The 52138-nt window shown below is 64.7% G+C and carries 59 protein-coding genes (1 of these 59 running past the window's edge); 41 read left to right on the plus strand and 18 right to left on the minus strand.

Annotated features, from left to right (window positions below; genetic code table 11):
* From Q0094_RS10460 to Q0094_RS10495, 8 genes are all read left to right on the plus strand, one after another.
* Window positions 1-464 carry the 3' end of a Zn-dependent hydrolase gene (locus Q0094_RS10460; RefSeq protein WP_297618924.1) on the plus strand. Its footprint begins 787 nt before the window's first position, so the window shows 464 of its 1251 coding nt (coding positions 788-1251); its start codon lies off the left edge, out of view; the stop codon is at window positions 462-464.
* Window positions 461-715, plus strand: coding sequence for a hypothetical protein (locus Q0094_RS10465; protein WP_297618927.1), 255 nt, complete (start codon window positions 461-463; stop codon window positions 713-715). The genes Q0094_RS10460 and Q0094_RS10465 overlap by 4 nt, the downstream gene beginning before the upstream one ends.
* Window positions 716-741: 26 nt before the next feature.
* The gene (gene hydA, locus Q0094_RS10470) at window positions 742-2196 is read left to right on the plus strand and encodes a dihydropyrimidinase (RefSeq protein WP_297618929.1); all 1455 of its coding nucleotides are present in this window, start codon (window positions 742-744) and stop codon (window positions 2194-2196) included.
* Complete coding sequence (locus Q0094_RS10475) at window positions 2196-3011, plus strand: ABC transporter ATP-binding protein (protein ID WP_297618932.1); 816 nt, start codon at window positions 2196-2198, stop codon at window positions 3009-3011. The genes hydA and Q0094_RS10475 overlap by 1 nt, the downstream gene beginning before the upstream one ends.
* A 9-nt stretch (window positions 3012-3020) precedes the next feature.
* Window positions 3021-3356, plus strand: a complete 336-nt coding sequence (locus Q0094_RS10480; protein WP_297618935.1) for a hypothetical protein — start codon at window positions 3021-3023, stop codon at window positions 3354-3356.
* A 2-nt stretch (window positions 3357-3358) separates the two neighbouring features.
* Window positions 3359-4342: an ABC transporter permease gene (locus Q0094_RS10485; RefSeq protein WP_297618938.1), complete on the plus strand. Its 984-nt coding sequence runs from the start codon at window positions 3359-3361 to the stop codon at window positions 4340-4342.
* 202 nt (window positions 4343-4544) lie between these two features.
* Entirely contained in the window at window positions 4545-5384 is an 840-nt protein-coding gene (locus Q0094_RS10490; protein ID WP_297619096.1) for an ABC transporter permease, read from the plus strand.
* A gap of 36 nt (window positions 5385-5420) precedes the next feature.
* Window positions 5421-6404 carry an ABC transporter substrate-binding protein gene (locus Q0094_RS10495; protein ID WP_297618941.1) on the plus strand — a complete coding sequence of 328 codons (984 nt, stop codon included), beginning with the start codon at window positions 5421-5423 and terminating at the stop codon, window positions 6402-6404.
* A 56-nt stretch (window positions 6405-6460) separates the two neighbouring features.
* Here the strand turns inward: Q0094_RS10495 and Q0094_RS10500 are convergent, their stop codons facing one another.
* A complete protein-coding gene (locus tag Q0094_RS10500) occupies window positions 6461-6763 on the minus strand; it encodes a hypothetical protein (protein ID WP_297618943.1) in 303 nt (100 codons plus the stop codon).
* A gap of 233 nt (window positions 6764-6996) precedes the next feature.
* On the opposite strand from Q0094_RS10500, the gene Q0094_RS10505 reads away from it, so the two are divergent.
* From Q0094_RS10505 to Q0094_RS10530, 6 genes are all read left to right on the plus strand, one after another.
* A complete protein-coding gene (locus tag Q0094_RS10505; RefSeq protein ID WP_297618946.1) occupies window positions 6997-8328 on the plus strand; it encodes a helix-turn-helix transcriptional regulator in 1332 nt (443 codons plus the stop codon).
* 153 nt (window positions 8329-8481) lie between these two features.
* A complete protein-coding gene (tcuA, locus tag Q0094_RS10510; protein WP_297618949.1) occupies window positions 8482-9897 on the plus strand; it encodes an FAD-dependent tricarballylate dehydrogenase TcuA in 1416 nt (471 codons plus the stop codon).
* Window positions 9884-11005: a tricarballylate utilization 4Fe-4S protein TcuB gene (tcuB, locus tag Q0094_RS10515; RefSeq protein WP_297618952.1), complete on the plus strand. Its 1122-nt coding sequence runs from the start codon at window positions 9884-9886 to the stop codon at window positions 11003-11005. The genes tcuA and tcuB overlap by 14 nt, the downstream gene beginning before the upstream one ends.
* Window positions 11002-11961 (plus strand): D-2-hydroxyacid dehydrogenase family protein, encoded by a 960-nt coding sequence (locus Q0094_RS10520; protein WP_297618955.1) that lies wholly within the window; start codon window positions 11002-11004, stop codon window positions 11959-11961. Before tcuB ends, Q0094_RS10520 begins: the two co-directional genes overlap by 4 nt.
* 94 nt (window positions 11962-12055) lie before the next feature.
* On the plus strand, window positions 12056-12649 hold the full coding sequence (locus tag Q0094_RS10525) for an isocitrate lyase/phosphoenolpyruvate mutase family protein (protein ID WP_297618958.1): 594 nt from the start codon (window positions 12056-12058) through the stop codon (window positions 12647-12649).
* Window positions 12646-13689, plus strand: coding sequence for an AbrB family transcriptional regulator (locus Q0094_RS10530; RefSeq protein WP_297618961.1), 1044 nt, complete (start codon window positions 12646-12648; stop codon window positions 13687-13689). Before Q0094_RS10525 ends, Q0094_RS10530 begins: the two co-directional genes overlap by 4 nt.
* Here the strand turns inward: Q0094_RS10530 and Q0094_RS10535 are convergent.
* Window positions 13649-14008 carry a PrpF domain-containing protein gene (locus Q0094_RS10535; protein WP_297618964.1) on the minus strand — a complete coding sequence of 120 codons (360 nt, stop codon included), beginning with the start codon at window positions 14006-14008 and terminating at the stop codon, window positions 13649-13651. The two genes, Q0094_RS10530 and Q0094_RS10535, sit on opposite strands and share 41 nt — an antisense overlap.
* Window positions 14009-14088: 80 nt before the next feature.
* Between Q0094_RS10535 and Q0094_RS14495 the strand changes: the two genes are divergently transcribed.
* A complete protein-coding gene (locus Q0094_RS14495) occupies window positions 14089-14421 on the plus strand; it encodes an FCD domain-containing protein (RefSeq protein WP_366940268.1) in 333 nt (110 codons plus the stop codon).
* Here the strand turns inward: Q0094_RS14495 and Q0094_RS10540 are convergent.
* The gene (locus Q0094_RS10540) at window positions 14334-15734 is read right to left on the minus strand and encodes an MmgE/PrpD family protein (RefSeq protein ID WP_297618967.1); all 1401 of its coding nucleotides are present in this window, start codon (window positions 15732-15734) and stop codon (window positions 14334-14336) included. The two genes, Q0094_RS14495 and Q0094_RS10540, sit on opposite strands and share 88 nt — an antisense overlap.
* Window positions 15735-15823: 89 nt before the next feature.
* Window positions 15824-16690, minus strand: a complete 867-nt coding sequence (locus Q0094_RS10545; protein ID WP_297618970.1) for a helix-turn-helix domain-containing protein — start codon at window positions 16688-16690, stop codon at window positions 15824-15826.
* Between the two features lie 91 nt (window positions 16691-16781).
* Between Q0094_RS10545 and pobA the strand changes: the two genes are divergently transcribed.
* The 5 genes from pobA to Q0094_RS10570 are packed head-to-tail and all read left to right on the plus strand — an operon-like array spanning window position 16782 to window position 20976.
* Complete coding sequence (gene pobA, locus Q0094_RS10550; RefSeq protein WP_297618973.1) at window positions 16782-17951, plus strand: 4-hydroxybenzoate 3-monooxygenase; 1170 nt, start codon at window positions 16782-16784, stop codon at window positions 17949-17951.
* Window positions 17952-17987: 36 nt separating this feature from the next.
* Window positions 17988-18368 (plus strand): 4-carboxymuconolactone decarboxylase, encoded by a 381-nt coding sequence (gene pcaC / locus Q0094_RS10555; RefSeq protein ID WP_297618976.1) that lies wholly within the window; start codon window positions 17988-17990, stop codon window positions 18366-18368.
* Window positions 18365-19093, plus strand: coding sequence for a protocatechuate 3,4-dioxygenase subunit beta (gene pcaH / locus Q0094_RS10560; protein WP_297618979.1), 729 nt, complete (start codon window positions 18365-18367; stop codon window positions 19091-19093). Before pcaC ends, pcaH begins: the two co-directional genes overlap by 4 nt.
* A 3-nt stretch (window positions 19094-19096) precedes the next feature.
* Entirely contained in the window at window positions 19097-19696 is a 600-nt protein-coding gene (gene pcaG, locus Q0094_RS10565) for a protocatechuate 3,4-dioxygenase subunit alpha (RefSeq protein ID WP_297618983.1), read from the plus strand.
* Between the two features lie 5 nt (window positions 19697-19701).
* Complete coding sequence (locus Q0094_RS10570) at window positions 19702-20976, plus strand: flavin-dependent oxidoreductase (RefSeq protein ID WP_297618987.1); 1275 nt, start codon at window positions 19702-19704, stop codon at window positions 20974-20976.
* 76 nt (window positions 20977-21052) lie between these two features.
* On the opposite strand, the gene phnF is transcribed toward Q0094_RS10570, so the two are convergent.
* Window positions 21053-21769 carry a phosphonate metabolism transcriptional regulator PhnF gene (gene phnF, locus Q0094_RS10575; RefSeq protein WP_297618990.1) on the minus strand — a complete coding sequence of 239 codons (717 nt, stop codon included), beginning with the start codon at window positions 21767-21769 and terminating at the stop codon, window positions 21053-21055.
* Window positions 21770-21870: 101 nt separating this feature from the next.
* Between phnF and phnG the strand changes: the two genes are divergently transcribed.
* The 3 genes from phnG to Q0094_RS10590 are packed head-to-tail and all read left to right on the plus strand — an operon-like array spanning window position 21871 to window position 23996.
* A complete protein-coding gene (phnG, locus tag Q0094_RS10580) occupies window positions 21871-22338 on the plus strand; it encodes a phosphonate C-P lyase system protein PhnG (protein WP_297618992.1) in 468 nt (155 codons plus the stop codon).
* Window positions 22335-22901: a phosphonate C-P lyase system protein PhnH gene (gene phnH, locus Q0094_RS10585; protein ID WP_297618996.1), complete on the plus strand. Its 567-nt coding sequence runs from the start codon at window positions 22335-22337 to the stop codon at window positions 22899-22901. Before phnG ends, phnH begins: the two co-directional genes overlap by 4 nt.
* 3 nt (window positions 22902-22904) lie before the next feature.
* Complete coding sequence (locus tag Q0094_RS10590; RefSeq protein WP_297619000.1) at window positions 22905-23996, plus strand: carbon-phosphorus lyase complex subunit PhnI; 1092 nt, start codon at window positions 22905-22907, stop codon at window positions 23994-23996.
* Between the two features lie 2 nt (window positions 23997-23998).
* Here the strand turns inward: Q0094_RS10590 and Q0094_RS10595 are convergent, their stop codons facing one another.
* Entirely contained in the window at window positions 23999-24337 is a 339-nt protein-coding gene (locus tag Q0094_RS10595; protein WP_297619004.1) for a hypothetical protein, read from the minus strand.
* Between the two features lie 55 nt (window positions 24338-24392).
* Here Q0094_RS10595 and Q0094_RS10600 point away from each other — a divergent pair, with 55 nt between their 5' ends.
* From Q0094_RS10600 to phnN, 4 genes are all read left to right on the plus strand, one after another.
* Window positions 24393-25229, plus strand: a complete 837-nt coding sequence (locus Q0094_RS10600; RefSeq protein ID WP_297619007.1) for an alpha-D-ribose 1-methylphosphonate 5-phosphate C-P-lyase PhnJ — start codon at window positions 24393-24395, stop codon at window positions 25227-25229.
* Window positions 25230-25404: 175 nt separating this feature from the next.
* Complete coding sequence (phnK, locus tag Q0094_RS10605; protein WP_297619010.1) at window positions 25405-26175, plus strand: phosphonate C-P lyase system protein PhnK; 771 nt, start codon at window positions 25405-25407, stop codon at window positions 26173-26175.
* Window positions 26176-26188: 13 nt separating this feature from the next.
* A complete protein-coding gene (phnL, locus tag Q0094_RS10610) occupies window positions 26189-26869 on the plus strand; it encodes a phosphonate C-P lyase system protein PhnL (protein ID WP_297619013.1) in 681 nt (226 codons plus the stop codon).
* Window positions 26869-27411, plus strand: a complete 543-nt coding sequence (gene phnN, locus Q0094_RS10615; protein ID WP_297619016.1) for a phosphonate metabolism protein/1,5-bisphosphokinase (PRPP-forming) PhnN — start codon at window positions 26869-26871, stop codon at window positions 27409-27411. The genes phnL and phnN overlap by 1 nt, the downstream gene beginning before the upstream one ends.
* On the opposite strand, the gene Q0094_RS10620 is transcribed toward phnN, so the two are convergent.
* Complete coding sequence (locus Q0094_RS10620; protein ID WP_297619020.1) at window positions 27393-28079, minus strand: DUF1045 domain-containing protein; 687 nt, start codon at window positions 28077-28079, stop codon at window positions 27393-27395. The two genes, phnN and Q0094_RS10620, sit on opposite strands and share 19 nt — an antisense overlap.
* A 47-nt stretch (window positions 28080-28126) precedes the next feature.
* On the opposite strand from Q0094_RS10620, the gene Q0094_RS10625 reads away from it, so the two are divergent.
* Entirely contained in the window at window positions 28127-29272 is a 1146-nt protein-coding gene (locus Q0094_RS10625; RefSeq protein ID WP_297619023.1) for an alpha-D-ribose 1-methylphosphonate 5-triphosphate diphosphatase, read from the plus strand.
* 85 nt (window positions 29273-29357) lie between these two features.
* On the opposite strand, the gene Q0094_RS10630 is transcribed toward Q0094_RS10625, so the two are convergent.
* Complete coding sequence (locus Q0094_RS10630) at window positions 29358-30161, minus strand: sugar phosphate isomerase/epimerase (protein WP_297619026.1); 804 nt, start codon at window positions 30159-30161, stop codon at window positions 29358-29360.
* Between the two features lie 29 nt (window positions 30162-30190).
* Entirely contained in the window at window positions 30191-31342 is a 1152-nt protein-coding gene (locus Q0094_RS10635; protein ID WP_297619029.1) for an alpha-D-ribose 1-methylphosphonate 5-triphosphate diphosphatase, read from the minus strand.
* A gap of 258 nt (window positions 31343-31600) precedes the next feature.
* Between Q0094_RS10635 and Q0094_RS10640 the strand changes: the two genes are divergently transcribed.
* From Q0094_RS10640 to Q0094_RS10665, 6 genes are all read left to right on the plus strand, one after another.
* Window positions 31601-32407, plus strand: coding sequence for an ATP-binding cassette domain-containing protein (locus Q0094_RS10640; RefSeq protein ID WP_297619032.1), 807 nt, complete (start codon window positions 31601-31603; stop codon window positions 32405-32407).
* A 115-nt stretch (window positions 32408-32522) separates the two neighbouring features.
* Window positions 32523-33350 carry a phosphonate ABC transporter ATP-binding protein gene (gene phnC / locus Q0094_RS10645; protein WP_297619036.1) on the plus strand — a complete coding sequence of 276 codons (828 nt, stop codon included), beginning with the start codon at window positions 32523-32525 and terminating at the stop codon, window positions 33348-33350.
* A 53-nt stretch (window positions 33351-33403) separates the two neighbouring features.
* Entirely contained in the window at window positions 33404-34303 is a 900-nt protein-coding gene (gene phnD / locus Q0094_RS10650; RefSeq protein WP_297619038.1) for a phosphonate ABC transporter substrate-binding protein, read from the plus strand.
* 68 nt (window positions 34304-34371) lie between these two features.
* Entirely contained in the window at window positions 34372-35241 is an 870-nt protein-coding gene (gene phnE, locus Q0094_RS10655; RefSeq protein WP_297619040.1) for a phosphonate ABC transporter, permease protein PhnE, read from the plus strand.
* Window positions 35241-36566: a phosphonate ABC transporter, permease protein PhnE gene (gene phnE, locus Q0094_RS10660; protein WP_297619043.1), complete on the plus strand. Its 1326-nt coding sequence runs from the start codon at window positions 35241-35243 to the stop codon at window positions 36564-36566. The genes phnE (Q0094_RS10655) and phnE (Q0094_RS10660) overlap by 1 nt, the downstream gene beginning before the upstream one ends.
* Window positions 36567-36594: 28 nt before the next feature.
* Window positions 36595-37212 carry a chloramphenicol acetyltransferase gene (locus Q0094_RS10665; protein ID WP_297619100.1) on the plus strand — a complete coding sequence of 206 codons (618 nt, stop codon included), beginning with the start codon at window positions 36595-36597 and terminating at the stop codon, window positions 37210-37212.
* Window positions 37213-37227: 15 nt separating this feature from the next.
* On the opposite strand, the gene Q0094_RS10670 is transcribed toward Q0094_RS10665, so the two are convergent.
* Both Q0094_RS10670 and Q0094_RS10675 read right to left on the minus strand, forming a co-directional pair.
* Complete coding sequence (locus Q0094_RS10670) at window positions 37228-37821, minus strand: hypothetical protein (RefSeq protein WP_297619046.1); 594 nt, start codon at window positions 37819-37821, stop codon at window positions 37228-37230.
* A 125-nt stretch (window positions 37822-37946) separates the two neighbouring features.
* Window positions 37947-38519: a peroxidase-related enzyme gene (locus tag Q0094_RS10675; RefSeq protein WP_297619049.1), complete on the minus strand. Its 573-nt coding sequence runs from the start codon at window positions 38517-38519 to the stop codon at window positions 37947-37949.
* 186 nt (window positions 38520-38705) lie between these two features.
* On the opposite strand from Q0094_RS10675, the gene folE2 reads away from it, so the two are divergent.
* Window positions 38706-39797, plus strand: coding sequence for a GTP cyclohydrolase FolE2 (folE2, locus tag Q0094_RS10680; protein WP_297619052.1), 1092 nt, complete (start codon window positions 38706-38708; stop codon window positions 39795-39797).
* Between the two features lie 85 nt (window positions 39798-39882).
* A complete protein-coding gene (locus tag Q0094_RS10685) occupies window positions 39883-41331 on the plus strand; it encodes a TrkH family potassium uptake protein (RefSeq protein WP_297619055.1) in 1449 nt (482 codons plus the stop codon).
* Here the strand turns inward: Q0094_RS10685 and Q0094_RS10690 are convergent.
* A complete protein-coding gene (locus Q0094_RS10690; RefSeq protein WP_297619058.1) occupies window positions 41328-42518 on the minus strand; it encodes an NAD(P)/FAD-dependent oxidoreductase in 1191 nt (396 codons plus the stop codon). The genes Q0094_RS10685 and Q0094_RS10690 overlap by 4 nt on opposite strands.
* 179 nt (window positions 42519-42697) lie before the next feature.
* Window positions 42698-43327, minus strand: coding sequence for a DnaJ domain-containing protein (locus tag Q0094_RS10695; RefSeq protein ID WP_297619061.1), 630 nt, complete (start codon window positions 43325-43327; stop codon window positions 42698-42700).
* 77 nt (window positions 43328-43404) lie between these two features.
* Here Q0094_RS10695 and Q0094_RS10700 point away from each other — a divergent pair, with 77 nt between their 5' ends.
* On the plus strand, window positions 43405-43662 hold the full coding sequence (locus Q0094_RS10700; protein WP_297619103.1) for a BolA family transcriptional regulator: 258 nt from the start codon (window positions 43405-43407) through the stop codon (window positions 43660-43662).
* Here Q0094_RS10700 and Q0094_RS10705 read toward each other — a convergent pair.
* Complete coding sequence (locus Q0094_RS10705; protein ID WP_297619064.1) at window positions 43659-44063, minus strand: DUF4177 domain-containing protein; 405 nt, start codon at window positions 44061-44063, stop codon at window positions 43659-43661. The genes Q0094_RS10700 and Q0094_RS10705 overlap by 4 nt on opposite strands.
* A gap of 92 nt (window positions 44064-44155) precedes the next feature.
* Between Q0094_RS10705 and Q0094_RS10710 the strand changes: the two genes are divergently transcribed.
* The 4 genes from Q0094_RS10710 to Q0094_RS10725 all read left to right on the plus strand — a co-directional run bounded on the left by Q0094_RS10710 (window position 44156) and on the right by Q0094_RS10725 (window position 48011).
* Window positions 44156-45229, plus strand: a complete 1074-nt coding sequence (locus Q0094_RS10710; RefSeq protein ID WP_297619068.1) for a ligase-associated DNA damage response exonuclease — start codon at window positions 44156-44158, stop codon at window positions 45227-45229.
* On the plus strand, window positions 45226-46119 hold the full coding sequence (locus tag Q0094_RS10715) for an alpha/beta hydrolase fold domain-containing protein (RefSeq protein WP_297619070.1): 894 nt from the start codon (window positions 45226-45228) through the stop codon (window positions 46117-46119). The genes Q0094_RS10710 and Q0094_RS10715 overlap by 4 nt, the downstream gene beginning before the upstream one ends.
* Window positions 46116-47714 carry an ATP-dependent DNA ligase gene (locus Q0094_RS10720; RefSeq protein WP_297619073.1) on the plus strand — a complete coding sequence of 533 codons (1599 nt, stop codon included), beginning with the start codon at window positions 46116-46118 and terminating at the stop codon, window positions 47712-47714. Before Q0094_RS10715 ends, Q0094_RS10720 begins: the two co-directional genes overlap by 4 nt.
* A gap of 114 nt (window positions 47715-47828) precedes the next feature.
* Window positions 47829-48011 carry a hypothetical protein gene (locus tag Q0094_RS10725; RefSeq protein ID WP_297619078.1) on the plus strand — a complete coding sequence of 61 codons (183 nt, stop codon included), beginning with the start codon at window positions 47829-47831 and terminating at the stop codon, window positions 48009-48011.
* Between the two features lie 8 nt (window positions 48012-48019).
* Here Q0094_RS10725 and Q0094_RS10730 read toward each other — a convergent pair whose 3' ends face one another.
* From Q0094_RS10730 to Q0094_RS10745, 4 genes are all read right to left on the minus strand, one after another.
* Window positions 48020-48799: a gamma-glutamyl-gamma-aminobutyrate hydrolase family protein gene (locus tag Q0094_RS10730; RefSeq protein ID WP_297619081.1), complete on the minus strand. Its 780-nt coding sequence runs from the start codon at window positions 48797-48799 to the stop codon at window positions 48020-48022.
* 125 nt (window positions 48800-48924) lie between these two features.
* Window positions 48925-49344, minus strand: coding sequence for a heme-binding protein (locus Q0094_RS10735; RefSeq protein ID WP_297619084.1), 420 nt, complete (start codon window positions 49342-49344; stop codon window positions 48925-48927).
* 101 nt (window positions 49345-49445) lie between these two features.
* A complete protein-coding gene (locus Q0094_RS10740; protein WP_297619087.1) occupies window positions 49446-51590 on the minus strand; it encodes a malate synthase G in 2145 nt (714 codons plus the stop codon).
* A gap of 232 nt (window positions 51591-51822) precedes the next feature.
* Window positions 51823-51990, minus strand: a complete 168-nt coding sequence (locus Q0094_RS10745; RefSeq protein WP_297619090.1) for a DUF2256 domain-containing protein — start codon at window positions 51988-51990, stop codon at window positions 51823-51825.
* Between the last annotated feature and the right edge of the window lie 148 nt (window positions 51991-52138).

Here is a 52138-nt window from a genome sequence, read left to right on the forward strand (position 1 = left end):
GCGCCGTGGGCGCGATCGGGCATATCGATGTCTATCCCAATTCGCGCAACATCATTCCGGGCAAGGTCGTCTGCACCGTCGATTTCCGCAGCCATGTCTTGGACAAGCTCAACGCCATGGTGGCAGAGCTGATGGCGCGCGCGCCCGCGATCTGTGCCGATATCGGCGTGACCTTCGCGGCGCAGATCGTGGGCCAGTTCGATCCGCCCGCTTTTGACGTGGGCTGCGTGAATGCCATCCGGGGGGCGGCCGAGCGGCTGGGATACAGCCATATGGATATCGTCTCGGGTGCCGGTCACGATGCGTGCTGGATCAACGATGTGGCACCCACGGCCATGGTCATGTGCCCCTGTGTCGGCGGGCTCAGCCATAACGAGGCCGAAGAGATCAGTGCCCAATGGGCCGCGGCGGGTGCGAATGTCTTGTTTCACGCGGTGGTCGAGACGGCGGAGATCGTCGAATGAGCCCCCTGCGTGGCGCCAGTGTCGTTGCGGTCTTGATGCTGTCGGCCTGCATGCCGCCCCCCGAGGGCGAGGTCGAACAGATCAGCGAGGCGGTCCGCGCGCTTGCTGCCCCCGGTCAGAATCTGACGCAGGTCCGCATCGAAAGCGATGGCTGTTACTGGTACCGTTACGACGGGCCGGTCGAGACGACCTTTTTGCCGCTTTTGACGCGCGATGACCGCATGATCTGTGCGCGCACGCCGTCAAGCTGATCCATACGAAACCGGGGGATGATACGATGAGCACGGTGATCAAGGGGGGCACGATCGTCACGGCCGATCTGTCCTATGTGGCTGATCTGCGGATCGAGGATGGGCGCATCACCGAGATCGGCCCCGATCTCAAGGGTGATACGGTTCTTGACGCGTCGGGCTGCTATGTCATGCCCGGCGGGATCGACCCGCACACCCATCTGGAAATGCCCTTCATGGGCACCTATTCCGCCGATGATTTCGAGAGCGGCACGCGCGCGGCGCTGTCGGGGGGCACCACCATGGTGGTTGATTTCGCCCTGCCCAGCCCCGGTCAGGGTCTGCTTGATGCGCTCAAGATGTGGGACAACAAGGCGGGCCGGGCCAATTGCGATTATTCCTATCACATGGCGGTCACATGGTGGAGCGAGCAGGTCTTTGACGAGATGAAGACCGTGATCGAGGATCGCGGGATCAATACCTTCAAGCATTTCATGGCCTACAAGGGCGCGCTCATGGTCAATGATGATGAGCTGTTCGCGTCTTTCAACCGCTTGGCGGAACTGGGCGGCATCGCGATGGTTCATGCCGAGAACGGTGATGTGGTGGCCGAACTGACCGCAAGGCTTTTGGCGCAAGGCAATACCGGCCCCGAGGCGCATGCCTATTCCCGCCCCGCGCAGGTCGAGGGCGAGGCCACCAACCGCGCCATCATGATCGCCGACATGGCGGGCGTGCCGCTTTATGTCGTCCATGTCTCGTCCGAGGATGCCCATGAGGCGATCCGGCGGGCCCGCGCGCTTGGCAAGCGGGTCTGGGGCGAGCCCTTGATCCAGCACCTGACGCTCGATGAAAGCGAATACTTCCACCCCGATTGGGACCATGCCGCGCGCCGCGTGATGAGCCCACCGTTTCGCGACAAGAAACACCAGGACAGCCTGTGGGCGGGGCTGATGTCGGGTTCGCTGTCGGTCGTGGCGACCGATCATTGCGCGTTCACCACCGAACAGAAGCGCTTTGGCATCGGCGATTTCTCGAAAATCCCCAATGGCACCGGCGGGCTTGAGGATCGCATGCCGATGCTGTGGACCCATGGGGTGGCCACGGGGCGGATCACAGCCAATGAATTTGTGGCGATCACCTCGACCAACATCGCCAAGATCCTGAATTGCTATCCCAAAAAGGGCGCGATCCTGGTGGGCGCGGATGCCGATATCGTGGTCTGGGATCCGGCCAAGGAAAAGACCATTGCCGCCAGCGCGCAGCAATCGGCAATCGATTACAACGTGTTCGAGGGCCACAAGGTCAAGGGCCTGCCGCGCTTTACGCTGACGCGGGGCCATGTGGCGGTTCATGACGGTGAAATCCGTACCCGCGAAGGGCATGGTCAATTCGTCAAGCGCCCCGGCAATGGCACCGTCAACCGCGCGCTGAGCACATGGAAGGACTTGACCGCGCCCCGCCCGGTGGCGCGCGCGGGCATTCCCGCGACGGGGGTGTGATGACGCAGACCGCCGTTGCCGCGACCACCGAAGCCTCTGCCCCGGTGATCGCGGCCCAGAACCTTGACCTGACGTTTCAAACCAATGATGGGCCGGTCCATGCGCTGAAAGATGTGAACCTGACCATCGGCAAGGGTGAATTCGTCAGCTTCATCGGGCCGTCGGGTTGTGGCAAGACCACACTGTTGCGCGTCATCGCGGCGCTCGAGCATCCGACAAGCGGCACGATCACCGTCAACGGCATCACACCCGATCAGGCGCGCCAGAACCGCGCCTATGGCTATGTGTTTCAGGCGGCCGGGCTTTATCCGTGGCGCAGCATCGAAAAGAACATCGCGCTGCCGCTTGAGATCATGGGGTTCGACCGCGCCGAGCAGGAAAAGCGCGTGAAGAATGTTTTGCAACTTGTTGATCTTGATGGGTTTGGCAAGAAATTTCCATGGCAGCTTTCCGGCGGCATGCAGCAACGCGCCTCGATCGCCCGGGCGCTGGCCTTTGATGCCGATATCTTGCTGATGGACGAACCTTTCGGCGCGCTCGACGAGATCGTGCGCGATCACCTGAACGAGCAGCTCTTGCAGCTTTGGGCGCGGACACAAAAGACCATCTGTTTCGTGACCCATTCGATCCCGGAAGCCGTTTACCTGTCGACGAAAATCGTCGTCATGTCCCCCCGTCCGGGGCGCATCACCGATATCATCGAAAGCGACCTGCCAAGGCAACGCCCGCTCGATATCCGCGACACGCCCCAGTTTCTGGCCATCGCCCATCGTGTCCGCGAAGGGCTGCGCGCGGGGCATGCCTATGAGGATTGAGGCCGAGCCATGAGCGCAAGTCTGACCCTCTGGCTTGGCGGCGCGATGCTGGTCTTTCTGACGGCCAGCGCGACACTGCGCCATTACGTCGACACGTCCAAGCTCTGGGTGCTGCTGATCGCGCTTTGCCTTTATACTCTGGGCAACCTGATGATGGTGCGGCTGATGCGGGAAAGCGGGATGGCGGTGGCGATCTCGGTGTCTGCCGTGTTGCAACTGGTGCTGGCAAGCGCCGTGGGTATGGCCGTCTTTGGCGAACGCCCGACCGCCTTGCAGGGCGCGGGGCTGGCCCTGGGTGTGGTGGCGGTGGCGTTGATCATCTGGCCGGCGCGGTGGCAAGGATGAGCATGGCGGTCACTGACAGGCCGACCCGCACGGCCGGTGCGCTGGCGGCAATGGCGCGTGCGGTCGTGCCGGTTCTCAGTGTCGTTCTGGCCATCATCGCGATCTGGTATGGTGCCAGCGTGATGATGAACCGCGCCTGGACGCTGGACCAGATCCAGCGCCAGAACCTTGAGATGACGCCGTCACAGATCATCGCCGACGCCATGACCCAGGAACGCCCTGTCTTGCCGCCCCCCCATCAGGTCGCCGCCGAAATCTGGAACACCACCGTGGGCGAGCCTGTCATGCGCGAACGGCGCGGCCAGATGCAGGGCAATCCGCGCAACCTGATCTTTCACGCCTATCACACGCTCTGGCCCACGATCCTTGGGTTCATGATCGGGACGGGGTTGGGCATCTTGCTGGCCATCGGCATCGTGCACAGCCGCGCCATGGATCTCAGCGTGATGCCCTGGGCGATTGCCAGCCAGACCATCCCGATCCTGGCCATCGCGCCGATCATTGTTGTGGTGGTGGCAAACCTGCCTGTGCTCAACACTGCGGTCGATCAGGGCTGGATCAGCGACGATACCAAGCTTCTGGTGCCCAAGGCACTGATTTCGGCCTATCTCAGTTTCTTTCCGGTCGTCGTCGGCATGGTGGCGGGCCTGCGCAGCCCCAACGCGATGGATCTGGATTTGATGCGGACCTATTCCGCCAGCCGAGCCCAGATGTTGTGGAAGCTGCGGCTGCCTGCGTCGGTGCCGTTCTTGTTCACCTCGCTCAAGGTGTCGATCGCGGCGGCGCTTGTGGGCACGATCGTGGCGGAATTGCCGACGGGGGCGCGCTTTGGCCTTGGGGCGCGCTTGCTGACGGGCAGCTATTACGGCCAGACGATCCAGATCTGGTCGGCGTTGTTCATGGCCGCGATCTGTGCGGCGGCGCTGGTGATGATTCTGGGGGCGCTGGAAAAGATCGTCTTGCGACGGATGGGGGTACGGCCATGAGCGCTGCCGTGCGCCAGATGCGGGAAACCCTGGGGTTTCCCGAGCGAAAAACCCGGGTTTTTCGCCCCGTTTTCCGCAAGGAAAACATCTTTGAAAACGTGCGCTTTCCGGTCGTGGGGGCGCCATGCGGTCGATGAACATGCCGTCATGGGGCTTGCCGGCACTGGGGGCTGTCCTGATTGTGCTGGCCGCAACCAGCGACATGCGTCTGGCGCTGATCCTGGCGGTCTGGTTCGGCGCCTGGGCGCTCAATGCGGCATTGGCGACCCGTCGTGCCGGGGCGGGGTTGCGTTTGATCGTGCCCTTGATCTTTGGGGTCACGCTCTTGGTTCTGTGGGAAATGGCGGTGCAACTCTACCAGATCAGTTTCGTGATCCTGCCCGCGCCATCCGCCATCTGGGCGCGACTGATCACCGAGACTGCGACGCTTTGGGCGGATTTTCAGCAGACGATCCTGAAGGGGGCGCTTGCGGGCTATGTCATGGGCTGCGGGGCAGCCTTTGTGATCGCTCTGGCGGTCGATCGCTCCCCCTTTTTGCAGCGCGGGCTTTTGCCGGTGGGCAATTTCATCGCGGCCTTGCCGATTGTCGGCACGGCGCCGATCTTTGTGATGTGGTTCGGCTTTGGCTGGCAGTCGAAATCGGCGGTGGTGGTGGCAATGGTGTTCTTTCCGATGCTGGTCAATTGCGTCCAAGGCCTCAAGGCATCCGACGCCATGCAGCGCGACCTGATGCGCACCTATGCGGCAAGTTATGGCCAGACGCTCCTGAAGCTGCGCTTGCCTACCGCGCTGCCCTTCATCTTCAACGGGTTGAAAATCTGCACGACGCTTGCGCTGATCGGGGCGATTGTTGCTGAATTTTTCGGCTCTCCCACGGTTGGAATGGGCTTTCGCATCAAGATCGAGATGGGGCGGCTGGCCATGGACATGGTCTGGGCCGAGATTGCGGTCGCCGCTATGGCTGGATCGCTGTTTTTTGGAATTGTGGCGCTGATCGAGCGGCAATTGACCTTCTGGCACCCGGCGCAAAGACGGGGCTGAAGCACTGAGACGATGGTTCAACCTGGAGGGAAGACAATGAAAAGAACACTGATCCCGGCGCTTGCGCTGGGCATGGCCGCAAGCGCGGCACAGGCGCAAGACGAGGTGACGCTGCAGTTGCAGTGGGTCACACAAGCACAGTTCGCTGGCTATTACGTGGCGCTCGAGAATGGCTTTTACGAGGAAGAGGGTCTGAATGTGACCATTCTGCCCGGTGGCCCCGACATCGCACCGCCGCAGGTCCTGGCGGGTGGCGGTGCGGATGCGATGCTCAACTGGATGCCCTCGGCGCTCGCTGCGCGCGAGCGGGGATTGCCGGTGGTCAATATCGCCCAGCCCTTCGTGCGGTCGGGTCTGCAGCTGACCTGCTGGAAGGACAGTGGCATCGCCGCGCCCGCCGATCTGGCCGGCCATACCGTCGCGCACTGGTTTTTCGGCAATGAATACCCCTTCATGGGGTGGATGAACCAGCTGGGCATCCCGGTCGATGGCTCCGCCAATGGTGTGACCTTGCTTCAGGCGGGCTTTAACGTCGATCCCTTGTTGCAGCGTCAGGCCGATTGCATCTCGACCATGACCTACAATGAATACTGGCAGATCATCGATGCGGGTGTGTCGCCCGAAGAACTGGTGACCTTCCGCTATTCCGATTACGGCATGGATACGCTCGAAGACGGCATCTATGTGCTGGAAGAAAACCTCAATGATCCCGCGTTTTTCGACAAGATGACCCGCTTTGTGCGCGCCTCGATGAAGGGCTGGGCATGGGCGGCGGAAAACCCCGATGCGGCGGCGATGATCGTGCTGGATAACGACGAGACCGGCGCGCAGACCGAAACCCATCAAAAGCGGATGATGGGCGAGATCGCGCTTTTGGTCGAAGGTGGCGACGGACGGCTGGACGAAGCCTCCTATGCGCGGACCGTCCGGACGCTTCTGGAAGGTGGCGATGCGGTCATCACGGCCGAGCCTTCCGGCGCATGGACGCATGCCGTGACGGATGCGGCGCTCGCCAACTGAGCGTGCCGCCACGCAAACAGACGACAGCCCCGGGGTGATCCCGGGGCTGTTGCCATTTAACGTCTCTGGTCAAGCTGGGCGGGGCTGGGCGCTTGCGGCTGTGCCTCGAAGCGGGCCACGGGTGTTACAGGATCGTCCAGACGATCGAAATCGCCGACATGTCGGGTGTTGAGCGGCGGAATACCCAAGCCCTTGAGCGGGGCAGGATCGCGAGGGGGCGCAGGCCATGGATCGCCGCCAGTCTGGCGGGTGGATGCGATGGCTGTGACCGCCGCGCGCCCCAATTCTGGCTTTGTCGGCGCGGCCTCGGCCACGGACGCCGTGCCGTGTGGGGCGACGCCCGCATTCGGCACGCTCACGGAATAGGAAACAGGACCGACCAAATCGCAGCCTCCGATCTTCAGACCCCCACCATGGCTTGAGCATGAACAAAAACCGTCAACCACACCAGTGGATCGCTAAAATCGGCTGTATTTTCTGAACCGCCCTGTCGCGCACATGCGAGATACGTCGCGTGTAAAGCGCAAGATAACCCATTCTTTGTGTGTCTTTTTCCTGTTAAGCTTTTGTCAAAGCAGCCCAGAGGTGTCTGATGGCCCCGATCTCTCCCTTTGCGCGGCGGGCGCAATTGACTGGCAACCGTATCCGTGAACGGCGGTTGGTCTTGGGCCTGAAGCAAGCCGCTTTGGCCGATGCGGTGGGGATTTCGGCCTCCTATCTCAATCTGATCGAACACAACCGCCGCCGGATCGGGGGCAAGCTGTTGTTGGCCTTGGCCCGCGCGTTGATGGTGGAGCCCGCGCAGCTGAGCGAAGGGGCGGATGCGACGCTTTATGATGCGTTGCAAAGCGCGGCCCGCGATCAGCCTGCGGGCTATGGTGCAGTGCCCGAAACCGACCGTATCGATGAAATGGCGGGGCGCTTTCCCGGTTGGGTGGCGCTTATCGCGGAACAGCAAAAGCGCATCGCCGCGCTTGAGGCGCTGGTCGAAGGGCTGCGCGACCGGATCGGGCATGATCCGGTCTTGGCGGAATCGATGCATGAGGTGCTGTCGACCGTGGCTGCCATCCGATCGACCGCCGATATTCTGGTGCGCGAACCCGATCTGGATGCGGTCTGGCGCGGCCGGTTTCACCGCAACCTGCACGAAGAGGCCGAGCGCCTGTCAACGCGCGCCACCGCACTCATCCGGCATTTCGAACCCGAAGCCGCCGGGGCCAGTGAGCGCGGCGCCTCCACCCCGATCGAAAGCGTCGAGGCGATGTTCGAGGCGTCTGACCATCATTTCCCCGAGATCGAGGTGCATGGACAGGCCGCGATTGCCACCGTTCTGGCGCGGACACCCGGCATGGAAGACCCCGCCACCCGCGCCTTGGGCGAGCGGTGGTTGCTGGCCTATGCGGCCGATGCGGCGCGGCTGCCTTTGCCGGTGATGCGCCCCGCCGCCGAGGCGGCACGATATGATCCGGCGATCTTGCTGGGGTTGGGGCAGGGCGATGTGGCCTTGGTCCTGCGCCGTTTGGCCACGCTGCCGCGTCATGAGGGTCTGGGCGATGGCCCGCCCGCTTATGGGCTGGCGGTCTGTGACGGATCGGGGGCGTTGATTTTCCGCCGTCGCTTGACCGCGTTTTCGATTCCGCGCTTTGGGGCGGGCTGCCCGCTTTGGCCGCTTTATCGTGCGCTGGGCCGACCCGGTCAGCCCGAAGCGGCACTGATCGAGATGCCGCAAGGCGCGCTGTTCCGGGCTTGGGCCGTCAGCCAGCCCGCGGGCCAGACGGGGTTTGGCGAAGCCCCGGTGATGCAAGCCGTCATGCTGGTCACGCCGGTTCCCGCGGGTCCGGCAAGCGCCCCCCGTCCGTCTGCCATAGCGGCCGGGCCGGGATGCCATCTGTGCGCGCGCACGGGCTGCCCCGCCCGGCGCTGAATGGTCCGGCCTGTTGGATGACGGGCGCTTGACCCGTCCGTATCCGCATGTATACAGCCGTATAAACGGATGCAAGTTGCGCTGGGCACCACGCATGGTGCCGGGCCCTGAGCCCGGTTTTCAACGCCCCGCCAAGGGCCAGGATCAAATGACATGACCGCGCCGACAGACCAGAACCTTGCCGATCTGAGCGTTGATGTGCTTGTGATCGGCGGGGGCAATGCCGCGCTGTGCGCCGCGATCGAGGCGCGCCGTCAGGGGGCCTCGGTTCTGGTGGTCGAAGCCGCATCCAAGGTCTATCGCGGTGGCAACACGCGCCACACCCGCAATCTGCGCTGCGCCCATGATGCGGGCAACGAGATCCTGACCGGGCCATACCCGGAGGATGAGTTCTGGGATGATCTGATGCGCGTGACGGGCGGTGAGACCGACCCGGAACTGGCGCGGCTGACCATCGCTCAGTCCAAAGAGCTGTGGGATTGGATGACCGGCGCCGGTGTGCGGTTCCAGCAGCCCTTGGGCGGCACGCTGAACCTTGGGCGCACCAATGCGTTTTTTCTGGGCGGTGGGCGCGCGATGCTGAACGCGCTTTATGACAGCGCCGAAAAGATGGGTGTGGCGTTTCGCTATGACACCGCCGCCACCGCGCTCGATATCGAGGACGGGTTTTTCAAGACCGCCCGGATCCAAGGCCCCGACGGGCCGCAGGTGGTCCGTGCCCGCGCATTGGTCACGGCGGCGGGCGGGTTCGAGGCCAACATCGAATGGCTTACGGAATACTGGGGCGAACGGGCCAGGAATTTCCTGATCCGCGGCACGCCCAACAACCGCGGCACGATCCTGCGAATGCTGCTGGATGCGGGGGTGGAACCTGTGGGCGATCCGACGCAATGCCATGCGGTCGCAATCGACGCGCGGTCGCCGCAATTCGACGGCGGCATCGTCACGCGGCTTGATTGCATCATCTTTGGCGTGGTGATCAACAACCGCTGCGAACGCTTTTATGACGAAGGCGAGGATTTCTGGCCCAAGCGCTACGCGATCTGGGGCCGTTTGGTGGCCGATCAACCCGACCAGATCGCGTGGATCGTGTTCGACGAAAAGGCGGTGGGCCGCTTCATGCCCTCGGTCTACCCGGCGATTTCGGCACCCTCGCTTGCGGAATTGGCCGAAAAGCTGGGGCTTGATCCATCGGCCTTAGCCGCCGAGATCGGGCGCTTCAACGCCGCCGTGGTCGATGGTGATTTCAACACCGAAATCCATGATGATTGCCGGACCGAAGGCATCAGCCCGCCCAAATCGCATTGGGCGCGCCGCATCGATAGCGCGCCCTTTCATGCCTATCCGGTCCGCCCCGGCATCACCTTCACGTATCTCGGCACCCGCGTGAACCACGAGGCCCGCGTCTTGATGCAAGGCGGCAGGCCAAGCGCCAATATCTATGCCGCAGGCGAGATCATGGCAGGAAATGTGCTGGGGCGCGGCTATCTGGCGGGCATCGGGATGACAATCGGCGCCGTTTTCGGGCGTCTGGCAGGCAAGGGGGCAGCGCGCCATGTCGGGAACTGAGCTGCAACAAGACGCCGAGCGCCAGATCACGATCTGCAACGCCTGCCGCTACTGCGAGGGGATTTGCGCGGTCTTCCCCGCGCTGCAAATGCAGCGGAGTTTCGTGGCAGGCGATATCGATTACTTTGCCAATCTGTGCCATGATTGCGGCGCCTGCTATCATGATTGCCAGTTTTCGCCGCCCCATGAATTTGCCATCAACCTGCCCAAGACACTGGCGGGTGTGCGGCAAGAAAGCTATGGCCGCTATGCATGGCCCAGCGCACTGGCCCCGGTCTTCGAAAAGAACGGGCTGGTGATTGCTGTGATCGCGGCCTTGTCGGTCACGGGTTTTCTGGCGGGCATGATCGCGTGGAACGCGCCCGGCGCGCTGTTTTCTGCCCATCAATCGCCCCAGGGGTTTTACGCGCTGATGTCGCATGATGCGATGGTGGGGCTGTTTGGGCCGGTCTTTGTGTTCTCGATCTTTGCGATGCTGATGGGGCTGCGCAATTTCTGGCGCGATGCCAATGCGGTGCGCATGGTCGCGGGACCTGCGCCCGCCTCGCTGTGGCAGGCGGTCCGGGATGCGGGATCGTTGCGCTATCTTGATGGCGGCGGGGCGGGCTGTTTCAACGAGGATGACAAGCCCGAAGACAAGCGGCGGCTTTACCACCATCTGACCTTTTACGGCTTCTTGTTGTGCTTTGCCGCCACATCGGTGGGCACGATCTATCATTATGGCTTTGGCCGCGTGGCGCCCTATGCGTGGTGGGATGTGCCGCAGCTTTTGGGCACGCTGGGCGGATTGATGCTGGCCGCTGGCACGGGTGGATTGATGGCCGCCAAAAAGCGCCGCCTGCCCGATCTGGTCGATGAGGGCACGAAAGGCATGGCGATGGCGTTCCTGTTGATGTTGCATCTGACGGCGGTGACGGGGCTTGGCCTGCATATCCTTGGCGGTACGGCTGCGATGGGGCTGTTGCTGGCGCTGCATCTGGGTGTGGTGTTCGCGCTGTTCCTGACCATGCCCTATGGCAAATTCGTGCATGGGCTTTATCGGTTCGCGGCCCTTGTGCGGTTCGCGATGGCCAAGCGGACGGGGCTCAAGACAAGGGTGGTGGCATGAAGATCGCTGTTCTGGACGATTATCTGGGCTATAGCGACCGCTTCGCCGATTGGGGCGATCTGGATGCCGATGTCACGGTGTTCCGCGCGCCCATCCCCGAAGCGGACCTGGCCGCGACGCTTGCCCCCTTTGATGTGCTGTGCGTGATGCGCGAGCGCACGCCCATGCCCGCCGCGCTGATCCATGCCTTGCCCCGACTGAAGTTGATCGTGACGACGGGGATGCGCAACTTGTCGATCGACATGGGTGCGGCGCGCGCGCGGGGCATCACGGTTTGTGGCACTGCCAGCCGGGCGGCGGCCACGGCGCATCTGGCGATGACGCTGATCTTGCTGGCCAGCCGCAATCTGGTGGCCAATCTGGGCGCGGTGGCGCGGGGCGGCTGGCAAGCCGAGGCGGGCCGCGATCTGGAGGGTTTGACCCTTGGCCTGATCGGGCTGGGGCGGCTGGGTGCCGATGTGGCGGCGCTGGCCCGTCCCTTCGGCGTCAAGATGGTGGCATGGAGCCAGAACCTGACCGATGCGCGCGCAGCCGAGGTGGGCGTCAGCCGCGCCGAAAGCCTCGAGGCCGTGTTGGAACAGGCCGATGTGGCCTCGATCCATCTGGTCTTGTCCGAGCGCACCCGCGGTCTGATCGGGGCCGGTCAACTGGCGCGGATGAAGCCCGACGCCTGTCTGGTCAACACCTCGCGCGGGCCGATCATCGACCGCGATGGCTTGCTTGATGCGTTGCGCATGGGGCGGCTGGCCTGTGCCGCGATCGATGTGTTCGACGAAGAACCCCTGCCCGCGGATAGCCCTTGGCGCGATGCCGATCTGATCGGATCAGGGCGGCTGATCTTGACGCCGCATGTGGGCTATGGGGCGCTGGCGACCTATGAGCGGATGTATCGTGAGACCGCGGAAAATGTCGTGGCTTTCGCACGGGGCGCGGCCCTCCGGGTGATCGGCAACTGACGGGGCACGTGACAAGACAGCAGATTGTAGATTGTAGAATGTTGACATTTTGCGCTGCCGCTGGTGTCATGCCCTGCCAAGCGATGGAACGGCGATGGCCAAACCGACCGCCACCCTCAAACAAGCCCTGCAAGCCCGCCGCGCCGTGATCGTGCCGGGGGCGGCGAATATGCGTTTTGGTCTGCCTGATCCGGGGCCGACCACCACCGCCGAAATCGCACAGACCACCGATCTGCCCTTGATCGTCGACATGGATGGGGGCTTTGGCAATCCGCTGAACGCGGTGCGGGGGATCGGGATGCCGGAGCGCGCAGGGGCCGCCACGCTGCAGATCGCGGATCAGGTGTTCCCCGGGAAACACGACCATTCCAACGGCAAGGCGGTGATCCCCGCGCCCGAGATGATCGACAAGATCAACGCCGCCGCCGATACCCGCCGCGATGGCGATCCGCAGATCATCGTGCGCAGCGATGCCCGCGCGATCGAGGGGCTTTCAGCCGCGATCGACCGCGCGCTGCCCGCGCCACAGATTGCCACCATCGTGCCCCATGGCCGCACCCCCGATCCAGGGCGGGTGGCGCTGGGCATCTTGAAACACGACGGCAGCCTTGCGCGTGGTGCGGTATGCGCCAAGGGGGACCGCAGAGGGATCATGGCGCGGGTTTTCGGCGGGACAGGCGCATCATGACCGATGGCGCGCAACGCGCGATCTGGATGCGGCGGCTGTGGACCGCGCTGATCGGGCTGATCGGCACGGCGGTCTTTTGGGGGCTGTCCATGCCGCTGCCGTTCTTGCTTGGACCATTGGCGGCCTGTCTGATCACCGCGTTGATGGGCGCGCAGCTCAAGGGTGTGCCGACCAACTGGCTGAACGCGGTGCGCACCATCCTTGGGGTGGCGGCCGGCTCGTCCGTGTCGCCCGCGTTGATGGAGCAATTGCCCCAGGCCGTGGCCAGCGCCAGCCTTGTGCCGGTGTTCCTGGCGGTGTCGCTGTTGCTGGGGTATCCGTTCTTTCGCCGTGTCGCGGGCTTTGACAAGCCGACCGCCTATTTCGCCACCGTGCCGGGTGGTTTTGCCGAGATGATCTTGCTGGGCAGCGAAAGGGGCGGCGATGTGCGGGCACTGTCGCTCGTGCATGCGACACGCATCTTGACGCTGGTGTCGCTGTTGCCGTTTCTGATCAGCTTTTATGTCGATGTGGACCTTAGCGCCGCGCCCGGTGTGCCGGTCAAGGATATCCCGCTCAAGGATATCGCCATCCTCGCGGCTTGCGCCTATTTCGGATATGTGGGCGCCAAGCGGATTGGCCTGTTTGGCGCCACGATCCTTGGACCGATGATCTTGTCGGCGGCCGCCAGCCTGTTGGGTCTGATCGAGAACCGCCCACCGACCGAGGCGCTCATTCTGGCGCAATTCGTCATCGGCATGAGCGTGGGGGCGCATTATGTCGGCGTCACCCGCGATGAATTGCGCCGCGTCGTATCAGCCAGCGCCGCCTATGCCTTGATGCTGGCCGCCCTTACGGTGCTGTTTGGCGAGATCATTTATCTGCTGGGGATCAATGATCTCTTGCATGGCATTTTGGCCTTTGCCCCGGGTGGCCAGCCCGAGATGGTGATGCTGGCAATCCTGACCGGGGCCGACATCACCTTTGTGATCTTTCACCATGTCTTGCGGTTGGTGCTGGTCATGAGCCTGACACCGGTGCTGGCGCGGTGGCTGGCCTGATGCGGATCTGGCCGGGGATCAGCACGCGCCCCACGAACTGGCGGCGCGCGCTGCGATAGACCGCGCCATGCACCGCATGCGCCGTTCCGTCCCGGGCGATGCGGACCTCGGCGTCGCCCGTCAAGATCCCCGAGGGTTGGCCCACCCGGATCGGCCCCATGCCCGCGCCGCCGGGCGCACGAAATTCCAACCGGATCGGTGCGGCGCTGCCTGCCACCCCATCAAGGGTGACATCGCCCGTCACCCTGGCGTGCCCGCGTTCGGTCGGGCATTGGCCGATGATGATCCTTGCGGCGTCGGTGGTGTGGATGCACACCATCGCCCCGGCCCCGCGCGGCTGGGCGGGCCCACCATGCAGAGCTTTGAAAGCGCAGGAGTTCCCCCGTCGATGCCGTTCGATTGCCGTCCGTTGGGATCGGACGATCCCATGGCGGCCAGACAGCGCGCGGTCCCTATGATCTGCTGCGGGTTTACCGCTCCAGATCCGCGACCATCGCCGGGCGTGTGCAAGCGGCATTGGCAGGGCATCGGGCGATCGTGGCGGCCTCAAGCGCGCGCGACCCGGTCGCCGCCAAGGGTCGAATGCGCGCCCATATCGCCAACGCTCGCCAGAGCGCGCTGATCGCGCTGGAATGCAGCTTGGATCAGCCCGCGCCCGCCCGGGCGGTGGGGCCTGCCAGCAGTGCCAGCATGGGGCCAAGCGCGGGCGCGGTGTCGAAGCATGCCAACTGATCGAACAGGGCCCCCGACCAATCCGCAGGGCCGATGGCTTCGGCGCAATCGATGAATTTGTCGCGCAAGCCCTCCGTGGTCAGCGGCACAGCGCCCCCAGCGGCCATCAGATCGTCGATGCGGTGTGACAGAACCGCGCCCGCGTGGGTGGTCACGATCACCTCGGCCGCCCATTGGCTGGTGCTATGATCGCCCATCTCAGGATGGGGGCGGGCCGTCAGCTTGGCCAAAAGCGCCGCGATCCCCGGATCGTGGATCGCTGCATCGTCGAAATGCGCCAGCTTCACCGCCCCATCCATGAGCGCGCGCGCGACAAGGTATTGCACCGAGAATTTCGCCTCGAGCGCGGTTTGGGGCCAAGGCGTGTCAGTGTGGGGCAGGCGCCGGGGATGGGGCAGAACGTCGATCCGGGCGATCTGGGCGGCATCAAGCCCGGTTTCCGCCCGCAGGTTCAGCGCGGCGCGGATGGCGGCATGTGCGCTGCCGCAGCACGGGTAGGGTTTGATGGCGATGCCGTCATCTTCCAACTCCAGCGGTGCGGCCCAATCGGCAAAGATGCGGGCCGGGTCATAGGTGCCCGCACCATTGAAGACCTCGAAAAACCCTTGGGGGTGCTCGAACGCGGCCGGGTTGGCGGTAAAGCCCTGCCGCGCCAGTAGGGCCGACAAAAGCCCCGCCCGCGCGCATTGGCCGACATGAAAGGGCTTGGTCATGGTGCCGAAATTGGCCTTGACCCCTGCGGCTTGCGAAACAGCCAGCGCCAGCGCCATGGCAATTTGCGCTTCGCCCAGCCCCATCAGATGCGCACAGGCCGCCGCCGACCCAAAGGTGCCCAGCGTCGCGGTGGGGTGCCAGCCCTTGTCGTAATGGTGGAAATGCACCGCGCGCGCGATACGGATCTCGGTTTCGACGCCCACGGCATAGGCGGTCATCACCGCCGCGCCGCCATGCCCCTCGGCCTCGGCCAGCGCAAAAACCGCGGGCAGGATGGGCGCGGATTGATGGCCGCCAAAGACACTGGAAAAATCATCATAATCAAGCGCATGGGCCGCTGTGCCATTCACCAGCGCAGCATCGAGCATCGATACCCGGCCCCGCCGCCCGATCAGCGTGCACGGCCCCGGCGCATCGGCCACACCCGGCACGGCGCACAGTGTCTCGACACAGTCCATGCCTGCGCCGGCCAGCGCCACGGCGACGGTATCGATCACCCCGATCCGCCCGCGCATCCTGGCCTTGGGCGACAGATCACCGGGGCCAAAGGCATGGATGCGCGCGGCAAGTGCCTGGGCGATCGTGGGGGATTTTGTCATCGGGGCATGTCCGAAGGGCAAAGGGGCTGGCACGTACCCTGGTTCGGGGCGGCAAAGACTGTCAACAGCCCATTCTGCGCGGCGCCGGCCTAGGGCGCTGTGCTGCGTCCTTCGATCCGGTCGCGATAGGCCGACGGCGCAAGCCCGCGCGCCGCGCGAAAGCGTTTGGAAAAATGCGAGGGGTCTTCAAACCCAAGCCGGTAGCCGATTTCCGACATTGGCAAGCGGGTAAAGGCCAAAAGGCGGCTCGCCTCATCCATCACGGCCTGTTCGATATAGGCCTTTGCCCCCAGACCACTGGCCATGCGGCACAGCCGCCCCAGATGCCCGGTGCTGATCTGCAGGGCCGCCGCGTAATCGGCCACGCCCCAGCCTGAGGCCATGCGCGCGGCAATCAGCGCGTCAAGGCGTGTCAGCCGCCCATCGCCTGCCGCGACCGCCCCGGGCGCACGGGCGGCGCTGTTTTCGGCAAGTCCTGCCAGCAGCGCCTGCGCTAGCCCCAGCACAAGCTGTGTTCGAAATCGACCTGTCGTCTCGAAGGCTGCGATCAGGAGGCCGATCAGATGGCGCAAGATATCATCGGCGTGTCCGCGCAAGGGGCGGGCAAGAGAGGCGGCGATGCCGGGGCTGGGCGCCCCCTCGTCCACCAAAAGCGCCGTCGGCAATGAGATCACATGCCCCGACGTGCCGGGCTGAAAATCATAGCCATGCACGGCATGCGCGGGGATGAACAGGAAATCGCCGGGCGAAAGCGGACAGGCATCGCCATCGATGCGGGCTGTGGCGCCGCCGTGTTCGATCACGATCAGTTGCGCCAACTGACCGTGGCGATGGGCGGCGATGGTCCACCCATGGCTGGTGGCACGGTCTGCGATCCGCTCGATATGGATGATGTCAGGAAACGGGGCGGTTTCGCCGTAGAGCGCGAAGACGGGGATATGGCTGGGCACGGACATGTCCGATTTCTACCAGCCAAGGTTGCCGCCGTCCATTCGTCTTTGCCGCGCGCGCGCTATGGTAGACCGTGCAAGGGCAAGGGATACGCGCGTGAAGACCGAGGTGGTGATCATCGGCGGTGGGCCATCGGGTCTGCTGCTGTCGCAGCTTTTGAACCGGGCGGGGGTGGCCACGGTCGTTCTGGAACGCACGTCGCGCGCCCATGTGCTTGCCCGCATCCGGGCGGGCGTCTTGGAACAAGGCAGCGTCGCCATGCTGCACGAGGCGGGCGTGGGCGCCCGTCTGGAACGCGAAGGCCACCCGCATGAGGGCTGCATCTTTTCCGACGATGATCTGATGGTGCGCATCGACTTCAAGGAACTGACCGGCAAAACGGTGATGGTCTATGGCCAGACCGAGGTGACGGCCGATCTTTACGCGGCTCAGGACGCGATCGGGGCTGTGATCTTGCATGATGTGGCCGATGTGGTCATCGGGGATGCCGACAGCGATGCGCCATTCGTGACCTTTACCCATGGCGGCACACAAAAGCGCATCGATTGCGCCTATGTCGCGGGCTGCGACGGGTTTCATGGCGTCAGCCGCAAGACCATTCCCCAAGACCGTCGCCGCGAATTCGAACGCGTCTATCCCTTTGGCTGGTTGGGTATTCTGTCGCGCACGCCGCCTGCACATGCGGAACTGATCTATGCCAATTCGGCCAATGGCTTTGCGCTGGCCTCCATGCGCAACGACATGCTCAGCCGCTATTATGTTCAGGTGCCGCTGACCGACACCGTCGAGGGCTGGTCCGATGACCGGTTCTGGGAACGGCTGATGTCGTGCCTGCCGGGCGATGTGGTCAGAACGCTTGTGACCGGCCCGTCGATCGAGAAATCCATCGCGCCCTTGCGGTCTTTTGTCAGCGAGCCCTTGCGCTGGGGGCGGTTGTTTCTGGTGGGCGACGCCGCCCATATCGTGCCGCCCACGGGTGCCAAGGGGCTGAACCTTGCGGTGTCGGATGTGTTCTACCTGTATCAGGCGCTGATTGCGGCGGTCAAACAGGGCGACACGCGCGGGATCGACGCCTATCCGGCCCGCGCGCTGGCCCGCATCTGGAAAGCCATGCGCTTTTCATGGTCGATGACCAGCATGCTGCATCATTTCGAAGGCGAAGACAGTTTCGCGGGGCAGATGCGCAAGGCCACGCTGTTGCATCTGTCGCAATCGGAAACCGCACGCCGCGATCTGGCCGAGAACTATATCGGTCTGCCATATTGAGGCGGGCCATGACCCGAAATCGGGGGGAAAGACACCATGACTGACCGCCATACCAAAGGCATGCAGGTGCGCCGTGCCGTTCTGGGCGATGCCCATGTCGACCGTGCCGAAGCCGCCAAGTCGCCGCTTGACCACGCTTTTCAAACGCTGATCACCGAAGCCGCATGGGGCACGGTCTGGGCGTCGGACGCGCTGACGCGGCGCGAACGTTCGATGCTGACGCTGGCGTTGTTGGCGGGTTTGGGCAACGAAGAGGAATTGGCGCTGCACCTGCGCGCGACCGTGCGCACGGGTGCCAGCCACAGCGATGTGATGGAGGTGTTCCAGCATGTCGCAATCTATGCGGGCGTGCCGCGCGCCAACAGCGCCATCCGCATCGCCAAAAGGATTTTTGCCGAGATGGAGGGCGAGAAATGACCGAAACCGGCCGCTTGATCCCGCGCAGGCGCGACGCGCATCCCGTGCCCTATGATCCCGACTACAAGACCACCATGACGCGCAGCCCCAACCTGCCGCTGTTGTCGATGGAATCGACCCCGTCCGAGGAAACCGGCCCGCGCTTTGGTCATGGGCTGATCGGGGCGCTCGACAACAACCTGATCGTGAATTTCTCCAAGGGCGCCGCTCCGGCCATCGGGGAGCGTATTCGCGTGCATGGCCGCGTGGTCGATGAAAACGCCCGTCCCGTGCCCCATACGCTCGTCGAGGTCTGGCAGGCCAATGCCGGCGGGCGCTACCGCCATGTGAGGGATACCTATTTCGCGCCGCTCGATCCCAATTTCGGCGGCTGCGGGCGCACGCTGACCGATGAGAACGGCTATTATGAATTCCTGACCATCCGCCCCGGCGCCTATCCCTGGCCCAATCGCGGCAATGACTGGCGGCCGATGCATATCCACTTTTCGCTCTTTGGTCACAGCTTTGGCCAGCGGCTGATCACGCAAGCCTATTTCGAAGGTGATCCGCTGATCGCGCGCTGCCCGATTGCGGCCACCGTCAAGGATCGCGGGCAACTCGATCAGCTGGTGGCGCCGCTCGACATGGCGGCAAGCCGTCCGATGGATTATCTGGCCTATCGCTTTGACATCGTGCTGCGCGGACGCCGCCAGACCATGTTCGAAAACAAGCCCGAGGGGATGTAAGCCATGGTGCAAAAGCTTGGCGTTCTGACCGAAACCGCCAGCCAGACCGGCGGGCCCTATGTGCATATCGGCTGCATCCCCAGTTTCGCGGGCCTGCCCGGCGTCTATCCCGAGGATCTGGGGCTTTCGCCCATGAGCGATGGCGCCAAGGGCGAGGTCATCACCATCACCGGGTCAATCCATGACGGCACGGGCTGGGCGATGCGCGACGCGATGTTCGAAAGCTGGCAGGCCGATGGCGCGGGCCGTTATCCGGGCCAGCCCGGTGCCGATCCGGCCGTCAGCGGCTTTTGCCGATTTGCCGCCGACAAGGACAGCGGCGCGTTCACGCTGCGCACCATCAAGCCCGGTGCGGTCAGGGGCCATGACGGTCGGATGATGGCGCCCCATATCTCGATCTGGATCGTGGCGCGCGGCATCAATATCGGCCTGCATACCCGCATCTATTTCGCCGATGAGGACAACAGCGCCGATCCGCTTCTGGCGCGTATCGAACAGCGCCCGCGCGTCGAGACCTTGATGGCCCGTCCGGTTGGGCCGGGGGCCTATCGCTTCGACATCCGGCTGCAAGGGCCGGGCGAGACCGTGTTCCTCGATATCTGAGCGACATGGCTGCCCCTGTCCTGATCGCGGGGGGCGGCATTGCGGGGCTTGGCCTTGCGCTGACGCTCCACCAGATCGGCGTGCCTGCGCGGGTTTTCGACGCTGCGCGCACGATGCGGCCCTTGGGCGTGGGGGTGAACCTTCAGCCAAACGCGGTGCGCGAGCTGTTCGATCTGGGTCTGGGGGCCGAGGTCTTGGATCGCATCGGTGTGCCTGTGCAGGAATGGGCGCTGGTGGGGCTCAATGGCCGCGAAGTCTATGCCGAGCCGCGCGGGCGATATGCGGGCTATCACTGGCCGCAATACGCCGTCCATCGCGGGGCGTTTCACATGGCGCTTCACGACGCGGTGGTGGACCGCTTGGGCGCGGATGCCGTGGCGCTGGGCGCCAAGGTGACGGGGTATGCCCAAACCCCGGATGGCGTGAGTGCCCGGATCACCCATGCCGATGGCCGGGTCGAGGATGTGGCGGGCGCGTTGTTGATCGGGGCGGATGGCATCCATTCGCGGGTGCGTGCCCAGATGCACCCGGGTCAGCCGCCGATCCATTGGGGGGGTGCCATCATGTGGCGCGGCACGGTGCGCGCAAGGCCCTTGCGCACGGGGTCATCTTTCATTGGCCTTGGCACGCATCGTCACCGGATCGTCCTTTACCCGATTTCCGCCCCCGACGCGAATGGTCTGGCGCTGATCAACTGGATCGCCGAGGTGACGGTCGACCCCAGCCATGGCTGGCAGCAGGATGGCTGGTTCCGCCCTGTCGAGATCGCGGAGTTCCTCCATCATTTCGACGCGTTCCGCTATGATTGGCTGGATGTGCCCGCGATGCTGCACGCCGCTGATTGCGCCTATGAAAACCCGATGATCGACCGCGATCCGCTGCCCAGATGGGTCGAGGGTCGCGTGGGGCTGATGGGGGATGCGGCCCATCCGATGTATCCCACGGGATCGAATGGCGCGAGCCAGGCGATCGTCGATGGGCGCGTCTTGGGTGCGATGATGCTGGCGCATGGCGTGACGCAAGCGGCCTTGGCGGCCTATGATGCCAGGCTGTGCGCGCCCATCTCGGCGGTGCAGCTGCGCAACCGGGGTGCGGGGCCATTTGGGCTGTTGAACCTGCTCGATGCGCGCTCGGGCGGTGTGTTCGAGGATATCGACGCGGTGATCCCGCCCGAAGAGCGCGCGGAATTCATGGCGGGCTACAAGGCGGCGGCGGGCTTTGCCATGGAGGCGTTGAACGCCGCCCCCCCGACAATTCCGCCCGGTGCGCGGCTGGGCTGATGCGCTGCCCCCGCCTGTGGTGACGGTGGCGGCGTCGGGATATGCGTATGTCCGGAAAGATGAAGCGGCAGGGGTCTTAGCCCGCATCCGCCCCGAGCGTCAGCGCCACGCGTTCGCCCGCGAACCATGTCCGGCCATACTCGATGGGCTGGCCCGCGCCATCCACATTGACCGCAACCGTGCGCAACACCGCCGCCCCGACGGCAAGCTGCAATTGCGCGGCCATGGTCGGGGTGGCGGATTTTGCGGTGATCTGTGTGCTGGCGCGGGTGTAATCGGACAGGCCATGGGCCGCGAAACCCGCCGTGACCGAAGGGTTGTCGCGCAGGTGATCCAAGAGTGCCGGAAAGCGTGCGGCCGGAAAGACCGAGTGAAAGAGCGCGATGGGCGCGCCATCGGCCAGACTGAGGCCTTCGAAGACATGGACCTGTGTGTCGGGGGCAAGGGCAAGGGCCGCCGCCTCGCGCGTGTCGGCGCTCCGGGTTTCCAAAAGCAAGATGCGCCTGTCCGGCACCCGGCCGGCGGCCATCAGATTTTGGTGAAACCGCACCCGGCGCCCCAGCGGATAGGCGGTCGGGCGGTGGCGAACGAAGACGCCCGCGCCACGGCGCGCATGCACCGTGCCCGATGCCGCCAGATCGGCCAGCGCGCGGCGCAGCGTGTGGCGGTTGACGCCGAAGCGGTCCGAAAGCTGTGCCTCGGTCGGCAGCCGGTCGCCCGGGCCATAATGACCGCGCGCGATGTCTTGCGCGATCTGATCGCGGATCGCCGTCCAGAGCGGGGATCGTCCCATGAGTGTCACCAAAGCTTCACACAGCGACCCCTTGCGGCGGGGCGGGGCTTGTGAGATGAGATTTGTATAGTTGTATAAATATAAATGGACAACTTGCCAAGATGTCTGTCACCAAGCCCGACCCCGAAACCGATCTGCGCCGCGCGCGGCTGTCGACCCTCGCCCGCGCGCCGGCCGACCGGCTCTGCGCGCTTTTTGCCGCCTATGCACCGCAATCGCCCGCCCATGATCTGCTGCGCCCCCCGGAAATCGGCACCGTGATGGTGCGGGGCCGGGCGGGGGCCAGCGGTGCGCCCTTCAATCTGGGTGAGATGACGGTGACGCGCTGTTCGGTGCGGCTTGCGTCGGGGGCGGTGGGTCATGGCCATGTGCAAGGGCGCGCCCACGCGGCCGCGCGCACCGCCGCCCTGATCGATGCGCTGTGCCAGGACGGGCAGGGCACGGCGATCGAGGCGGCGATCCTGACCCCCCTGCGCGCCGAGGCCGAGGCCGCGCGGGCCGCCCGCGCCACCCGCGCCGCTGCCACCAGGGTCGAGTTCTTTACCATGGTCCGGGGGGACAACGCATGAACCAGACCCATCTGGAGGGCGGCTTTGCCGATCCGGCCCGCGATGGCGCGCGCGCCTTTCGCGCCGCATTGCAGGCGATGGCGCGCCCCGGCCGGATCGAAACCGTGGCCGGTCTGGTGCCGCCCGCACCCTGTTCGCCGGCCGCTGCCGCCTTGATCGTCACGCTCTGCGACCCGACCACGCCCCTTTATCTGGCGCCCTCCCATGACGGCGGGGCCTTGCGCGACTGGATCGTGTTTCACACCGGCGCGCCGCTGGTCGCAGCCGAGGCCGCGACCTTTGCGCTTGGCACATGGGCGGCGTTGCAGCCTGTGGCGCGTTTCGCGATCGGCACGCCCGCTTATCCCGACCGCTCCGCCACGCTGATCGTCGAACGCGACGTTCTGAGCAATGACGGCGCGATTCTGCGTGGACCGGGCATTGCGGATCATGCGCGCCTGTCGTTGCCCGAGCTGGCGGCCTTTCGTGACAATCGCCGCTGCTTTCCCTTGGGCTTTGATTGCTATTTCACCTGTGGCGACCGACTGGCCGGTCTGCCGCGCAGCACCCGCGTGGAGGGCTGATCCATGTATGTCGCGGTCAAGGGCGGCGAACGCGCCATCGACAATGCCCATGCCTGGCTCGCCGAGGAACGGCGTGGCGATCCTGGTGTGGCGGAACTGGGCATCGCGCAAATCCGTGAGCAGCTGGCGCTGGCAGTCGCGCGGGTGATGGCCGAGGGGTCGCTTTACGATCCCGATCTGGCGGCGCTGGCGATCAAGCAGGCGCGCGGCGATCTGATCGAGGCGGTGTTCCTGATCCGCGCCTATCGGACCACGCTGCCGCGGTTTGGCGCCGCGCGGCCCGTCGATACCGGGGCCATGGCCTGTGACCGGCGGATCAGCGCGACCTTCAAGGATCTGCCGGGCGGCCAGATCCTTGGGCCAACCTTTGATTACACGCACCGGCTGCTGGATTTCGCGCTGGCCGCCGACGGCATGGCCCCGCCCGACGCGCCGCAATCCGAGGCGTCGGCCGGCGCGATGGCCCATGTCACGGAGTTTCTGGCGCGCGAAGGTCTGATCCAGCCCGAGGCCCAAGGCAGCGCCACGCCCCGCGATCTGACGCGCGAGCCCTTGGATTTTCCCGCCGACCGCCCCTTGCGGCTGCAGGCACTGGCGCGCGGCGACGAAGGCTTTGTGCTGTCGATGGCCTATTCCACGCAGCGCGGCTATGGGCGCACCCATCCTTTCGTGGGCGAGCTGCGCATCGGCACGGTCGCCGTGGAAATGGACATTCCCGAGCTGGGCTTTGCCATCGAGCTGGGCGAGGTCGTCGTGACCGAATGCGAGACGGTCAACCAGTTTACCGGCTCGCGCACCGAGCCGCCGCAATTCACCCGCGGCTATGGGCTGGTCTTTGGCCAATCCGAGCGCAAGGCGATTTCCATGGCGCTTGTCGATCGCGCGCTGCGCTGGGAGGAACTGGGCGAGGACAATGTCGGCGCCCCGGCCCAGGATACCGAGTTTGTGCTTTACCACGCCGACAATGTGCAGGCGACGGGGTTTCTGGAGCATATCAAGCTGCCCCATTACGTCGATTTCCAGTCGGAACTGGAGCTGATCCGCCGCCTCAGGGCCGAGGCGATTGCCGGACAGGCGCGGGAGGCTGCGGAATGAGCCTAGTCGCCCCCGCCATCCCCGCTGCCATCGCCGCCGCCGTCGCTGTCCCAATCGTCGCGCGGGTCACGGGTCGAGCTGCGCTCGCGGCCATCAAGGTCGATCCAGACATACCATGTCGCGCCATCGCGGGTCTCGACCCTCAGGCTCCGGCGTCTGCGCAGGGCCAGCCACGCGCTGTAGGTCGCGATCAGCCCGGCGAGCGGAAACAGCAGCGCGACCATGCGTTCCCAGCCGGCAAGACCGTCGAAGTTGCCGAGGATCAGCGCCGTGCTGACGACGGTCCACAGGATGCAGAAGACGAGTGCATACATCGCAGCCAGTCCGGTCTGGTGGGTCATGGTGAGATGCTGACCGATCAATCCGGCAGCATTATGGCGATTTCGCGGGGATGACATGAACCACACCGATTACAACTTCGCCTATCTCGACGAACAGACCAAGCGGATGATCCGCCGCGCGATCCTCAAGGGGGTGGCGGTGCCGGGCTATCAGGTGCCTTTCGCCTCCCGCGAGATGCCGATGCCCTATGGCTGGGGCACGGGCGGCGTGCAGGTCACCGCCGCCTGCCTTGTGCCCGAGGATGTGCTCAAGGTGATCGATCAGGGCGCCGATGACACCACCAATGCCGTGTCCATCCGCAAGTTCTTCGAAAAGACGGCCCAGGTGGCGGTGACCGAAAAGACCCTGGAGGCCACGATCATCCAGACCCGCCACCGCATCCCCGAGACGGCGCTGACCGAGGATCAGATCCTGGTCTATCAGGTGCCGATCCCCGAGCCCCTTCGGTTTCTGGAACCCTCGGAGGTGGAGACGCGCAAGATGCACGCGCTCGAGGAATACGGGCTGATGCATGTCAAGCTCTACGAGGATATCGCCCGCCATGGCGCGATCGCGACCGCCTATGCCTATCCGGTCAAGGTCGAAGGCCGCTATGTGATGGACCCCTCGCCCATTCCGAAATTCGACAATCCCAAGCTTGAAAGCCCGGCCTTGCAACTGTTCGGGGCGGGCCGTGAGCAGCGCATTTATGCAGTGCCACCCTTTACACAGGTCGTGAGCCTTGATTTCGACGATCATCCCTTCGATCCGTCCAAGGCACCGCACCCCTGCGCGCTGTGCGGCGCCGATGACAGCTATCTTGATGAGGTCATCACCGATGATGCGGGGGGGCGGATGTTCGTGTGTTCCGACACGGATTTCTGCGCGGGCCGGCGCGAGGATGCGCCATGAGCGGGGGCGAAAAACAGGTGTTTTTCGCACGGGAAATCTCGAGATTTCCCACTGGGAAAACCCGGGTTTTCCCGCACGGTTTGCGCAAGCAAACCGCTCACGTCGCTCAGGGGCTGTGCGCGGTGGCGGGCGGCGGCATGCGTGTCTTCGGAAAAGTTGAAGGGGAGGGGCGCGCATGACACCGCTGCTGGATGTGCGGGGCTTGACCAAGCGCTATGGCGCACGGATCGGCTGTTTGGATGTCTCGTTCCGGCTCTATCCCGGCGAGGTTCTGGGGATCGTTGGCGAAAGCGGGTCGGGCAAGTCCACGCTGCTCAACTGTCTGGCGGGCCATCTGGCGCCGGATGCGGGGCAGGTGGTCTTTGACACCCGAAGCGATGGTCCGCGCGATGTTCTGGCCATGTCCGAACCCGAACGGCGCATGCTGGGGCGGACCGACTGGGCATTCGTCCATCAAAACCCCCGCGACGGGCTCAGGATGCGCATTTCGGCGGGCGGCAATGTGGGCGAGCGGTTGATGGCAGTGGGCGCGCGCCATTATGGCGACATCCGCGCGGTTGCCACCGATTGGCTGGGCCGCGTCGAGATCAGCGAGACGCGGATCGACGATCGTCCTTCGGGGTTTTCGGGCGGCATGCAGCAGCGCTTGCAGATCGCGCGCAATCTGGTGACCGGGCCGCGGCTGGTGTTCATGGATGAGCCGACGGGGGGGCTTGATGTCAGTGTTCAGGCCCGGCTCTTGGATCTGATCCGCGGTCTGGTGCGGCGGATGGGCCTGTCGGCCATCGTTGTCACCCATGATCTGGCCGTTGTGCGGCTTTTGGCGGATCGGCTGATGGTGATGAAGGATGGCCATGTGATCGAGACCGGGCTGACCGATCAGGTGCTCGATGATCCGCAGGCGCCCTACACGCAGTTGCTGGTCAGTTCCGTATTGCAGGTATGAGATGACGCGCCCCATGATACATGTCGAAAACCTGATCAAGACCTTCACGCTGCACAATCAGGGTGGCACGGTGATCCCGGTGATTTCCGGGGCGTCGTTTTCGGTGGCGCCCGGTGAATGTGTGGCCCTGACGGGCGAAAGCGGCGCGGGCAAATCCACGGTCATGCGCATCCTTTACGGCAATTATCTGGCTCAGGGCGGGTCGGTGCGGATCGGGGGGGTGGATATCACCCGCGCCGAGCCGCGCGAGATCCTGGCGCTTCGGCGCGCGCAATTGGGGTATGTGAGCCAGTTCCTGCGCGTGGTGCCGCGTGTGCCAACGCTCGAGGTCGTGGCCGAACCGCTTCTGGTACTTGGCCGGCCCGAGGCCGAGGCGCTGGCGCGCGCGCGCGATCTTCTGACCCGGCTGCGTATCCCCGAGCGGCTGTGGTCGCTGTCGCCCACCACATTCTCGGGCGGCGAACAGCAGCGGGTGAACATCGCGCGGGGCTTTGCCCATGCCTATCCGGCGCTTTTGCTTGATGAGCCGACGGCAAGCCTGGATGCCACCAACCGCGAAACGGTGCTGCAGCTGATCGCTGAGGCCAAGGCAGGCGGCGCGGCGATTGTCGGCATCTTTCACGATCTGGACGCGCGCGCGCGGGTGGCCGACCGCCAGATCGATATCGCGGGCTTTACCCCGAGGCTTGTCTGATGGCGGGCCGCTTCATTGCCGTGGTCGGCCCGTCGGGGGTCGGCAAGGACAGCGTGATGGCGGGCCTGTGCGCGGCACGCCCCGATCTGGTGCAGCTGCGCCGCGTCATCACACGCCCGCCCAATGCCGGGGGCGAGGCGCATGAGGCGGTCAGCCCCGCCTTGTTCGCCGCCCGCGCGGCGGGGGGCGATTTCGCGCTGCATTGGCAGGCGCATGGCCTGAGCTACGGCATCGAGCGCACAGCCCATGAGGTTCTGGCGCGCGGACAAGATGCGTTGGCCAATCTGTCGCGCGCGATGCTGGAGCGTGCGGCTCTGGTTTTCGGGGATCTGACGGTGGTGCACGTGACCGCCACGCCGCAGGCGCTGGCGGCGCGATTGGCCGCGCGCGGCCGCGAGACGCAAACCGAGATCGCCCGGCGCATGGCGCGGCCCGCGCCCGCGTTTCCGCCCGGGCTCAGGGTGATCGAGATCGACAATTCCGGTCCGTTGTACCACGCGGTCGACACGGCCTTGGCCGCGCTCTACCCGCCCAGCGCGTAGCGGTGGATCAGGTGGAACAAACCGGCTTCATCTTCGCCCATCAGGCACAGGCTGTCGATCACGAAGGGCCGGGGCAGCACCGCTGCGAAATGCGCGCTCAGGATCGCACACAGCTCGTCGGCCTCGGGGTGGGTCAGCGATCCGCTGAGCGTGATGTGAAAGCGGAATTCGTCCATCACATAGGGATAGCCCCATTGTGCCAACAGGGTCTCTTGCCGGGGGCTGAGGCGCGATGCCCGGCGGCGGGCCAGTTCCGCCTCGGAGGGGGGCGCACGAAAGGGGTCGAGGGCCGCGACCGACGCGGCGGCAAGCGCGTGGAGCGCGGCGCTGGTCCCATCGGGAACAGCGGCGACAAAGCCGCCCAGACGCCGCAACGCCAGCGCGGGGATTGTCACGGGCGACAGGCTGGCACAAAGATGCCGCGTGGCTTCGGCAAGCGTTTCGGCGCTGGTGCCGGGAGCCAGCCGAAACGGCGGCTTGATCGTGGCGTGCAACCCGTATTTGCGCGGCGTCGCGGTCAGCGCCTGTGCTGCCTGCGGCAAGCCCGCCAGCACGGGCTGTGGCACAGCGCGCCCCGCCACACTGTCCCAGCCCAGCCATTGGGCGCCCGCGCGGTAGAATTCGCCGTCGGGGACCATGTAAAGCCCATAGCGTGTGAACCCGTTCATCTTCCCTTTTCCCTTGCGAGGCCGTGATGCCGAAAGACCATGCCCTGATGCCCCAGACGCTGACCCTTGCCAATGCCCGGCTGATCCTGCCCGAGGGCGAGATGATGGGCCGCGTCACGCTCGCCGGGGACCAAATCGTGGAACTGGCGGGCGATCTGTCGGTGCCTGTGGGCGCGATCGATTGCGGCGGCGATATCGTGGCGCCCGGTCTGGTGGAGTTGCACACCGACAATCTTGAGCGCCATCTGCGCCCGCGCCCGTCGGCGGAATGGCCGCTGAAACCCGCCATCGTGGCCCATGATGCCGAGCTTGCGGCCTGTGGCATCACCACGGTCTATGACGCGCTGCGCGTAGGCTCGATCGAGGGCAAGGGCGGCGTGGGCTGGTCGCGCTATGCGCGTGCGCTGGCCGACGCGCTTCTGGCGATGCGCGCGACCGGCGCGCTGAAGATCAGCCATCACATCCATCTGCGCGCCGAGATCTGTTCCGAAACGCTGATGGCGGAATTGGCCGAGTTCGGGGCCGAAGACCGCGTGGGCATGGTAAGCTTGATGGATCACACGCCCGGGCAGCGGCAATTCGCCGATATCGGGCAATACCGGACCTACATGATGGGCAAGCATGGCCTGTCCGAGGCGCAGTTCGCCGAACATGTGACAACGCGGCAGGCGCTGGGCGCGGCGGTGCGCGACACGCATGAGGCGGCGGCGGTGCTGGCGGCACAGCGTTTGGGTGCGGTGCTGGCCAGCCATGATGACACGCTGGTCGATCATGTCATGCGCTCGGCCCGGTTCGGCGTGGCGCTGGCCGAGTTTCCCACAACGCAAGACGCCGCGCGGGCGTGTCGCGCGCATGGCATTGCCGTGATGATGGGGGCGCCCAATCTGGTGCGGGGCGGCTCGCATTCGGGCAATGTCTCGGCGGGGGCGCTGGGGCAGGCGGGGCTGTTGGACATTCTGTCCTCCGATTATGTGCCCTCGGCGCTGCTGTGCGGCGCGGTGATGCTGGGCGAGGTCTGGGGCGACATGGCGCGCGCCATGGCCACGGTGACGGCAGCCCCCGCAAAAGCGGCCGGTCTGGTCGATCGCGGGCGGTTGGCCGAAGGGTTGCGCGCGGACCTCATTCGCTTCCGTCTTGTCGATGGTGTGCCCGCGCTCCGCGGCGTCTGGTCGGCGGGCCAGCGGGTCGCGTGATGCCGTGGCCCCGGCTTCCTGCCGATGTGCGGGGCGCGGCGCCGGGGCATGCGTATTTGTGCAAGGATGACGGCGCAGGCCCGGCTCAGCAGGCAAGGCCTTGACGCTCCAGCCAATCCATGGCGGCGGGGATATCGGCGCTATCGCGCAACTCCAGCACCAGATGCGGGCGTTGGGGCAGGGTCGCGATGGCGGCAAAGACCGCGTGCCAATTGATGGTGCCGCGCCCGGGTGGCCAATGGCGGTCGGCAAAGCCATCGGCGTCTTGCAGATGGATATGGTCCAGCATCGCGCCCGCGTCATGGATGAAGTAATCGACCGGTGGCGCGCCGGTTGCGTGATGGGCGTAATGGGCATGGCCCGTATCAATCGACAGGCGCACCGCATCCGAGCCCAGGCCTTGGGCCAGCAACCGGCGCTGGGCGGGGTCGATATCTTCGATGTTCTCGATCACCAGCGTGACGCCCTCGCCCTCGGCGCGGGCGATGGCAGGGGCCAGAAGGGCCGCCACACGCGCGATCTTGGCTTCGAAATCCGACGGTGTGTCGCCTTGGCGGGGATTGTTTCCCAAATTGAACCAATCCCATGTGGTGAAGGGCGAATGGATCACCATCTGCGTCGCACCCAGCGCGGCGGCGGCGGCCACGCCGGTCTCAAGGCGGCGTGCGACGATGGGGGCAATCTCGGCATCGGCCATGTCGAGGGTCATGTCGATGAAAGGCCCATGGATGCCCAAACGCCCGGTAAAGCCATCAAGCCGGGCTTTCGCTGCATCGACGCGGGCCTGCCAGTCGCCCGTCAGGACACCGGGCAACAAGAAATCCTGAATTTCCAGATCGCGCTGGCCCGCAATCAGCCAATCACGGTAGCGGGGGAGATCAGCGACCATCAAGGCCGCGCCGATTTGAATGGGTTGCATCAATACACCTGTTTGCCTTGGCGCCATACGGCTTGGACGACGGGTTGGCCTGCGACCATGCGGACTGCGACCAGATCGGCGCGCAGACCTTCGGCGATGCGGCCGCGATCCCCAAGCCCCGCCATGCGGGCGGGCGCATCGCTGACAAGGGCGATGGCGGCGGGCAGGTCATGGGGCGTGTCCGGATCGTCGGCAAGCCGAAAGGCCGCATCGAGCAACGAGCGCGGCACGTAGTCGGATGCCAGCGCATCGACCAGACCCCGGGCAAGCAATTCGGACACCGCGATATTGCCCGATTGCGATCCGCCGCGCAGGTAATTGGGCGCGCCCATGATGATTGACATCCCTTGCGCGCGCGCGCGCTCTGCGGCCACCAGTGTGGTGGGAAACTCCGAGATCGCCATGCCTTCGGCGGCGGCTTGATCGGCGTGGTCTGCGCTGCGGTCATCATGGCTCATCAAGGGAAGTGACGCGGCACGGCTTTTGGCCACGACATGATCGCGCACGATCTGGCCCATGCTGCGCGAGCGGTCGAGCAGATCATCCATCATCAGCTGGCCGGTGGCGGCGTTCACCTCCATCTCGTGGATCATGTGATCGAACCATTTCGCGACATCCGGGCTTTGGCGGTCGCCCGGCGTGTGGTCCATCACCGACACAAGCCGCGTCAGCGGATGCGCGATGGTGGCATCGACCAGTGCGATGGTCGCGGGGTCGGATATTTCGCAGCGCAGATGCAGCAGATGTTCGGCGCGAAACACGCCCGCCGCCTGACCTTCGGCAATGGCGGCGACCAGCGGTTCCAGAATCTCGCGGCGTTCGGGCCGCTTCATCGACGCGCCGACCGACAGGCTGTCGAACACCGTCGTTGTGCCACCCGCGATCACCACCGCGTCATGGGCCATCAGCGCAGGCAAAAGCGGCCACAGAACCGTCAGCCGCGGATGGGTGTGCCGTTCCACATGATCGGTGTGCAGGTCGACAATGCCGGGGATCAAAAAGGCACCGCCAAGGCTCAGGCCATCGCGCGCCCGCCCCATGCCCGCGATCATGCCGCCTTCGATCTTCAACGCGCCTTCGACCACGCCCAGCGGTGTGACGATGCGCGCATCGCTGAGGGTCAGATCGGGGGCGTGGGCGGTATCCAGCATCTCGGGCTCCTGCGATGTCAGCGCTCAGGAAGGGGATGAATGTAACGGCACGATATCGGCTGCGTAATGGTTTTGTGACGTTTGGGGATGTGCCAGAGCCGGTCAGTCTGGCGCGCGGTGTCATCAAGACGTCATGCCGCCGTTATCGAGCTATTACACATGAGCGGCATGACAACACAAAAGGGTGTCGCGCGTCAGGCGATGCGTGGTCGGCACAAGGCATGACGCGTCATGCCAACAGGCAGGGGGCCGCATTCTATGTTGAAACTGGACAGGTTGAGCCGCCGATTTGGCAGCACCATCGCCGTGGCGGACGCAACGCTTGAGATTCCGGCGGGCCAGATGGTGGGGATCATCGGGCGCTCGGGTTCAGGCAAATCGACATTGCTGCGGTTGGTGGCACGCCTGATCGACCCGTCGGAGGGACATATCTGGTGCGATGGCACCGACATCGCCCAGATCAAGGGGCGTGCTTTGCGCGATTGGCGTGCCGATTGCGCATTGGTGGGCGCGCGGGCCCATTTGGCTGATCATCTGGATGTCGCGACAAATGTGATGATCGGGCGCGGTCACGATCTGACGCCCTGGCGCGCAGTTGCGCAGATTTTCACCCCGCGCGAACGTGCCCGCGCCGGATCAGCGCTGGACCGCGTGGGGCTGGCACAAAACGCCCGGCAAAAAGCCCAGACCATGTCGCATGCGCAGCGCCAGAGAATCGCCATCGCCCGGGCCTTGATGCATGGGCCGCGGATGCTTCTTGTCGATCATGTGATCAATCGCCCGGATCGGGGCGACGGCCCAAGCACGCTGGAAGTTTTGCGCACGCTCAACCAGCAAGATGGGCTCACCGTGCTGTGCAGCCCCGACCGCCCGGAGGATGCGCGCGATTGTTGCGACCGGATCATTGGCTTGGTGCAGGGACGTGTCGTGTTCGACGGCGCCCCTCAAGACCTGACCGCACAGATGGCGCGCGCATTTTGCGATGCAGCCACGGGGGATCACCGCATCAGCGCAAGCGCGGCTGCAAGATACCAGACGCCTGCGCCCATATTGATGCCCGTCTGACAGCGTTGCCCAAGCCTGCACCAGCGCGGCGCGCTTTGTCACAAAACCTTAACCGTTTCGTCGCCTGAGCGTCATCTGTCTTTGACACAAGCCCTCAACAACAAGCGAGGGTCGCATGCTCGAAGTCAAAAAAGCCACGCGCCTGTTCGGCCAGAAGCGGGCGGTGGATGCACTCTCCTTCAAGGTCGACGGCCCGCAATTTGTGGGCATCATCGGGCGTTCAGGGGCCGGCAAGTCGACCTTTCTGCGCATGATGAACCGGCTGACGGATGCGACATCGGGTCAAATCCTGGTCGACGGGCGCGACATTCTGGCGCTCAAGGGCGCCGAAGCCCGCGCCTGGCAAAGCCAATGCGCGATGATCTTTCAGCAGTTCAATCTGGTGCCGCGGTTGGATGTGGCATCCAACGTCATGCATGGTGTCTTGAACCGTCGTTCGACCCTGCGCACAATGTTCAATATCTGGAGCCGTGAAGATATCTTGCGGGCTCTCGATATTCTCGATCGTCTGGGCATCGCCGAACAAGCCCCCAAGCGCGCCGAGGCGCTGTCGGGTGGCCAGCAACAGCGCGTGGCCATCGCGCGCGCGCTGATGCAGGATCCCCAGATCATCTTGGCCGATGAACCCATCGCCAGCCTTGATCCGATGAATGCGCAGATCGTGATGGACACGCTCAAGCGCATCAACGTCGAAGATGGGCGCATGGTGATTGCCAACCTGCACACCCTTGATACGGCGCGCCACTATTGCGACCGCGTGATCGGCATGCGCGACGGGCGCATGGTTTTCGATGGCACGCCGGCGCAACTGACCACGGATGTGGCGCGCGAGATTTATGGCGCGGATGACAGCTTCAACGAGGCTGCCACCTCGACCGCCATAAACCGCCCCGACGACAGCCCGGCGCTGACCGCGCTGCGCGAGGCGGCCAGCCTGGCCTGAAACTGAATTCCGCCCGTGCCCCGGATCGGGGCAAAACCCAATGGAGAGATCCGATGAAGAAACTTGTCACTTTGCTCGCGCTGACCACGGCGATCGCAAGCCCTGTTGCAGCCCAGGAGATCACCGAATTCAACATCGGCCTGCTCGGCGGTGAGAATGCGCAAGACCGTTTGACGTCCAACGAGTGCTTCCGCGCCTATGCCGAAGAAGCGCTTGGTGTGCCTGTCCGCCTGTTCACCCCCGCCGACTATAACGGCGTGATCCAGGGCATGCTGGGCGGCACGATTGATCTGGCATGGCTGGGCGCATCTTCCTATGCCGCGATCCACATCGCCGATCCCGAAGCGGCTTCGCCGGTGCTGGTCAAGACAAATCTCGACGGCAGCTTCAACTACCATTCGATCGGGTTCGCCCGCGCCGACAGTGGCATCAGCTCGCTGGAGGACATGAAGGGCAAGACATTTGCATTTGCCGACGTCAACTCCACCTCGGGCTACCTTGTCCCCCTCGTCGAGCTGCCCCAGCAGGGCTACCCGATGGCCGAAGGTGAATTTTTCGGCAAGGTCGTTTTCTCGGGCGGCCATGAGCAGTCGATCATCGGTGTGGCCAATGGCGATTTCGACGCCGCCGTGGCTTGGGCTGACGCGCAGGGCGATTGGGCCGATGGCTACAATTCGGGCGCCTTCCGCCGCGCGGCCGACAGCGGCATCGTCGACATGAACGATCTGGTCGAGATCTGGCGCTCGAGCCCCATCCCCGAAGGCCCGATCACGCTGCGCAATGCGCTGCCGCAGGAAGTGAAAGACACCATCATCGAGTTGCTGGCCAATCTGCACGAAGCTGATCCGGAATGTGCTTATGGCGTGGCGGCAGGTGAAACCGCTGGCTTCCTGCCGATTGCGCATGAAGCCTATGAGACGATCATCGCCGTCCGCCGCTCGCAGATGAACTGATCGCCTTGGGATAATCTTGCCGGATGCCGCCGCTCGCGGCATCCGGTTCTTCTTTCAAAGGAAGTGCCATGGCTACGGTCCTGCCAGCCGAACCCCGGATTAGCGACATTCGCGACGATTACCTTGCTCTCACGCGTCGCAAACGCATGTATGGCGGGCTGCTTCTTTTGGCCTTTATCGTGACTTTTGTCGCGGGGTTCCAAATCGCCGAAGAGCGCAACGCGGGCGGCTTTGCCGAGGGTATCTCGCGGATTTTCGATTTTCCCCATGACCTTATCAGTGAAGCATGGCGCAACGCGGCCAATATGCCCGGACACGCCACTGCCGCCTTCCCGGCGCTGATCGAGACGGTGAACATCGCCATGGTCTCGACCATTCTTGGCTGTTTGCTCGGCACAGCGCTGGCCTTGGCTGGCACCCGTGGCCTTGCCTATTGGCCGCGCCTGATTCCCGTGGCGCGCCGCACATCGGATGTGTTCCGCGCCGTGCCCGAGATCGTCATCGCGCTGGTCCTGATCTTCATCATGGGCGGCGGCCCGGTGCCTGCCGTCATCGCCATCGCGATCCACACCGCGGGCGCGCAGGGCAAGCTGTTTTCCGAAGTGAACGAAAACGTCGATCTAAAGCCGCTCGATGGGCTGGCTTCGGTCGGCGCGACATGGTGGCAGCGCACATGGTTGGGCGTGTTCCCGCAAGTTCTGCCCAATTACCTGAGCTATTCGCTCTTGCGGCTCGAAGTGAATATCCGCGCCTCGGCCATCTTGGGCTTCGTGGGGGCGGGCGGTATCGGTTATGAGCTGCGCAATGCCATGACCTTTGGCCAAGGAAAGTTCGACCAGGCGGCGGCGATTTTCCTGATGCTGTTTGCCACCATCGTGATCGTCGACCAGATTTCGAGCTGGATGCGCAACAGCCTGACCCAAGGGAGGGCCGCGTGATGGCCATGCTTGACCATGCCGATCTGCGCGAAGCCACGATCAAGGGTTTTGCCCGCAAGCGCGCCATCGCGCTTGCCGTGCCCGCCGTGTTGCTCGTCTATCTGGGCTATATCTTCGTGGCCTTCGATGTGCCGGGTTTGGCGCAGCGGGCCAATATGGACAATGCCGTGATCTTGCTGTCGGACGCGGTCAGCCACAAGATCCACGTCACGCAGGACAACCGCAGCTTTGAAACCAATGTCTCGGTCGAGGGCAGCAGGCGCGCGATTTACAGCGATGTGCAGATCCCCGATTGGGTCGCGATTTCGGATGAACGGGTGGTCGTCGATCTGACCAATGGCCATACCGTCACCTATGAGGGGCCGGTGATCACCTATGATCTGCCGGGCTATGGGCCGATCCGGGTGACGGTGGGTGAGGCCTTGGCGCTGGAGTTGCCGCAAGCGGGACCGGTGCCTGATTTCATCAACGCCTCTGACAGCCGCGTGGCCGTCGCAACGCCCGAGGGGCGTCTGACGGTGACGCGCTCGCGCGCCGATACCTTCCGGTATTTCTTCGGCTGGGAGCTGTTCTTTTTCGACCTCAACAGCCAATACAGCGGCATGGGGACGGGTGCGGTCATGGCCTCGGTCCTTGGCGGCGAGCGGCTTTATCCCGATCTGCCCAATTGGCAATCGGTCGTTCGCGATGTCTGGTATAACTCGGTCTGGCGGCATGGCGATGTGGTTTGGGCCATTGGCGAGACGGCGCTCATGGCATTCCTTGGCACGTTTGGGGCGGCGGCAATAGCTCTGCCCTTGGCGTTTCTTGCGGCCCAGAATTTCACGCCGGCTCAATCGATCCGCTTTGCCGTGCGCCGGGTCTTCGACTTCGTGCGTGGGGTTGATGCCTTGATCTTCACCATCATCCTCAGCCGCGCCTTCGGGCCGGGGCCGATGACGGGGGCCTTGGCGATCCTGATCACGGATACGGGCGGTTTCGGCAAGCTCTTCTCCGAGGCGCTCGAGAATACCGACCAGAAACAGGTCGAAGGCGTGCAATCGACTGGCGCCAACGCCTTGCAACGTTACCGCTTCGGCGTCATCCCGCAGGTGATGCCGGTGCTCCTGAGCCAGGTGCTATATTTCCTCGAATCCAACACGCGCTCGGCCACGATCATCGGGGCGATCGTGGGCGGCGGCATCGGCCTGATGCTGACGCAGGCGATCCAGACCACACAGGATTGGGAAAAAGTCACCTATTACATGATCTTGATCGTGCTTTTGGTGATCGCGATGGATGCGCTCTCGGGCTGGCTGCGGCGCAAGCTGATCAAGGGCGAATAACAACCGCTTCAGTGCAGAAAGCCGCATGATGCCAAAACTCTCGGCCAGCGAACCCTTCATTCACGCCGGATGCCAGATCGTCAATTCCACCTTCGGCGCCTATTGCGAGGTGGGCCAAGGCTCGCATGTCACCAACTCGCACTTCGGCGATTACGCCTATTGCGCAAGGTTGGCCGATATCGCCAACACCAGCGTCGGCAAGTTTGCCAATATCGCCGCGATGACCCGCATCGGGCCGACCGATCATCCTATGGCGCAGCCCGCACAGCACCATTTCCTCTATCGCTCCAGCTATTACTGGGACGATGTGGCCGATGACGCCGCGTTTTTCGCCCATCGGGCCAGCCGGCGCACCAGCCTTGGCGCCGATTGCTGGATCGGGCATGGCGCGATCATCAAGCCCGAGGTGGCGGTGGGCATCGGTGCGGTCGTGGCCGCAGGCGCTGTTGTGACCAAGGACGTTGCCCCCTTCACCATTGTGGCGGGCGTGCCCGCAACCCCGATCCGCCGCCGGATGACCGAGGCTCAGGAACAGGCCCTTCTGGACATCGCGTGGTGGGATTGGGCACATGATCGGCTGCGACAGGCGCTGCAGGATTTTCGCCAGTTGCCGCTGGATGGCTTCATCGAAAAATACCGGGTCTGATCGCGGCACGCGCGCCTAGTCGGTCTTGGCCTGCGTCGCGTTGGGGGTCGGGGTCGTGGCGCCGCCCAGATGGTTGAGAACCGTGCGCGTGTCGGCGGCGGTTCCGATAGCCACCATCACTTCGGCCAATGCCCGGCGCGGCGCCACCTCATCGGGGGTGGCTTCGATCGCGCTGACAAGAATGGCCTTTGCCGCCGCCATGTCGCCCTGAGTTTGCGCGATCCGCGCGCGCATCAGCGCCGTCTCATGCGCGGTTACCCGGCCCTTGCCCTCGGCCTCGGACAGGATCGTGCGCGCCAGTTGCACTTGGTCCAGATCCAGCGCGGCCTCGAAAAGCACAAACAGCCCCTTGGGCTGGCCCGCAAGCTGGGCCAACAGATCAGCCGCCGCCCGCGCATTGTCCAGCGCGCCGCGCAACAGATGCGCCCGCATCACGACCTGCAGCATGGCGGCTTTGTCGGCTTGGGCGTGCGGCGTGGCCGCAGCCCCCGAAAGCTTGGCCTGATCATCGAATGCGGATTGCTGCGCCATCTGCGGCCCCCAAATCTCCATGCCGGTCGGGGCCAATCCCGTGCCGATCCCCGGCGCCATCAGGCGGTCGATTCTCACGGCGTGCGGAAAGACCCGATTTGGCATAGTTTTGCCCCCAGTGATTAAGACTTCGTTAATCATGAGAGCCGGTGTCAGGATTTACTGCCGCCGGGGACGACCCAGGGCAAGCGGGGCTTGGCTTTTCAGCGGTTCATCGCGTGGTATGATGGATTGGGCATCATGTCGGATGCGATGGCGAAACGGTTGGTCATGTTGAAAAACCCGATCACATCGGCCAGATCGAAAATCTCGGCCTCGGTCAGACCGGCGTCAAACAGTGCCGCGCGATGGGGGGCCTCGACCTCCCATGGGGTGGTGGTCAGGGTCCATGCGAAATCCAGCATCGCCCGCTGCCGCGCAGACACAGGCGCCACCCGGTAATTCATCACCAGCATTTCCCCCAAGTGCGGATCGCCCGACAAGGCGCGCACCGCCTGACCATGGGCGACAAGGCAATAAAAACAGCGGTTGGCCGAGGACACCACCACCGCGACCATCTCGCGCTCGAGCTTGCTCAACCCCGAGGGTGCCAGCATCAAGGTGTTGTAATACTGGATAAATCCGCGCAGCTTTTCCTGGTTGCGCGAAAAGCTGCGCAGCACATTGGGCACCAGCCCCAGCTTTTCCTGACAGACCTCGAAATAGCGGCGCATGTCATCGTCCAGATCGGCCGGATCGGGTAGATCATAGATCGAGATGTGATCGGGTTGCGGCATGTTGTGTCCTCATGTGATGGGGGCAGACTGGACCGCCGGGCCGGCGCGCACAACCCCGCCGTGGGGCGCCCCATTGTGATCCGTTCGCCGTCGGCCCGCGTATTTCTTTCGTTGCAAAGGATTGGGCCCGGCGCGCGGGCGATCTATGTAAGGCGGGCAAGACCGGCTCTATGGGGGACGACCATAATGAACATGCATGTCATCGAACTGCCCGAAGCCGTGACGCGCGACGAGGCCGAGGCCGCGCTTGCGCGTCTGAAGCTCTGGGCGGAAACCGCCAGCGCCGATGATATTGCCGCGCTAGACCCGGCGATGGCGCGCCTGATCGGCGGGGGGTATCCGCAATTCGAACGCCGCTATCCCGACGGCTTCACCATTGATGCCGCCTACAAGGCGACGCTGCCCGATTTGCAAAATGGGCCGTCGTCGCTGATCCGGGGCGCCAATCGTCAGATCCAGCATGTGGGCATTTCCAATTTCCGCCTGCCGATCCGCTATCACACGCGCGACAATGGTGATCTGACGCTCGAAACCGGCGTGACCGGCACCGTCAGCCTTGAGGCGGACAAGAAGGGTATCAACATGAGCCGCATCATGCGGTCTTTCTATGCGCATGCCGAAAAGACCTTCAGCTTCGAGGTTATCGAGGCGGCGCTTGATGATTACAAATCCGATCTGGAAAGCTTTGACGCGCGCATCCAGATGCGACTGTCATTCCCGGCCAAGGTGAAAAGCCTGCGCTCGGGGCTGACGGGGTATCAGTATTACGACATCGCGCTGGAACTGGTCGAACGGGGCGGGCTGCGCCAGAAGATCGTGCATCTGGATTTTGTCTATTCCTCGACCTGCCCCTGTTCGCTGGAACTGTCGGAACATGCGCGCGCCATGCGCAATCAGCTGGCAACCCCCCATTCCCAGCGCTCGGTTGCGCGGCTGTCGGTGGTCTTGACCGAAGGTGCGGGCTGTCTGTGGTTCGAGGATCTGATCGAGATGGCCCGCGCCGCCGTGCCGACCGAGACGCAGGTGATGGTCAAGCGCGAAGATGAACAGGCCTTTGCCGAGCTGAACGCCGCCAATCCCATCTTTGTCGAAGATGCCGCGCGCCTGTTTGCCGAGCGGCTCCATGCCGATCCACGGCTGGGGGATTTCCGGGTTGTGGCCAGCCATCAGGAAAGCCTGCACAGCCATGATGCGGTCAGTGTCCTGACCGAAGGGGCGACCTTTGCGCAGGCAAGCCTTGATCCGCATCTTTTTGCCAGCCTGATCCACCGCGGCTGACACCGGCGTTTTCCGCGCCCCTTTCGCATGCGCAGGGGGCGCGGTCGCTTGACAGCGCCGTGTCGGGGGGCCAACGCTCCGCCTTATGTTCGATCTGCGACCCGTGGGTTACATCCTTGGGCTTCTGACCATCGTGTTGGGGCTGTCGATGCTGTTTCCGATGGCGCTCGATCTGGCTGATGGCAATCCCAACTGGCAGGCCTTTGCCGTCTGTGCCATCATCGCCGTGGCGCTGGGCGCAAGCATTTCGCTGGCCTCGGCCAATTTCGACTTTGGCCAGATGAATGTGCGACAGGCCTTCATCCTGACCACGGCGACATGGGTGGTGCTGCCCTTGATCGGGGCCATGCCCTTTGTGCTGGGTGCGCCCGATGTCAGCCTGACGGATGCCTATTTCGAGGCTGTGTCGGGCATGACCACCACGGGATCGACGGTCTTTCCCGGTCTCGATGCGCTGCCGCGCGGGGTCAATCTGTGGCGCGGCATCCTGCAATGGCTGGGCGGGCTGGGGATCGTGATCGTGGCGCTGATCTTTCTGCCGGTGATGCGGGTGGGGGGGATGCAGTTTTTCCGCGCCGAAGGCTTTGACACGCTGGGCAAGGTCTTGCCGCGGGCGATCGATATCTCAAAGGGGCTGGTGATGGCCTATGTGGCGCTGACGCTGGCCTGCATGGCCGCCTATGGCCTGTTGGGCATGACCCCCTATGAAGCCGTGGTCCATGCGCTGACCACCCTGTCCACGGGTGGTTTTTCGACGACCGACCAAAGCTTTGCCGCGTTTTCGGGGCCTGCGGAATACGCCGCCGTCCTGTTCATGATCCTGGCGGCTGTGCCCTTTATCCGCTTTATCCAGATGGCCAGCGGTGATCCTTGGGCGCTGTTGCGCGATGTGCAGGTGCGCGCCTTTCTGCGCTGGATCGGCTATGCCTGCGCGGCGGTGATCTTGTGGCGGTTGCTGGTGCTGGGCGATCACTGGGAGCCGACAGTGCGCCAGACGCTGTTCAACATCGTGACCGTGTTTACCGGCACCGGCTACAGCAGCGCCGATGTCACACAATGGGGCAGCTTTCCCTTTGCCGTGCTTTTCATCGTGGGCCTGATCGGGGGCTGCACCGCGTCGACCGTCTGTTCGGTCAAGGTGTTTCGCTTCATGGTGCTGCGCGAGGCGTTGATCGCCGAGTTCCGCCGCCTGCTTCGGCCCAGCATCGTCGTGGCCCCACGTCTTGATGGGCGCCCGATCGAGCGCGATGTGATCGATTCCGTGATGGCATTCACGGTCTTGTTCTTCCTGACGCTGGGTGTGACGGCGGTCTTGTTGTCGCTGACGGGCCTGTCCACCCGCACCGCGATCACCGCCGCCTGGACATCGGTGGCCAATATCGGCCCGGCCTTTGGTCCCGAGGTCAGCGCCGCAGGATCGGTCGAGGCGTTTCCAGTGTCGGCAAAATGGATCATGATCGCGGCGATGATCCTCGGGCGGCTGGAGTTGTTGTCTGTTTTCGTGCTGTTCACGCTGCGCTTCTGGCGCGACTAGCCCGTCACGATCGCCCGGCCCGCAGCAACCCCCGACGACCAGGCCCATTGGAAATTGTACCCCCCCAACCAGCCCGTGACATCGAGCGCTTCGCCGATGATGAACAGACCCGGCACAAGGTGGGATTGCATCGATCTGGAACTGATCGCATCGGTGGCAACCCCGCCCAGCGTGACCTCGGCGGTGCGGTAGCCCTCCGATGAGGTGGGGGTCAGATGCCAGCCCTCCAGCCGGTCGGCCAGCGCGCGCAAGGCCGCATCGGATTGATCGGCCATGTTGCCCGCGACACCCCAATCGCCGGTCAGATGCTGGGCGAGCTTTTTGGGCAGCACCTCTGCCAGAATCGTTGCCACGGATTTCGCCCCCGCCTCGGCGCGGCGCGCGCGCAGATGGTCGAACAGATCGACCCCGGGACAAAGCCTGACCGAGAGCGCATCACCCTCGCGCCAATAGGACGAAATCTGCAACACCGCAGGCCCCGAAAGCCCGCGATGGGTAAACAGCATCGCCTCGTCAAAGGCTGTGCCGTTGCAAGCGATGCGGCTGTCCACAGCGGTTCCCGCCAATGCCGCAAAGACGGATTTTTGCGCCTCGTCAAATGTCAGAGGCACGAGCGCCGGGCGGGTTTCGGTGATGCGATGGCCAAATTGCGCCGCGATCTGATAGGCCAACCCGGTGGCGCCCATCTTGGGGATGGATTTGCCGCCCGTCGCCAGAACAAGGTTTCTGGCCGTGACGATGACCTTTTGGCCAGCCCGATCCAGCCGGACCCGAAAGCCCGTGCCGTCATGGGCCACATCTTCGGGTGTGGTTTCAAGCCAAAGATCGGCGCCTGACATTTCAGCGCGCAAAAGCGCGATGATATCCTTGGCGGAGCGGTCGCAAAACAATTGGCCAAGCGTCTTTTCATGCCAGGGGATGGCATGGCGGCCGACCAGATCGAGAAAATCCCATGGCGTGTAGCGCGCAAGGGCGGATTTGCAGAAATGCGGATTTTCCGACAGGAAATTCCCGGGCGCTGTGTGAAGATTGGTGAAATTGCACCGCCCACCGCCCGAGATGCGGATCTTTTCACCCGGCGACCGGGCATGATCGATGACCAGAACGCCCGCCCCCGCATGGGCCGCGCACATCATGCCGGCCGCACCTGCGCCCAGGATCAAGGTGGTGACATGGGTTTCACGCATCGCGTCGGTCCGTGTTGCGCCGGCTGTGCCGTCGCCGGGGGCGCGCCGCTTGCGCGGCGCGGGGGGAAGGTGGTGGGCGGGCCCCCCGGTTTCGGGCGTCGTGCCGGTTGCGCCCAAGGGTGCCTCCGGCGGGAGTATTTTCAAAGCAAAGATGGACGGGCCCCGCGCAGGGTCAATCGTCAATCGGCGAAGTTGCGGCTGTCCTTGATCTGATCCCAAGCCCAGACGACCTCTTGCAGGCGGTCCTCGTCCGAACGGTCGCCGCCGTTCATGTCGGGGTGCAAGATCTTGATCAGCGCCTTGTAGCTCTTGCGGATCTCGGTCTTGGTCCAGCTGTCGCGGGCCTCGAGGATTTCCAGCGCGCGCCGTTCGGTGGGCGGCAGCTTGCGGCCCATGCCATTGGCGCGCCCGGGGTTGCGGGTGGCATTGCCGCCCAGAACCTGATGGGCATCATCGACCCCCAGCCGGGCCCAGGCCGCTTCTTCGACGGTGCGCTTGAAGGGTTTGGTGGGGCGGTCCCAGACGCGGTCGCGGTCAAGCTGCGCTTCCATCTCGGCCTCGGTGGTGCCTTCGAAGAAATTCCATTTCAGATTGTATTCGCGCACGTGATCGCGGCAGAACCATTTGTAGTCTTCGAGGTTGTCGGGGCTTTTGGGTGCGCGGTATTGTCCGGTTTCTGCACAGCCTTCGGCCTCGCAGACGCGCTGCGACGTTTCAAATGCGCCCGACATGCCACGCCGGCCCGAACGGCGTTTCTTTTTGTCGGTCGCGACACGCAGATCGAAATTGAACGGGTCTTTGTCGGGCATTGGGCCTTCCCTTCTCGACTCGGAGGGGCAACTCTAGTGTTTCAGGCGGCAAGGTGAAGGGGCATGAGGTGGAAATCGTGACAAGAGGCGAGAAAATCCGGGCGCGGCTCGAGGCGGCCTTTGCGCCGCGCCAGCTGGAGGTGGTCGACGAAAGCGAGGGCCATCGCGGCCATTCGGGCTATCAGGAGGGGGGCGAAAGCCATTTCCGCGTGGAAATCGCCAGCGCGCGTTTCGAAGGCATGGACAGGATCGCCCGTCACCGCGCCGTGCATGCGGCGCTGGGCCGCGATCTGGTCGTCGAGATTCACGCGCTGGCACTGAAGATCAGCGCCTAGGATCCGGCGCCCCGGTCGGGATCGGAACGGTCCTGTGGGGGAAGGAACAGATTGGCAAGGCTTGGCGCGCCTTCGGTCGGGGGGCGGGTGTCGGTGCGCCGCAAGGGTGGGGGCACGGGCGCGGCCGCCATCTGGGCGGTTGCAAGGGGCGGCTGGGGCGGGCCATCCTCGGGCAGGGCGCGGCGAAAGATCAGCAGGTTGCGATAGACCGTCTTGCGCGAGGTCAGACCGGAACGCACCTCTTCGGGAAGGGTTTCGGCGCGCAGATATTCCCAGCCCTGGGCACCGAGCGTATTGAGCAGTTCTTCCAGAGTGGCGGCAAACAGGCCTGTGCCCTTCAGCCCCTTGCGCTTGGTGGATGTCTCAGGGGCTGGAACCATCTTGTAGACGTAACGTGTCATCGTATCTTTCCTTGGGTCGGGCGGCATTTAGCCGGGCCCGGATGGGAGAGGCAAGGGGCAGGCTTGCACGGGCGCGGCAACGCCCTAGTGTGATGCCCATGGTTCTGGAATTCAGGGAAGCCGGCATCTATTGCCCCGCGGCTGATGCCTATATCGACCCGTGGCGCCCTGTCGCGCGGGCGCTGATCACGCATGGCCATTCGGATCATGCCCGCGCCGGGCATGGATCCTATCTGGCCACCCGGGCCGCCGCCCCGGTCATGCGGCACCGCCTGGGCGACATCCGCCTTGCGACGCTGCCCTATGGCGAGGTGCTGCGCATCGGCGATGCGCGCGTCAGCTTTCACCCCGCGGGCCATGTCCCGGGATCAGCCCAGATCCGCATCGAAGTGGCGGGAGAGGTCTGGGTCGTGTCGGGCGATTACAAGACCGTGGCCGATGGATTGAGCGAAGCCTTCGAGCCGGTCGCCTGCCATGCCTTCATCAGCGAATGCACCTTTGGTCTGCCGATCTATGATTGGCCCAGCGAGGCGGTTCTGGCCCAACAGATCAATGGCTGGTGGGCCGAAACCCGGGCGAGGGGGCAGACCGCAGTTCTGGGGGTCTATGCGCTGGGCAAGGCGCAAAGGGTGCTGCGCCTGCTGGATCCGGGGATCGGGCCGATCCTGACGCATGGCGCGATCGAGGCCACCAACGCGGTGCTGCGGGGGCAGGGGATCGCGTTGCCCGACACGGTCGCGGTGGCGCCGGGGCTCGATCTTGCGGCCTGTCGCGGGGCGATGGTGCTGGCGCCGCCGTCGGCGTTGGGGTCGGCGTGGATGCGGCGCTTTGGGCCTGTGTCGACGGGCATCGCCTCGGGGTGGATGCAGCTGCGCGGGGTGCGGCGGCGGCGCGGGGCCGATCGCGGCTTCGTCATGTCGGACCATGCCGATTGGGCGGGGCTCAACGCCGCCATCGCCGCGACCGGAGCCGAGCGGGTCTTTGTCACCCATGGCTACACCGCGCCCTTTGCCCGCTGGCTGGGCGAACAGGGCTATGAGGCGGGCATCGTGGCCACGGAATTTGGCGGCGAGGCGCTCGATCTGCCCGAGGTTGAGCCGGATCCCGACCGCGACACCCGGAACGACACCGATCCCCCCCTTGCCGCACGGCAGAGCGCCCCATGACATACCCGCCGCTGACCAGGACCGACCGTTTCTGGCGCTGGACGGCGCAGGCGATCGACCGGCGCGTGCTGGCTGCTGTTGCCTCCCAGCGGGGGCTGCGGCTGCTGTTTGCGCTTTCGGCGCGCCTGAGCAGTGCGTTTCCCGCCGATACGGCCGTCCGCACCGACCCTGATGGTGCGCTCTGGCTGCGGCCGGGCGGCGTGGCGCGGGATGCGGGGGTGTTGCTCTATGTCCATGGTGGCGGCTTTACCATCGGCAGCCCCCGCACCCATGCCGCGCTTGCCGCGCATCTGGCGCGTGCGGCCGGGCTGCGTGCCGTTCTGCCGCGCTACCGGCTGGCCCCCGAACACCCGTTTCCGGCCGCGCGCGATGACATCATCGCCGCCCATGCCCGGCTGGTGGGCGCGGGCCTGTTCCCCGTGGCGCTGGCTGGCGATAGCGCGGGGGGCAATCTTGCGCTGCTGCTGGCCCAGCATCTGCGCGATACCGGCCAGCCCTTGCCGCGCGCCATGGCGCTGATCGCGCCTGCTGCGGATCTGTCGGGCGACATCGCGGCCCGCTTTGCCGCCGCGCCTGGCGAAATGCTGATCCCGCCGCAATGGGCCCGGCGCATCCGGGCGGCCTATCTGGGGGGGCGCGATCCTGCCGATCCGGCCATCTCGCCGCTTCTGGGCGATTTGGCGGGCCTGCCCCCGGCGATGATCCAGAGCGGCGCCGAAGAAGCGCTTGCCGCAGAGGCACGCCGCCTTGTGGCCGCGATGGATGATGCGACCCATGACCCATGGCCCGGGCTGCCCCATGTCTGGCACCTGCACGCCGGCAAGATGCCCGCCGCTGATGCAGCCCTTGCGCGCATGGGCGCCTTCTTGCGGACAAGAACCGCGCCATGAAAGAATTCGCAGCGCTCTATACCGCCCTTGACCAGACCACGCGAACCAGCGCCAAGACCGCGGCCTTGGCGGCCTATTTCGCCTCCGCCCCCGAGGCTGACCGGCTGTGGACCGTGGCGCTTTTGTCCGGGCGACGCCCAAGGCGCAGCATCACCACCTCGAGGCTGCGCCTGTGGGCGGCCGAGCGGGCGGGCATCCCCACCTGGCTGTTCGAGACCTGCTACCCTGTCGTGGGCGATCTGTCCGAGACCATCGCGCTGATCTTGCCGCCGCCCCAGACGCGGATCGAGGCATCGCTGAGCGACTGGATCGCCGACTTGCGCGCACTGGACGGGGCTGATGACGCCAAGCGGCGCGACTTTGTGCTGCGCGCATGGGATGGGCTTGATCCGACCCAGCGCTTCATCTTCAACAAGCTCATCACGGGTGGCTGGCGTATGGGGGTCAGCCAAAAGCTGATGACCCGTGCCTTGGCGCAAGCCACCGGCATAGACGAGGCCGAACTGACCCACCGTCTGATGGGCGATTGGTCGCCCGACACCACGACATGGCAGGGTCTGATCGCAGCCCCCGATCCACAGGCCGCGCTGTCGCGCCCTTATCCCTTTGCGCTGGCCCATCAGCTTGACCTGGCGCCCGACGCGCTGGGACCGGTGACCGACTGGCTGGCCGAGGACAAATGGGACGGCATCCGTGGCCAGCTGATCCGGCGGGGCGGCAGCCATCACCTGTGGTCGCGCGGCGAAGAGCTGATGACGGACCGTTTTCCCGAACTGGCCACGCTGGCCCAAGCCCTGCCCGACGGCACCGTCATCGATGGCGAGGTACTGGCTTGGGACCACCGCGCCGCCCATCCGCTGGCCTTCGCCCGGCTGCAGCCACGCATCGCCCGCAAGAGCGTGCCCGCCCGCCTGCTGGCCGAGGCGCCGGTGATCATGATGGCCTATGATCTGCTGGAATGGGAGGGTCGCGATCTGCGGGCGCAGCCCTTTGCCCAAAGACGCGCAGGCTTGGCACAGCTTTTGGGCGGGCTTGCTGATGGCGTGGCGCTGCGGCTTTCGCCCGCGCTGGGCGCCCCCGATTGGGCCGGGCTTGCCACCCTCAGGGCGCAGGCCCGGGCGCGTGGGGCCGAAGGGCTGATGCTCAAGCGGCTTGACGCGCCCTATCGCATGGGGCGGCACCGAGGGGACATGTGGAAATGGAAGCTGGATCCGCTGACCATCGATGCGGTGATGATCTATGCACAGGCCGGGTCGGGCCGGCGGGCGACACTTTACACCGATTTCACCTTTGCGGTGCGCGATGGGGCGGGCTTCGTGCCCTTTGCCAAGGCCTATTCCGGGCTGAGCGACGCCGAATTTCGCGCCATCACCGCCTGGGTGCGCCAGCACACCACCGACCGCTTCGGCCCGGTGCGTGCGGTCCGGCCCGAGCTGGTGTTCGAGATCGCTTTTGAGGGCATCCAGGCCAGCCCGCGCCACAAATCCGGCGTGGCCTTGCGCTTTCCCCGCATGGCACGCTGGCGCCGCGACAAGCCGGTGGCCGAGGTGGCCAGCCTTGATGATCTCAAGGCGATGCTGGCGCAATACGGCTAGCGCATGGGCCCCGTTCGGCAAGGACTTGCCGGGATGGGCTGCCCTTGGACCGAAATCCGCGACAGCGCCGCTGCCATGCTAGTCTTGGGCCCTGTCACGGAGGAAGGATCACACATGGATTACCGCGATCTCGTTCAATATGCCCGCAGCCTTTATGACGCCCATGGCGACAAATCCGAGGCCGAAGCAGCCCGGAAAGCGGCCAATGCCCGCACCGCAGGCCGGGCCGAGGATGCCCGACGTTGGGAAAAGATCCGCGCCCAGATCCGAGAGATGCGCGGCGCGCCCCAAGGCTGATCCGCGCCTCAGGCGACGTCGGCCACGCGCATGGGGCGACGTGCCTCGGCCCATGCACGGGCCGCCGCGCCAAAGGCGTCGAACAGCGGGCGGCTGACCGGGTCTTGCGCTGCGCGATATTCGGGGTGCCATTGCACCGACAGGGTAAAGCCCGGCGCATCGGCGACATAGATCGCCTCGGGCGTGCCGTCGGGGGCATGGCCGTCGATCACGATCCCTGCGCCCGGTTGCTTGATGCCCTGACCATGCAGCGTGTTGGTCATCACCTCATGGGCGCCGAAAAGGCGGTGAAACACGCCGCCCGGGGTAAAGCGCACCGGATGGCGCAGCGCGAATTTCTCCTCGATGGTGCCATTGGGGGGCATGCGGTGGTTCATCCGCCCGGGCAGGTCGCGGATCTCGGGGTAGAGCGATCCGCCCATCGCGACATTGAGCTCCTGAAACCCGCGGCAGACGCCCAAAATGGGCTGGCCGCGCGCCACACAGGCCCGGATCAAGGGCAGGGCCACCGCATCGCGGGCCCGGTCAAAGGCGCCATGCGCCTCGGTGGGGGGCTCGCCATATTCCTCGGGATGCACATTGGGTCGCCCGCCCGTGAACAGGAAGCCGTCACAGACCCCCATCAATTCCTCAATGCACACAAAGCGCGGATCGGCGGGAATGACCAGCGGCAGCCCACCCGACACCTCGGCCACGGCCTGCGAATTCATCGCGCCACCGGCATGGGTGGCATATTGATCATTGATCAGATGATGATTGCCGATGATGCCGATCACGGGCCGGGCCATGTGCGCTCCCCTTGTGCAGGCCACAACACCTAGCGCCATTCGATCCGAACGAAAAGATCTTCTCCGGGTCGGACAGCCTCAATTCCCCGCAACTGCCCAAAAATGCGGCACATCCTGCGGCGGCCTTAAGCCGATGCCTGAAAGCCCGCCGCCTCGATGCCTGCAACGGCGGCTTTCGCATCATTGTCCGAGGTGTCGCCGGACACGCCGACCGCCCCAACCACCGCGCCATCACGCAAGACCAGAACGCCGCCGGGCACCGGCACGACCTTGCCGCCGAAAGCACCGTTCACCGCGGCCATGAAATAGGCCTGGGCTTCGGCGCGCGCCAACTGGACCGAGCCGGGCATGCCCAGCATCACCGCGCCGTAAGCCTTGGCGCGCGCGATCTCGAAACGGCCCGGGCTTGCCCCGTCTTCGCGCTCAAAGGCCAACAGATGCCCGCCCGCATCCAGCACCGCCACCGACAAGGGCTTGAGCCCCAGATCGCGCCCCGTGGCACGCGCAACCGCGATCATCTGGCGCGCCTGTTCCAGTGAAATCATCGTCTTGACCTCCCATCAAGGTGACTGCGGGCCTAGCCCATCTTTGCTTTCCAAATACTCCGGGGGGGCCCGGAACGGGCGGGGGCAGCGCCCCCACTCCCTCAGGCTGATTTCAGCTCAAGCCGCCGGGCATGCAGCACCGGTTCGGTGTAGCCCGAGGGTTGTTCCCGCCCCTTGAACACCAGATCGCAGGCCGCGGCAAAAGCGATGCCATTGAACCCCGGCGCCATGGGCACATAGGTCGGATCGGCCGCATTCTGCCGGTCCACCACGCCGGCCATCCGGCGCAGGATCTCCATCACCTGCACCTCCGAGACGACGCCGTGATGCAGCCAGTTGGCGATATGCTGGGCCGAAATGCGACAGGTCGCGCGATCTTCCATCAGGGCCACATCATGGATGTCAGGCACCTTGGAACAGCCCACCCCCGCATCGATCCAGCGCACGACATAGCCCAGAATGCCTTGGGCGTTGTTTTCCACCTCGCGGATGATCTGTGCCTCGCTCCAGCGTTTGAAACTGGCCATCGGAATGTCCAAGAGCGCGGTGACATAGGCACGCCGCCCGCCCGCCAGCAGCCGGTCCTGCACGGCGGCCACATTGACCTGATGATAATGCAAGCTGTGCAGCGTCGCCGCGGTGGGCGAGGGAACCCAGGCGCAATTGGCGCCCGCACGCGGATGCTCGATCTTGACCTCCAGCATCTCGGCCATGGCGTCGGGCTTGGCCCACATGCCCTTGCCGATCTGCGCCCGCCCCTTCAGCCCGCATTCAAGACCAATATCGACATTCTGGTTCTCATAGGCGGTGATCCAGGATTTGCGCTTGATGAAATCCTTGCGGCTGAACGGCCCCGCCTCCATCGAGGTGTGGATCTCGTCGCCGGTTCGGTCCAGAAACCCGGTGTTGATGAAGGCCACCCGATGCCTGGCCGCGCGGATGCATTCCTTGAGGTTGACCGAGGTGCGGCGTTCCTCATCCATCACGCCCAGCTTGACCGTATAGCGCGGCAGGCCCAGCACCTCTTCGACCTTGGTAAAGGTCGCATCGGCAAAACCCACTTCCTCGGGGCCATGCATCTTGGGCTTGACCACATAGACCGAGCCCGCATGGCTGTTGCGCAGGCCGCTGTCCTTTTTCAGGTCATGCATCGCGATCAGCACGGTGATCATCGCATCCATCAGCCCCTCATAGGCTTCGGAGCCGTCCTCCAGCCGGATCGCGGGGTTGGTCATCAGATGGCCCACATTGCGCACCAGCATCAGGGCGCGGCCCTTGACTGTCAGCGCGCTTCCATCGGGGGCGACATAGGCCAGATCGGGGGCAAGCGCGCGCGTCACGGTCTGGCCGCCCTTGGCAAAGGTCTCGGTCAGGTCGCCCTTCATCAGCCCCAGCCAGTTGCCATAGGCCAGCACCTTGTCTTCGGCATCGACGCAGGCCACCGAATCCTCGCAATCCATGATTGCCGAAATCGCCGATTCCATCCGCACATCGGCCAGACCCGCCTGATCGCGCGACCCGATGGGGTGGGTGCGGTCAAACACCAGTTCCACATGCAGCCCGTTGTTGACCAAAAGCACATGGGAGGGTGCCTTGGGGTGGCCCGCATAGCCCGCAAATTTCGCCGGGTTTTCGAGCGGCTTGTCATCGATCAGAAGCTGGCCGCGATCGACATGGTAGCGCCGCGCATCCGCATGGCTGTGGCTTTCGATCGGAAAGACGCTGTCCAGAAACACCCGCGCGCGCGCCACCACGCGTGCGCCCCGCCCGCGGTCATAGCCGCCGGGCTTGGGCAGGCTGCCCATCGCATCGGTGCCATAGAACGCATCATAAAGGCTGCCCCAGCGCGCATTGGCGGCATTGAGCGCAAACCGCGCATTGGTGATCGGCACCACAAGCTGCGGCCCGGCGACCGTCGCGATTTCCGGATCAATATGGGTCGTGTCGATGGAAAACGCCGCGCCCTCGGGCAGAAGATAGCCGATCTCGCGCAGAAAATCCTGATAGCCCTCGCCATCATGGGGTTGGCCACGCCGCGCGATGTGCCAAGTGTCGATCTGGTCCTGAAGCGCCTTGCGCTTGTCCAAAAGCGCCGTGTTGCGCGGGGCAAACCCATGCAATAGCTCGGAAAACCCGGCCCAAAAGGCATCGGGCGCCACACCCGTGCCGGGCAGGGCATGCTCTTCGACAAACGCAGCCAATGCGCCGGCCACCTGCAGCCGTGCCCGTGTCACACTCCCACCCATCCTCGTCTCTCCTCGATGCTACGCCTGCGCGGTATTCCAGCGCATACAAGGCCGTTGCGCCGCCGATTACGGAAAAAGTTTCCGATCGGCAACAGGTTTTGGTCAGATGTTGCGACCCCGCCAGCCCTGAGCCGAAAGCAGCGCATGGCCATTCCGCGTCCCCCGCCGGGCGCGACCGGGTCCCTTGGCACGACCCGTGCAGCGCGACCCCGGATGGTAGCGGCGTGCCCCTTCAGGTCCGGCGCGGCGCCCCTTCACTTTTGCGGGTATCGCGGCAGCGATCCGAACAATAGCGCACGTCTTCCCAGACCTTTTCCCACTTTTTGCGCCATGTGAACGGGCGCTTGCAGGTGAGACAGGTCTTTTGCGGCAGGTCGGATTTCTTGCGCATGCGGGCCATGATCAGCATGGTAGGGCGGGCGCGCCCATCGACCAGCCCGCCGGGCGGATCAGGCCCGCGCCCCTTTCGCGATGTCGCGGGAACAGCGACAGGCTAGAGATCAAAGCTGAGTTGGTCTTGGGCCATGGGGGTGGGGCGGCGTTTCGGG

The organism is uncultured Roseicyclus sp. (assembly GCF_937892565.1).
Lineage (GTDB): Bacteria > Pseudomonadota > Alphaproteobacteria > Rhodobacterales > Rhodobacteraceae > Roseicyclus.

Excerpts from the sequence above, each read along its gene's own strand:
- Q0094_RS10465 (WP_297618927.1), top strand. The coding sequence starts at position 461 with ATGAGCCCCCTGCGTGGCGCCAGTGTCGTTGCGGTCTTGATGCTGTCG.
- hydA (WP_297618929.1), top strand. The coding sequence starts at position 742 with ATGAGCACGGTGATCAAGGGGGGCACGATCGTCACGGCCGATCTGTCC.
- Q0094_RS10475 (WP_297618932.1), top strand. The coding sequence starts at position 2,196 with ATGACGCAGACCGCCGTTGCCGCGACCACCGAAGCCTCTGCCCCGGTG.
- Q0094_RS10480 (WP_297618935.1), top strand. The coding sequence starts at position 3,021 with ATGAGCGCAAGTCTGACCCTCTGGCTTGGCGGCGCGATGCTGGTCTTT.
- Q0094_RS10485 (WP_297618938.1), top strand. The coding sequence starts at position 3,359 with ATGGCGGTCACTGACAGGCCGACCCGCACGGCCGGTGCGCTGGCGGCA.
- Q0094_RS10490 (WP_297619096.1), top strand. The coding sequence starts at position 4,545 with ATGCGTCTGGCGCTGATCCTGGCGGTCTGGTTCGGCGCCTGGGCGCTC.
- Q0094_RS10495 (WP_297618941.1), top strand. The coding sequence starts at position 5,421 with ATGAAAAGAACACTGATCCCGGCGCTTGCGCTGGGCATGGCCGCAAGC.
- Q0094_RS10505 (WP_297618946.1), top strand. The coding sequence starts at position 6,997 with ATGGCCCCGATCTCTCCCTTTGCGCGGCGGGCGCAATTGACTGGCAAC.
- tcuA (WP_297618949.1), top strand. The coding sequence starts at position 8,482 with ATGACCGCGCCGACAGACCAGAACCTTGCCGATCTGAGCGTTGATGTG.
- tcuB (WP_297618952.1), top strand. The coding sequence starts at position 9,884 with ATGTCGGGAACTGAGCTGCAACAAGACGCCGAGCGCCAGATCACGATC.
- Q0094_RS10520 (WP_297618955.1), top strand. The coding sequence starts at position 11,002 with ATGAAGATCGCTGTTCTGGACGATTATCTGGGCTATAGCGACCGCTTC.
- Q0094_RS10525 (WP_297618958.1), top strand. The coding sequence starts at position 12,056 with ATGGCCAAACCGACCGCCACCCTCAAACAAGCCCTGCAAGCCCGCCGC.
- Q0094_RS10530 (WP_297618961.1), top strand. The coding sequence starts at position 12,646 with ATGACCGATGGCGCGCAACGCGCGATCTGGATGCGGCGGCTGTGGACC.
- Q0094_RS10535 (WP_297618964.1), bottom strand. The coding sequence starts at position 14,008 with ATGGTGTGCATCCACACCACCGACGCCGCAAGGATCATCATCGGCCAA.
- Q0094_RS10540 (WP_297618967.1), bottom strand. The coding sequence starts at position 15,734 with ATGACAAAATCCCCCACGATCGCCCAGGCACTTGCCGCGCGCATCCAT.
- Q0094_RS10545 (WP_297618970.1), bottom strand. The coding sequence starts at position 16,690 with ATGTCCGTGCCCAGCCATATCCCCGTCTTCGCGCTCTACGGCGAAACC.
- pcaC (WP_297618976.1), top strand. The coding sequence starts at position 17,988 with ATGACTGACCGCCATACCAAAGGCATGCAGGTGCGCCGTGCCGTTCTG.
- pcaH (WP_297618979.1), top strand. The coding sequence starts at position 18,365 with ATGACCGAAACCGGCCGCTTGATCCCGCGCAGGCGCGACGCGCATCCC.
- pcaG (WP_297618983.1), top strand. The coding sequence starts at position 19,097 with ATGGTGCAAAAGCTTGGCGTTCTGACCGAAACCGCCAGCCAGACCGGC.
- Q0094_RS10570 (WP_297618987.1), top strand. The coding sequence starts at position 19,702 with ATGGCTGCCCCTGTCCTGATCGCGGGGGGCGGCATTGCGGGGCTTGGC.
- phnF (WP_297618990.1), bottom strand. The coding sequence starts at position 21,769 with ATGGGACGATCCCCGCTCTGGACGGCGATCCGCGATCAGATCGCGCAA.
- phnG (WP_297618992.1), top strand. The coding sequence starts at position 21,871 with ATGTCTGTCACCAAGCCCGACCCCGAAACCGATCTGCGCCGCGCGCGG.
- phnH (WP_297618996.1), top strand. The coding sequence starts at position 22,335 with ATGAACCAGACCCATCTGGAGGGCGGCTTTGCCGATCCGGCCCGCGAT.
- Q0094_RS10590 (WP_297619000.1), top strand. The coding sequence starts at position 22,905 with ATGTATGTCGCGGTCAAGGGCGGCGAACGCGCCATCGACAATGCCCAT.
- Q0094_RS10595 (WP_297619004.1), bottom strand. The coding sequence starts at position 24,337 with ATGACCCACCAGACCGGACTGGCTGCGATGTATGCACTCGTCTTCTGC.
- Q0094_RS10600 (WP_297619007.1), top strand. The coding sequence starts at position 24,393 with ATGAACCACACCGATTACAACTTCGCCTATCTCGACGAACAGACCAAG.
- phnK (WP_297619010.1), top strand. The coding sequence starts at position 25,405 with ATGACACCGCTGCTGGATGTGCGGGGCTTGACCAAGCGCTATGGCGCA.
- phnL (WP_297619013.1), top strand. The coding sequence starts at position 26,189 with ATGATACATGTCGAAAACCTGATCAAGACCTTCACGCTGCACAATCAG.
- phnN (WP_297619016.1), top strand. The coding sequence starts at position 26,869 with ATGGCGGGCCGCTTCATTGCCGTGGTCGGCCCGTCGGGGGTCGGCAAG.
- Q0094_RS10620 (WP_297619020.1), bottom strand. The coding sequence starts at position 28,079 with ATGAACGGGTTCACACGCTATGGGCTTTACATGGTCCCCGACGGCGAA.
- Q0094_RS10625 (WP_297619023.1), top strand. The coding sequence starts at position 28,127 with ATGCCCCAGACGCTGACCCTTGCCAATGCCCGGCTGATCCTGCCCGAG.
- Q0094_RS10630 (WP_297619026.1), bottom strand. The coding sequence starts at position 30,161 with ATGGTCGCTGATCTCCCCCGCTACCGTGATTGGCTGATTGCGGGCCAG.
- Q0094_RS10635 (WP_297619029.1), bottom strand. The coding sequence starts at position 31,342 with ATGCTGGATACCGCCCACGCCCCCGATCTGACCCTCAGCGATGCGCGC.
- Q0094_RS10640 (WP_297619032.1), top strand. The coding sequence starts at position 31,601 with ATGTTGAAACTGGACAGGTTGAGCCGCCGATTTGGCAGCACCATCGCC.
- phnC (WP_297619036.1), top strand. The coding sequence starts at position 32,523 with ATGCTCGAAGTCAAAAAAGCCACGCGCCTGTTCGGCCAGAAGCGGGCG.
- phnD (WP_297619038.1), top strand. The coding sequence starts at position 33,404 with ATGAAGAAACTTGTCACTTTGCTCGCGCTGACCACGGCGATCGCAAGC.
- phnE (WP_297619040.1), top strand. The coding sequence starts at position 34,372 with ATGGCTACGGTCCTGCCAGCCGAACCCCGGATTAGCGACATTCGCGAC.
- phnE (WP_297619043.1), top strand. The coding sequence starts at position 35,241 with ATGGCCATGCTTGACCATGCCGATCTGCGCGAAGCCACGATCAAGGGT.
- Q0094_RS10665 (WP_297619100.1), top strand. The coding sequence starts at position 36,595 with ATGCCAAAACTCTCGGCCAGCGAACCCTTCATTCACGCCGGATGCCAG.
- Q0094_RS10675 (WP_297619049.1), bottom strand. The coding sequence starts at position 38,519 with ATGCCGCAACCCGATCACATCTCGATCTATGATCTACCCGATCCGGCC.
- folE2 (WP_297619052.1), top strand. The coding sequence starts at position 38,706 with ATGAACATGCATGTCATCGAACTGCCCGAAGCCGTGACGCGCGACGAG.
- Q0094_RS10685 (WP_297619055.1), top strand. The coding sequence starts at position 39,883 with ATGTTCGATCTGCGACCCGTGGGTTACATCCTTGGGCTTCTGACCATC.
- Q0094_RS10690 (WP_297619058.1), bottom strand. The coding sequence starts at position 42,518 with ATGCGTGAAACCCATGTCACCACCTTGATCCTGGGCGCAGGTGCGGCC.
- Q0094_RS10695 (WP_297619061.1), bottom strand. The coding sequence starts at position 43,327 with ATGCCCGACAAAGACCCGTTCAATTTCGATCTGCGTGTCGCGACCGAC.
- Q0094_RS10705 (WP_297619064.1), bottom strand. The coding sequence starts at position 44,063 with ATGACACGTTACGTCTACAAGATGGTTCCAGCCCCTGAGACATCCACC.
- Q0094_RS10710 (WP_297619068.1), top strand. The coding sequence starts at position 44,156 with ATGCCCATGGTTCTGGAATTCAGGGAAGCCGGCATCTATTGCCCCGCG.
- Q0094_RS10715 (WP_297619070.1), top strand. The coding sequence starts at position 45,226 with ATGACATACCCGCCGCTGACCAGGACCGACCGTTTCTGGCGCTGGACG.
- Q0094_RS10720 (WP_297619073.1), top strand. The coding sequence starts at position 46,116 with ATGAAAGAATTCGCAGCGCTCTATACCGCCCTTGACCAGACCACGCGA.
- Q0094_RS10725 (WP_297619078.1), top strand. The coding sequence starts at position 47,829 with ATGGATTACCGCGATCTCGTTCAATATGCCCGCAGCCTTTATGACGCC.
- Q0094_RS10730 (WP_297619081.1), bottom strand. The coding sequence starts at position 48,799 with ATGGCCCGGCCCGTGATCGGCATCATCGGCAATCATCATCTGATCAAT.
- Q0094_RS10735 (WP_297619084.1), bottom strand. The coding sequence starts at position 49,344 with ATGATTTCACTGGAACAGGCGCGCCAGATGATCGCGGTTGCGCGTGCC.
- Q0094_RS10740 (WP_297619087.1), bottom strand. The coding sequence starts at position 51,590 with ATGGGTGGGAGTGTGACACGGGCACGGCTGCAGGTGGCCGGCGCATTG.
- Q0094_RS10745 (WP_297619090.1), bottom strand. The coding sequence starts at position 51,990 with ATGGCCCGCATGCGCAAGAAATCCGACCTGCCGCAAAAGACCTGTCTC.